Source organism: Acinetobacter calcoaceticus (assembly GCF_051947995.1).
Taxonomy (GTDB): domain Bacteria; phylum Pseudomonadota; class Gammaproteobacteria; order Pseudomonadales; family Moraxellaceae; genus Acinetobacter.
In genome coordinates this window covers 519,043-575,479 of sequence record NZ_JBLVVH010000001.1, presented here as the reverse complement: position 1 = coordinate 575,479, position 56,437 = coordinate 519,043, and the positions used below count along the sequence as shown (strand labels likewise).

The window sequence follows — 56,437 nt, the reverse complement described above, 5'->3', positions numbered from 1 at the left end:
GTTTAATTCCGAATTATAAAAATAACGGAGAGTTTATACTTTGGTTGGCTGGCTTTATTGAAAAAATGACAGAAGGAGGAATTAAGAAACTGCCCCCTTTATACAAGAATATACCTGAAGACTTTACGTTTACATTCAAGGAAAAACAAACTTTACATCAAGTAAAGGATCAAGAAATTTTTCCAAAAAATAATATTAGCCAAGCCCATAAAGAAATCATCGCCTATTTTGATAGTGTAGATTTTAAAAGAAATAGAAGAAATATGTGAAGTACGGTCTAAGAAGAAAGATAAATTTATATATATGAGATTGCATATATATGGTAATTCGTATATAAAGTGCAATAAAAGATCTAATGCGTCTACTATTATGTCAACAGCACCAAATGTGAAAATTTATCATAACCCAGCATGTGGAACTTCTAGAAATACATTGGCTCTAATTCGCAATACAGGGATTGAGCCAATCATTATTGAATATCTCATTACACCTCCTAGTCATGACGAATTAGTTAAATTGATTCAGGAAGCAAAATTAACAGTAAGACAGGCTATTCGCCACAATGTACAACCATATCAGGATTTAGAGCTTGACCGTACTGACTGGAGTGATGAGCAATTAATTGATTTTATGCTTGAATATCCAATTTTGATTAATCGACCATTTGTTGTTACCGAACTAGGCACTCGCTTAAGCCGTCCTTCAGAAGCTGTCTTAGATATTCTACCACTACCTCAAAAGGGGCCTTTTACGAAAGAGGATGGTGAAAAAGTGATTGATGAAAATGGTCAACGAGTGAATTAAAAATTTTACTTTTTGTATGTGGTTATCCGTATATCCAAATAAGTGAATAGGAATTAAGAAATGGACCAAGTTATTTTTTTTAAATGCTTATCAGATGAAACTCGACTCAATATCGTGACTTTAGTCGCTGAGAATAAAGAATTATGTGTTTGTGATTTGACTGAAAAGCTGCAACTGAGTCAGCCAAAGATTTCTAGGCATTTAGCGTTATTGCGTTCTTCTGGTCTCTTACAGGACAGAAGACAAAGCCAATGGGTTTATTACAGCATTAATCCGTATTTACCAACGTGGTGCCATGACGTTCTGAATCTTTTGGTAAGCAGTCAAACCATAACGAATAAAGATTCCCAAACGATTCAAATAAAAAGTTATTGTGAGTAACAGATAATGAACTTTCTTTTTTTGTGTACTGGAAATAGTTGCCGTAGCATCCTGTCAGAAGTTCTTTTTAATAGCCGTGCGCCTGAAGGATGGAAAGCATACAGTGCGGGTAGTAAGCCATCAGGACAGGTGCATCCATTAACGATTGAAACCTTGCAAAATCTTGGTCTTTCAACAGATGGTTTATGGAGCAAAACCATTGATGACTGTGAACAATATCAACCTGACGTGGTGATTACTGTTTGTGATTCAGCAGCGCAAGAAGCGTGTCCACTTTATTTGGGTGGAGCGATCAAGGCACATTGGGGCTTAGCGGATCCTTCACATTTAGATTTGCCGAAAGAAGAAAAGCTCAAAGCTTTCCAAGTGACAGTCGATCATATCAACCGCCGTTTAGATGCTTTACTTGCACTTGATACAGCGCATATGTCTCGCCCAGAATTGATTGCAGCAATCAATCAAATTTCGCATATTGAATGAGAATATCATGGCTCAACCAAGATTATCCTTTCTAGATCGCAACCTCACGCTATGGATTTTTATTGCCATGGCATTGGGGATTTCGATAGGTGTGTTCCTTCCGCAAGCTTCCGTTGCTTTGGATAAAATGAGTGTGGATTCCGTCAATATTCCAATTGCGATTGGTTTGATTCTGATGATGTATCCACCGTTAGCTAAAGTGGATTATGCAGCCCTACCACAAGTGTTTAAAGACAAAAAAACCTTAACTTTGTCTTTGGTACAGAACTGGGTTATAGCACCGGTACTAATGTTTGCATTAGCCATTATTTTTTTGCATAGCTATCCAGAGTATATGACAGGCCTAATCCTGATTGGGTTAGCCCGCTGTATTGCAATGGTCTTGGTGTGGAATGGTTTAGCCTGCGGTGATAACCAATATGTAGCTGCATTGGTCGCTTTTAATAGTATCTTCCAAATTTTATTTTTTAGTACGTATGCGTGGTTGTTCTTGACCTTCCTACCACCTTATTTTGGTGTTGCAGGGCAAGTGATCAATGTCGATTTCTTGACGATTACCCATGCGGTATTGGTGTACTTAGGGATTCCATTTTTCCTTGGCTTTATTACGCGATTCACTCTAGTGAAAGCTAAAGGTCATGATTGGTATCAAAATGTCTTCTTACCTAAGATAAGTCCATTAAGTATGTTGGCTTTGTTATTCACGATTGTGGCGATGTTTAGTCTAAAAGGTCATGATGTGGTGAGCTTACCGATGGATGTCTTGCGTATTGCTATTCCATTGATGATTTACTTTATCGTGATGTTCTTCATTAGCTTCTTTATGAGCAAATGGATGGGGAATGACTATCCTAAAACAACAGCAATTTCGTTTACTGCTGCTGGTAATAACTTTGAGTTGGCTTTGGCTGTAGCGATTGCAACCTTTGGTTTAGCTTCACCAGTCGCTTTTACTACGGTAATCGGACCATTGGTTGAAGTGCCGGTGTTGATTGCTTTAGTCAGTGTGTGTTTGTGGCTTAGAAAAAAGTTTTTTAAAGAAGAGGTTTAATTTTTATGGCTCTCCCAAATGTAGATATGAATCTTCTCGATCAACCTACTTTAATGAAAGTACAAGCTAAAGAGCTAAATCATTCACCACGTATTTTGCTGTTGTATGGTTCTAACCGTGAGCGTTCATACAGCCGATTGGCAGTGATGGAAGCAGGGCGTATTTTGGAACAGTTTGGTGCTGAGGTTAAAATTTTTCATCCTAAAGGCTTACCCTTACCAGAAGATGCGGACATGGAGCATCCAAAAGCCAAAGAGCTACATGAGCTTTTGGCATGGTCAGAGGGCATGGTGTGGTGTTCGCCTGAACGTCATGGCTCGATGAGCTCTATTTTTAAATCTCAAATTGATTGGATTCCATTGGCTGGCGGTGCGATTCGAGCAACCCAAGGAAAAACGTTGGCATTGATGCAGGTTAGTGGTGGTTCGCAATCTTTCAATAGCGTGAATCAAATGCGTATTTTAGGGCGTTGGATGCGGATGATCACCATTCCAAATCAATCTTCCATTCCTAAAGCTTTTTTAGAGTTTGAAGAAGATGGACGAATGAAACCATCGTCGTATTACGACCGTATCGTTGATGTGATGGAAGAGTTGTATAAATTCACGTTACTAACACGTGGACAGAGCCAATACCTCACTGATCGTTATTCTGAGCGAAAAGAGTCTGCTGAGGAGTTATCAAAACGTGTTAATCAGCGTAACCTGTAAAGAGATAACTAGATTTTAAATGGCAATTAACAACAAAATATAGATAGAAGAAAATGCAAAATAAATCTATATTTTTATTAGACAGGAGTGGGTTATGAAATATTTTTTATTAGTTATGGCTTTGTTTGGCAGCTTAAGTCTTACTGCTTGTGCTGTACATACACGTGAAGGGAGCATCGTCGTTGATCCAGAAGGTCGACTGAATGATGGCCGCTATTATGATGGTCACGGAAATGGACGTTTTTGTCCACCTGGGCAGGCGAAAAAAGGAAATTGTTAGTACTTTATCGAACTTGCTAGCATGTAATAACTCAAATCTGACCTGACAGTTACACATTTTTTAATGTGCTGTCAGATTAAATTTGAGCTAAATTTTTCTCCCCTTTAAAAATCTATAAAAGGACAATGGGAAAAAATTGGGTAAATTAAAGTTGTGTTAAAATAAAACTCAAATAAAACATAATCTTATTGATATAATTCAACTAGCGCCATTCCCAAAATAATGGGAATAGTATGCTAAAAGTTAGCTTCTTTCCTTCTGGATTACGATGGGTTCCGTTCACCAAAGGATATTATTGAGTTCTAAGGGTTGATTCTAACTATAGTGTCGCACTGGTAGGAGGCCCATCTCATAAGTACCTTTGGATTTTATCAAGAGATCCGAATCTGGATGCAGCAACGTATCAATCGTATGTGCAAACTGCACGCGATTACGGATATGATGTTTCTAAGCTGGTTCGTACTCCGCAGAAATAATAAATGAAAAACTGTCACCATTTTTATAAACTTCTAAATAAGCCCTTGATTTTTCAACGGCTTGTTTATTTGAATTTTTTATATCTCCGAATCTTTACTCATAGAGCGTGCTTTACGGTCAGTTAGACGATCATAAAAAGCAGCCGCTGAGAAAGCGGTTTTAAAAGTACACCACTGCAATGGTTCAGGAAGTGTCGAAGGCGTTTTATGATACAGGGCAGTTAAAATAGGATTCTCAACGCCTTTGATTTTCTCGGCAAGCAACTGCCCCATAAAGGATTGAGTAGCAAGCCCATGCCCAGTACAGCCAGCAACATAAATGATATTTTGATGTGTTCCTGTAGTACCTACTACAGGCAGAAAATCATATGCCACGCTAACGTAACCACTCCAGCAGTGTTTGATACCAAGACCTTGTAATGTAGGGTGACGTTCACGCAATGTCTGTGCCAGTACAGCATAGGCATTTTGATCTGGCAGATTCGGAGTCTTTGAACCATAAACATAATTTAACTTCTTCACCGTCAACACCATCGTATTGTGTGCTGTGAGACGATGGCTCTCCATCATGAGATGCGGTGTAATAATTCCTTCTCTGTTCTGCCAACCCAAAGATGCCAATTGCTTTGGAGACAATTGTTGAGTTTCAATTGCTGATACGCGTATCGGCGCAACCTTATCATGTAGTAATCCCAATTGTGGTGTGAACGCATTTGTCGCTAATACTACCATTGGGGCAGTTGCACGACCCTGTGGAGTCTTACAGGTTATTTCCGCGCCTTCACTATAAGACAGCAAGGGCGTTTTTTCATAGAGCTTAACGCCTGCCTGAATAGCCGCACGACGTAAACCGCTGACATATTTACCAGGATTGAGCGTGCCGCCACGTTGCTCACTACCAAATAGAAACGCTGGCGGAATACCGCGAGCCCGCATCTCGGCTTGATCTACAAAGCGAGTGATTGAACCCAGTTCACGTCCAACCTCCATACTGCGACGTAGCCATTTTTCCTGAGAAGGATCAATCGCAGCACGTATGATGCCAGAAGGGTTGTAATCACATTGAATTTCCAACTCGGCTAGACGCTTTTCGACGTAGCACACGGCCTCGTCATAAAAATTCACAAATTTTCGTGCATGCTCAACGCCGACGCGTTTTGCGAACATTTCAAACTCAATTCCCATACTTCCGAGCAGATAACCAGCATTACGCCCACTGGCACCGAAGCCACCAAACTCCTGTTCAAGCACAATCACTTTTGCACCACGAGCAGTCAGCTCAAGGGCAGTGGAGAGCCCGGCAAAGCCAGCCCCCACCACAATGACATCAGCACTGTCGGAACCTTCCAGTTCGGGTTGAAGATCATCTGGTTGCTCTATCCAGCCACCCAGAAGACGAAAGGGTAAAGATTTAGGGTTATAGTTCGTCATTTCTTCATTGATATGATTCATTTGCTATCCTTTTTATCTTCACCGTATTCCTGTACGGTGTTTGATTTTAAAAATAATGATGTAGTGATGTATGGATTAGTGAGCTGGAACCAATGATGCTCTTGAAAGTGTCTGAGAGCGTGCCAATGCGTCATAGGCGTAATACAACTGGATGACCGCATAAGCCCAGGTAATGAATGCCCAAGTCATAAAAATCATATGCGTATCATCGCCAGGGATCGGGAAGAAGTCATAGACGATTGCGACGGCGAGGCTGACGATTAAAGTAAATGTTGTCGCCACGGCATGCAGATTTTCCCCAGCACGTGCCAAGCAAAGAATGAAGTAGCAGAGATAGATCGCAAGAATCACCCACATGACGACGTAAAAATACGGGCGTATCCCGTCAAAGAAATCGGCCAGAAATATAACAAAAGTGCCAGCGAATGCAGCGGCGAACAGTAGCACTTCCTTCAACACTGTGGGTTTATAATTATGGGTCAGTGCCATTAAGCCCAGTACGGTAATGACGGGCATACCAAAGCTGCGTGAGAATGAATCCAGAAACATTGTAATTGAATAATGAACATGTCCACCCGTCAGCATATACAAGACAAAGTTTGTCGCAGAAAAAGCCACAATCCACCATTCTAGCCCAAGCAGATAGTTGTTCTTCTTGAGAAATTTTGCGCCGTAAATCCAGCCCGAAAGCGCCAACACAATACAGGCAACTAGCCCACAGATATTGATAATTTCCAGAATAGCGGCATGCAGCATTTCACTATCAGTTAAGATTTGTGCTGTTGTAGCGTCCATTTCGCTACCGACAGCAAGTCCCAGTATTTTCATGATATGACTTCCTTTAATTAATTGACTGTCATGTCAGTAAAATAATATGGTATGATTAATTAGTAAACATTTTTTTTATTTATGACGATGACGGAAAACAAGATAGGAAGACCGAGTAAAGCGCATGAACGGTCATATGAAATTCTTCAAGCTGCTGTTTCAGTCGTTGCGAGGGAAGGACTAGAAGGAATTACTTTTGCCAAAGTAGCTGAAGCATCAGGCATGCAACGCACGCTGGTACATCATTATTTTTCTTCACGTGCAGATCTAATCAATGCTTTTATTGAGCACTACATTGGAGAAATGGGGACTGCAATTATTCACCGGTTTAGTGGAAAACCATTGAGCGAAAGAATCGTCATGTTATTCACGCCCGAAGTTTATCGGAGTCAGGATGATTTGATTGTTTGGTTAGAACTGGTTGCGCAAAGTGCCAGAAATCCTTTGATCAAGCAGATTTTGCATGATCTTTGGACACAGCACTGGCTGCCTGATTTTGAAAATCAGTTGGCACAGGAGTATCCAAACGCAACCCAAGACGCGATTAGTTCGACTGCCTATGTACTGGCTTGTTTATTTGAAGCATATTGGGGATTCAGTGTGCAAGGCATTACCGACACACAGAAACAAAAGCAAATGGAACAAACTGTGTTAATGCTGTTGAATCGTTTAATCTGATTTTTAGCAGAATCAATTGAAAAAGGTCGCTTAGGAAATATGGCACTGAATTAAACCAGTGTTACGGACGCTTGTTTTAACTTATTCATGTATAGATGCTGTTTAGAGAGTAAATCATCATTCATCTTATTAGGAATGGGTTAGCTTAAATTGAGAGTTTTTGTGTTTGATTGAAAGGATCAAAGAGAGATTTATTCAACTAATATAAGGAGGCCCGTTCTTGTGAAAGAGGGTTACTTCTTCCACAACAATTAGTAAGATTAAAGACAAGAAAACTAATAATGCACGGTATCTATGAAGAAAAATTCAAAACTCGATCAAGATACATTATTTATTAAATTATTATTCAAATCCTCTTCCAACGTGACAGAGGATGAAATCGAGTACTATCGAAAATATCCTGATCAAATTGACCAAGTCACAGCGCCGATCAATATCCATAAAATCTTTTTATGGACGGGGGCTTTATTGGGGATTTTGGTTGTAGCAATCGCCAAGTTTCTGAAATTTTCTGGCATGTTAGTATTCTTATCCGAAGGTGTGCTTGAGTTCGTTATCGATATCATTTATGAAAGTGGCATTGCTTTGATTGGTGCGGCAGTGACCGCTTATATGCTCGGTGTGTTACTCAATAAACAACAAGAAAATGCACTGAAATGGCGAGAAGAAATTCGTAAAAGAATACAGGAAAGCGAGCAATAAAAAGAAAAAATGCTAAAGTGTTGTCACTTTAGCTTTGGATGTTTAGTTTTTCACTTTGTCTAAACCATGCTCGGTTAAATGTTGGCTCAAGATACGGCGAAGTTCCAATACCGTTTCAGGTTTTATTTGAATAGAATGCCCGCCTTTAATGATTTTCTCTGAAATCGCACCTTCTAAATGGGCACTTTTATAAGGAACAATGCCATCCGTAATCTTATCCGTATCATTACTTTTGGTGATATTACCCATGATGGAATGAAAAACTAGACCTTCTTTAGGCTGTATATCCGATGTGAGTTCCATAAATTCAGATTTATTACTCAGATCGCTAGGGCCATTTTGCAGCCTATTATTGATGGTTCTGACAAAATCTTTAAGATCATCATCATAGCTTGTCACTGTATCGGTTAACGTTTTTAAAAATGCTGAAGGCAGTCCAATAATCTTTCGTGCAGTGACGGTAAACCAGCGGTCGGCATAGCTAGTTCCACGATGAGGCGCAGCGAGGAAAATGACGCGATCAAAGTTTGGAATTGGTTCCATCTTTAAACGTTCGCCTATGACGGGATGTTTTCTCATCCGTGCTTGCACGTGGTTACTCATCATCGGTAAGGCTTCTTTTGAAATATCCGCATGACTGACTAAAAGGCGGCTAATAATTCCTCCCATGCTATGACCAATCAAAACAGCATTTTGAGATGCAGGGTCTTGGGGATTGAGAGAGGCAAATGTTTGTTTCAGTAAAGCAGAAATCTGAAAGCGGCTTTCCAGAATAGGCATATTGGTTGAGTAAAATACCTGCCAGACTTGATAATGCTCACGTAGTGACTTATCGCCCATAATTTCATTGGTCACCGCGATCCACGCCTCTGGGCTACTAGCGAGTCCATGGATCAATACAATCACTTTTTTATTCGGATTATAAGGCTCAAGCATATATAGATGGGGCATGGTCAAACGTTGATTACGGTCAATCAAGGTTAGGTAGGCAGCAGAGCCTAAGTTATTCTCCGCTAACCATAAACCATAGGGTGCAGAGAAGTTCGCAGCAAGGGAATATTCTTTATCTTCAATTTTGATCTTTTCTACAGTGTAAGGATCATAGATTTTTATTTTGAAATCAGGCCGATTGAGTATCTCGCTGAGTGTGGCTTGCTCATCGACTGGCTGGGCAATCAGCGTCGACGCAAGATAATGGGCTTCATGGATATTGGGATTAACGCCATTTGGGTAAGCATAGTTCAGTGGATCAAGAATATATGGATTTCCATTTTTGGGATCATTTTCTTTAGTGTGCAAAACCGCGACGAAATCTGCACCGAAACCATCACGACGGTTAATGGTTCTTAATCCAGAGAAGTTCATGTTGTAGCTTGAGGTAAATTTCTCAAGCTTTTTACCTTGCAGTTTAGGATAGGAATTAATATCAATCCTATAGGTACTTTCACCAATTTTAATGCTGTCTGGAATCGTCGCTGATGAATTCTTCGCACTGTACACATTTACTAACTGGTTAAGTGCCTGATTATAGAAGTCCCGAATTTGCACCTGACGATTATCAAAAATACGGTCTTGAGGCTGACGAGAGGTCTTAAACAGATAAGCATAGCTGTACCGGATACTTTTATCTAAAGCTTGCAGTTGTTGGTCTAAACATTCATTCACCTGTGGGACAGATTTAGCGCTAGTTTTAGGGTTTTTATTGATTTTGCAATCATGTGAGTCTGCAAGAGTCAGGGCTTTAGAGAGATATAACTCACTAGCGGCGGATAATAATTGTTCTGTCTGTACCTGAGGAATTTTTTCCAGATCGACAATACATGCATCTGGATTTTTCATGCACAGTTTCATGTCCATATCTGACATATAGAGCAGATTCAGGCTGGCGCCACTTAATTTATTTTGAGTGAGAATACTGTTACGTTCATTGGTAATGGTGGTATGCAGTGTCTGTTTTTTTAGGCTAACTACCTGACAACCACTTGTTAATAGAACGCTAAATACAGTCAGAATACACAGCGGCTGATATAGAGGAAATGTAATTCTTTTCATAAATTGGCCCTTCGGCATTCTGTCCAGATTGGGAAGTTTTGATGCTGGTATTATTTTGAATGTTTGTGTAATGACGATTATTAAAGTGTGGAAACAGTGTGGAGATGAGAGAATTAATTAGCTTCGATTGAGTATTTTAGCCCTATTACCGAAACCACTGACTCACGTTGACGTGAGGAAGGGTGTATATAGGATTGCATTGAAGGTAAGTTAAAATATGCAGAGCACAGTTGCATATAAACTCTTGCAGACCAGTGATTGATTTGATGGTCTAAATGAACTGATAAGGATGTGATGAAAATATTCAAAGCATCCAGAAATTTTTAAATATTAAGACGGTGATTGGTGATAAAAAACGTAAGAAAACGTTGACTTGATCGACGTTTTCTTACTTTCCAATTTCCAGATACTAAGGCTCAGATAATCCCAGTGGTTTTAAACTCCTGAACATTTAACATATCGATTGGACTCATCATCTTGCCTTCATGTTCGACAAATCCAACAAAAGTAGTGCTCATATTCCAGCCGAGTAATCCTCTTAGCTCATCTGGGAAGCTTTTAATTGTTTCGGTGGAGAGAGATAAATAATGGTTTTCTTCCTGTCTGAGAAAGCCAAGATCATAAGACATCGTGAGTCCGATACGAGGTGCATGACTGACATTGGCGCCTCCACCATGATAGGTCGAACCAATCCAGATTAAAGCATCTCCAGCTTTCATTTCAGCCGCAATCGTTTCATCTTCTTTAGGTACTCTTTGGTCATCCCACAAATGGCTGGCAGGAATGACGCGAGTCGCACCATTTTCTTCTGTAAAATCAGTCACAGCAAACATAATCTGGACTCTGGCTTCACGACCATAACCCGGATGTTGCCACATCCATACTGTATCGTCACGATGTAAGGGTTGTGCTTTTTGACCTGGCCAGATCTGAATCGCTTGAGTCACACCCACCTGAATGTCTGGATAGAGGTCAATTCTATTTTCACCACTCCATGCCTGTAGTGGTGTTTGAAGAATCGATTTTGCGGTATCTAAAAACACTGGATTCATTGCCACCAAGGGCATTTGTGGCAAGCGTGCAAATAAACGGCTCATTCGGCGGGTCTTCGTACCTGCAAAATATTCATCTTCTCCGTCTGGGATCAACTCTAATTGCTGTGATAATGTTTGATAAATATCTTGGGTTATTTCATCATTTAAAAAATTTTCAATGATGACACCACCATCTCTTTTAATAATCGAAACGATTTCATCGATTTGTGTATCTTTGCTTAATTTGACGAGTGACATAAGATTTCCTTATCCATCCTGATTGATATAATTTCAAAGCATTTAAATGAACTGCTTTGTGAGGTGATTGGTGTTCATACATAACGCTTCAGTTTTTAGTCTTCATCGCGATAGCTGATTAAATTTTTGAGGCTGTCGCAGAATGCTATGCACTTATGTATGTATTTGAATTAAAGGTTTTTCTACAATGAAAATTTATAAACTTTCATTTCTCTAGGGAGGGTGGAGCAAGTGTCTTTTTCAAGAAATTGATCTGATCAATCAGCACGGTTTCACCCCATGATTCAGTATAGAAATCAAAATGATCAATTGGATATTCCAGCAATTCAGCAGGGCCTTGAATCAGACGTGCGGTTTTTCGGGCTGGGTTCGGTGGTGCAATCTGGTCATTGGCACCAACCTGAATCAAGGTCGGGCATTTCACATTTTTTGCAAAAGCTACAGGCCGATTGTATGAAACTTCCAAAGCTGCACGAGCACAGACTTCATTCCGCCAAGTCGGACCTGCCATAGAGGTATAGCTTTCTTCGGCACCGGGTGTACTAATCATTGCAGCCGTACCGGGTTGTCCAACAATTGGAATGAGATGGGGAGGGCGTTGAGTGATGGCATGCATTAAATCTTTTATACCATGACCGATTGCAGTCGATATCTGCTTTATTCCACCGTATTGGAAGACTTGTTTTAGCGCGGCTAAACCATCAGTTGCCGGATTCATGGAGACGACAGCCGATATTTTGGGATCTTGTGCAGCAACGACTACAACATGACCACCTGAATAAGACGTACCCCACAGTGCAATACGACTTCCATCCACATGGGGTAAATTCCGTGCAGCTTCGATCGCAGCATGATAATCTTCACGTTGTTGAATATAAGATACATGCTGTCTTGGTAGTCCAGCAGACTCTCCAAATCCACGATAATCAAATGAGAAAGTATCAAAACCTGCCTGACTGAAGGGTTCGGCAAAATCGAGTAATCCCGTATCTATGGTACCACCGAAACCGTTACCCAAAATAATACAAGGCCGTCCTTGAGAAGACTTGTATTCATCCGATTTTGCCGGGATGTACCATGCGGAACAGGTAATTCCTTTACTTGTAAATTTAATATTTTCCATCATATTTTCCTTGATTAATTTCTGTCTCTTATCTGTTTTTTTTAATAAGAGATGAAAATGTGAGTCGCATGTTAAGCCTGAATTTTGATCTGTTCTGGCATTGTTTCTGTGGTAACAACGCTTGGCTTTTTCTTCGGCTTAATCTGGTTAAAACTTAGTTCTTTATCGAAAACAGGACCCTTACGAAGTCGCTCAACATCGAATTTATAATCTTGTTTTACAATCCATGGGCCTTGTGTACCTGCCATTGGAAATTGTGCGATGCTTCGTTGAATGTAGCCTGAGTTCAGGTCTACAAATGGAATGCGTTTCATGCTTTTATCACTGATGACGGGTGTGAATGTGGCGTACTTATTTTCATCCATGTAATCCAGTAATCTACAGAAGTGTTTCCAGACCAGATCAACTTTTAAGGTCCATGCCAGATTGGTGTAGCCGAATGCGAAAGCAAAATTGGGAATGTCGGATAACATCATTGATTTGAAAATCGTGGTCTCTGGATAAGCGATTTTTTTTCCGTCCACAATCAATTGTGTCTTGCTAAATGCGACCGCATTAAGGCCTGTAGCAGTCACAATAATATCGGCTTCCAGCGTTTTTCCTGATTTAAGTAAAATGCCTTCTTTACTAAAACGCTCAATATGATCGGTGACTACAGATGCTTTACCCGCAGAAATCGCTTCGAACATATCGCCATCGGGGACAACACATAAACGTTCATCCCACGGATTGTATTTCGGTGAAAAATGAGTGGCGACATCAAAGTCTTTTGGTAGATTTCGCTGGACATCCGAGATTAAAAAGCGACGCATCAGCTTTGGAAAGCGACGACTTAAATTGTAAACGCCCCGCGTCAAGGCAATATTTTTACGACGGATCAGATCGAAAGCACGTTGTGGCGAGAGAATACCATTGAGAGTATTCGCGATTGCATCTGTACTTGGCGCTGCCATGACATAGCTTGGTGATCTCTGGAGCATGGTAATATGCCCGACCTTGTCAGCCATCGCAGGAATTAAGGTCACGGCTGTCGCACCACTACCAATCACCACCACCTTTTTGCCAGAATAATCAAGGTTTTCTGGCCAGTGTTGAGGGTGAATAATGAGTCCTTGAAATTCCTCCGCTCCCTTAAACTCAGGTGTATAGCCATTATCATAGTCATAATAACCTGTACTCATCAGTAAGAAGCGAGAGCGGAAAGTGGTTAAAGCTTTCTGATCTTTACGCTTCACTTTTACTGTCCATAGGCCTTCAGAAGATGAGAATTCGGCACTAGTCATATAATGGCCAAAGCGAATATGAGATTCGATGTCATTCTCAGTGATCGTTTCTTTTAAATAATTACAGATCATTTGAGCACTGCCAAAAACCCTTTTATTGGTCCACGGTTTAAAGCCAAATGCAAAAGACTGCATATCTGAATCTGAACGAATGCCTGGGTAACGGAACAGACTCCATGTGCCTCCAATTTCGTCGCGGCCTTCGAGCAAAGTGAATGTGGTATTCGGTCTATATTTTTTTAGATGGTATGCTGCGCTAATACCTGAGATCCCTGCGCCGATAATTAAAACATCAGTAATAGCAATTTGGTCTGATGTACTCATATCTTTTTCCTCTTCACACAATTTTAATAAATTGAGCATCAGTTAGATTTCCTAAGATGATGATTTTTATAATCTTCATTTTCCCTGATGAACAAAGTCCTTGATCTAGTCCACATTCACTTCGATTTAAATCGAGTGAAGTCTAGGCATGTGAATATTATTAAGCCAATAATTACACACTGTCAATGACTGTGTGTAATTATTGCGATATTGTCTTTCGAGTTAAGAGGGAATAAAGAGGAAGGGGAAATTTGGTCGAGTTAAGGTACTGAATTTTATAATTTATATTTTATTTTTTAATGAGTTGTTTTTTCTGATTTTAAGCGGATAGAGGGAACGCACAATGGTACAAAGACTTGTCGAAAGATTTATTAATACCTACAATGACGCCATGCCAATAGGAAATGGGACCATATGACAACTTCTCGCCGTAGACCTAAACATGATCCAAAAGAATCTGAGCGAGAAATATTAGAGGCTGCTGAACAGTTTTTAAATGAACATCATTTTCGTGACCTCAATATTGATGAGGTTATGCGCCGTACAGGTTTAAAACGCCCAGCTTTTTATGTCCATTTCCGTGATAAACACGATCTTACGCTTCGTCTTGTTGAGAATATTGCCCGAGAATTATTTAATATCACGGAACGGTGGTTGGCAGGAAATAATCTCCAAGACGATCTAGAGCGTGCCTTAGTCGATTCTATAAATGTCTATATACAACATGGTCGTTTATTAAGGGCCTTTGTCGAAGCAGCAAGTGGAGATGAACGCGTTGATAGCGTCTATCGAGCAATCATTCAAGATTTTATCAAGGCGGCTGCTCAACACATAAGAGCAGAACAACAGGCAGGAAATATTAAAAAAAATTTAGATATCGACGAAACAGCAAAAGCGCTGATATGGCTCGAAGAGCGTTATCTTTCCGAAGCATTCGGACGTTCATCTCCTGTAGAACCTGAGGTTGTTATTCGTGTACTTCGAAATATCTGGACTTCAACGCTTTATGAGAATAAATAAAACATTATCTGCAGTTTAAAATTTTAACTAAAAAATTTTATTTATTAATTGGTTGTATTAAATATAAAAGTCAGGTTAGCAATTTCTCTGCATAAATTACACATAGTCATTGACACTGTGTAATTTATTTATCAGTATATTCTTTATCCATTTCATCTGGTCTTCATGATGGTAAATGGATAAGGAAATATCTCATCATTTGTGCGATTGAACAAAAAATTATAATTTTCAGGATGAATTTAATAATGGAAAAATCTGTATGCAAGGAGAGGGTGGGCTTCTCTGGATTATTCTCGAAAACTAGAGACGTAACTCGAAATAATGGTTTAAATGGCTCATCTTCTAAGATCCATCGGTTCGGATTAGCTCCCATTATTTGCGGCATAATCGGTGTGCTGATCAGTGATCATACCCAGGCTTCCGCACTTGATCAGTCTGGTCAGTCGATACTGCCATTTTTAGAAAATGGTCATTATTTTGAAGCGAATGCATTTGCTGTCGATGCTTCAGTTTCTGGTGTTGTGCATGATCGTCCAAATCTTGTGCGTGCAAATCAAAGCCGTGATACAGGTGATATTGGGCAAAATGTGCAATTTTATACAGCTGCATTGAAGTTACAATTAACCGATCAGGTTAGTTTCGGCCTGCTTTATGACCAACCATTTGCGGCAAAAACTGCATATCCACTTCGCGCCAACAATAGCTATTCAGATAATGATTTTAGTCAGGAAGGTACATCTGTAAATGTGGAAAGTCAGGATTTAAGTTTCATTTTTGGATATTCACCTTTTAATAACTTCCAGATTTATGGAGGGCCTGTTTATCAGGAGGTTAAAGGAAAAGCTTCTTTCCGAGGTATGGCCTATACAGAGGCTTTCAATGGTTATGAAGCGAATTTTAAAGAAAAAGGAGAGTTGGGCTGGCTGGCTGGGGTGAGCTATCAAATTCCAGAGATTGCATTGAAAGCGGCGTTCACGTATCGCTCCAAAATCAAATATGAATTTCAGGTCGATGAAAGTATATTTGGCGAACCTTTGCAGTATGTCGATGCCACAAAAACGACAATCGAAACCCCTCAGTCTGTCAATATCGATTTCCAGACTGGAGTTGCCGAACACACAATTGTTTATATGAATTTAAGATGGGTAAATTGGAAAGATTTTAATATTCGCCCAACTCAATATAACGCACTTACCGCAGATTATCTGAATGAGCTTACGGGAGGTACATATAAGGAAGGCGTTGATTTAGATTCGTATCAAAAGGATCAATATAACGCCACAATAGGAATAGGTCATCAATTTACAGAAAAATGGAGTTTTGCCACCGATGTTGGGTGGGATTCTGGAACGGGTAATCCTGCTTCTACACTGGGGCCAATGAAGGGTTCATGGTCTTTAGGTGTGGGTGCGCAATTCAATCCTGCTCAAAATTATTTTATCGCCGCTGGTATTAAATACTATTGGTTAGGAGATGCCAAGTCCGAAGATGGTGCCTACTATTTACCTATCGATGGGATTAAAGAACTGGCAGAACAGGCGGAGTTTAAAAATAATCATGCTATCGCTTATGGTTTAAAAATTGGTTATCGGTTCTAAATGTAAGAGAAAGAGTGGTTGAGTTCAGCCACTCCTTAAAAATACAAAAAATGCATGAGGTCAATATTGGGTAAATTTGTTTTTTATAAAATTAAAATAAAACATCATGTTATTAATCTAGTTCAACTGACGCCATCCCACCAAAATATTATTAGAAATTATTCGATCATTTAAAAAGAATAACTATTCCAAAACACAAAAGGAAGCACATGTACTTACTTCCTTTTGTGTAAGAGTTGAATTAAAGATGTTTTTGAAAAAATGGAATAATTTTATCCAAAGCTTGTGCAACAGGTTCTGGTTGGTCGTATAAGTCGTAATGACTTGCACCTTTGACTACCAATAAATTTTTATCTTTAGAAGCAGCTTTGTTAAACAATTCATAACCATCTCGATGTGAACCAAAGGCACCAGGCACTTCACCAATGACAATCTGTAAAGGTTGAGTCAATAGATGCTCTGCTAAATGAAAAGCATCAAAGACAACAGCAGGTGCTAAACTTGAAAAACGAAGTTTATTTGGAGAACCTTCAGCTTGTCCACGAGATGTTTTGTAGTAATTCACAGCTTCATTGATATCAATATCTGCTATGCCAGCTTGTTCACGTTCTTGTTGTGAGTTAGGAATATATTGAGTAATAAAGGCATCCGCACCACGAGCTTCAGCGGTACGCTGTGCGGCAATTGCTTCTAAAGTTTTAATTGCTGCATCTGGGCTATAATCGCCTTCACGCATAATTCGGCCATAGTTCCCAGCCACAACAGTTGCAACTGCTTTGAAGCGACGTTCAGTCATAGCTGCATTTACTGCATATCCACCACCACCACATACACCTAATACACCAATACGATTTTCATCGACATAAGTGAGAGTTGTTAAATAGTCAGCTGCACAACGAAAATCCTCTATACGTGTTGCAGGATCTTCTGTGAAACGTGGTTCACCGCCACTTGCACCTTGATAAGATGCATCAAATGCTAAAGTAATAAATCCAGCTTCAGTGAGTTTTTCACCATAGATTGTGCCAGCAGTTTGTTCTTTACAACTACTAATTGGATGGGCGCACACAATCGCCGCATATTTATTGTTTTCATCAAAATCTTTTGGAAAACGTATAGTTGCAGAGACATCAAATCCTTTATTTTTATCTCCTAGTGTTAGTTTTCAGGTTGCAAAAGTAAAAGAATCTTTCGACAATGCAGGTTATTTAGATCCAGGCCTATATAATCCTAATGTAAGATGTGATATTGGGAAGGCTAAATTAAACACACAGGGCTGTGTTTATCCCAATGCACCAGCGATTATGACCACAATTAAACTTTCTGATCCTGATGTAGATGAATCTGCAAAGCATATTAAAGAAGCTTTTTTAGCAGGGAAACCGGGGGAGTTTATTGCTAGTGCACCAAACTCACTATTTAGAACGTCAAATTCAACACCTTTACATCGTATTAGAGATGCAGGAAAACGCAAAGAACATCGAGCCATTTCCGTTAAAAATTGTAAGGCAAAATATGGTCCAACTGTGGGTTCGAAATGCTTCTTTACAGGTGATTCTGATGAAGTTGCAACGGATTGCGATTGTGATGAATTTCCATTTGCGGCAACAGATGAAGGTGGAGCAGAAGCTTCAGTGAAAAAGATTGACGCCTCTGATAATCGGAGAGCAGGTGCTCGTTTAGGTGCTTTTTTTAGTGCGGAAAGAGTGCTAGATCAAGATGAATTCTTTTTAAAAGTTGATTAATGACCCATTTAAAGAGGTATCTCAAATCAGAGCTACCTCTTGGACTTATACTTATGCGTAAACTTCCCGTACCTGAAGATCTTCCATATGATCTGACCACAATTTATTATCGCCTTTTTATGCAGCTTCCTCTGGGGGAACTAAAGGATACTGTAAACTTAGAAATGGCACTTAATCAAGTAAATGCAACTGATATTCATGCTTTACAGGACTATCCAGTCCATAACATATCTGCTTACACTGGTTGGGCTATTAATTCAGAATCAACTCAAGCTGCAAGTAAACAGCGACCAATATTAATCGATAACCTGTACTGCTGGGGATCGCAACTTTATCGTTCAGTAAACCCATATAAGCTGGATCTAAGTGGAAAAAATCTACTCAGAATTCCACAATATACAAAATTACCTGAATCTGTTGATGCTGTTATTGCAGAAGAAGATAAACGTCTAGATATTTCTGATTATGATAATAAAAAAATTATAGCACCTGTATCTACAATGCAAGGCGTTATCCAGAAAGGCAGCGTAATTCAACAAGGTAATCTAATCTTAGCTAAAAATGAAAAAATCACACCAGAAAAATTGATTGCACTCAGACGCGCTGGAATAAAAGAAATCACAATTTATAAAAATCCACGAATTATGATTGTGAGTATGCATTCCTTTGATGAAGAGCATTCATTCTGTGAAGAAAGCTTATACGTTAAAGACGTATTGAAAACGTGGGGTTATGATAACGTTGAGATAAAGCTACTTAAGCCAAAGCGTTATGATTCAGCATACAATAGCCGTAAGAAAGAGAAAGACCCAACTTTAGATGAGACATTAACAACTGATTGGGAAAGTTATAATCGTTTTTTTGAAGAACATATTCCAAATTTTGATGTAATGATTATCTGTTCTCACAAGAACATTGGTGGTTCAGTATTTTCAATCGGTAGACTAACGTCTTTTGATCCTAGCAGTATGACTTCAAATTTCCAAACACGCTCTATCCCTGCTGCTGAAATGGGTCTTATTAAAAGTATGCCTAGAACTCCTGAAGTGCGTGAAATCGTACCGCTCATTGATGATCAAGGTAATTCTAGAGGCTCTAAGACCGTTATCACAGAAGATAAAACGACGATCATTAATCTCCCTGGTGATATGCAAGACATTGCATTACTCATGCATTTCATAGTGAAGTATATTCTAAATAAACACGATCCAGATTTTCTCAACAAAATATTTATAAAAGGTCGCGCTAAACAAAAAATTGAAACAGATCTGGTTCAAAAGAGACTAGTATGGGGCAAATATCAACTTCATGATGATGGTCAGTATGACTTAGAGATAATTGAGAAGCAGCATGCTTATCAAATACAACCTTTTCTGGTTGCAAATTGTATTGTCATTATTCCTTTTTCAGAAAAACCAATCCAAGTTGATGAAAATGTTTATTTTATAAAAATTGACTAACGTTACTCTGATGGTCGGGGGTATGGCCGTTTTTGTCCCCCTGGGCAGGCGAAAAAAGGAAATTATTAGTACTTTATCGAACTTGTCAGTATGTAATAACTCAAATCTGATCTGACAGTAACCCTTTTGTTAATGTGCTGTCAGATTAAGTTTGAGCTAATTTTTTATCGCCTTTAAAAATCTATAAAAGGACAATGGGATAAAATTGGGTAAATTAAAGTTGCGTTAAAATAAAAATTAAATAAAACAATTGGTTATTGCCCTAGTTCAGCTGACGCCATCTCCACCAAAATTCTTGTTATAAAAAGCCACTTTTTAACGTGGCTTTTTTATTGGATGGGCTTTTGACAGGTCCAGTCTGTCTGTAATTTTTCCTATCTCTATTTTCATGCATCCATAAGCATGATGGTAGCAATTATAAGTTTTTCACCTAAAAACTTTCTATGTATTAATAGCTTTGAAGCTTTGATTTAACCCAGTAATCTAAACTGAAATATCGACCTCCACCCAGTACCATTAGCGCAATCAGCATAATTAAATACGTCACCGCAAATTCAACACCATTATTCAGAACCACGAATGAACCGCTAGATGTGAGCCAATCATAATTGCCATAAGTCATTAAAATTTCCCTGGCTTTTTCTAATTTCTCAGCTGAGGCCAATACTTGAGCATTGGCAAAAGGCGCATGTGAATCGGCAATCGCTTGCCAGCCATTTGGTAAATGGACAGTGAAAATGGCGACGAGCATGGTAATGATCAACGGAATACTTATAAAGCGAGTGAATAAACCAAGTGCCAGTAGAACGGCACCTGCGATCTCAGCTGACGTTGCCAAAGCCGCCATAAGATGGGGAAAGGGCATGGCTAACCCCCAATCTGGGTTACCAAACCATTCCACTGTATCTTGAAAATGTATTAGCTTATTTGTGCCAGCCATCCAAAAAATAGGCGTTAAATAACAACGCAAGGCAAGTGCTGCGATGCCATCTGTATGTTGAAGGATAGTACAAATGTTTTGATAGTGCTGAGGGAAAGAATGCAAAAAGTTCTTCATGATAACTTCACACCGGATGAGATTGAATAATCATTAGTCGGGTGAGGGTTCAGTTTCTTACAAAAACTTTTTTCATTTGCACTGTAATAAATTGAGAGTTGCGCCGTCTAACTTTATGTACCTCTGTACAAACCGAGTATTTACCTTAAAAAGGAATAGAAAAATGAGCAAACTTAATTCAATGACTTCAGTTGCAGCATTATTGGCATTGTCTGTTGCTGGTGTAACCCAAGTAGCTGTAGCAGCCACCACCACAGCAACAGAAGCACATGCAAGCAAAGCTGCTGACGGAAAATGTGGTGAAGCGAAATGTGGCGCCAATAAAGCTAAACAACAGCAAAAATCTGCTGAGGCCAAATGCGGTGCAGCAAAAAAAGCAGCAGATGCAAAGTGTGGCGCAGCCAAGAAAGCTGCTGATGCAAAATGCGGTGCGGATAAAAAAGTGGCTGACGGCAAGTGTGGGGCTAAATAATCCCATCAATCATGGATGATGTCGATTTAAAACCTAGATCGGCATCATTCTAATCATAGGAGTTTCACAATGGCTGAATTGGCTGGTGTAGGTCTGGGTTTGAGGCGTGAATTTATTGATGCGTTTTTAAATGCAGATACTCATCCAGATTTTATTGAAGTTGCTCCTGAAAACTGGATGGGCTTTGGTGGTCGACATGCCAAACTTTTAGCTCGATGTGTGGAGAAAGCTCCCTTAATCTGTCATGGACTATCTTTATCGATTGGAGGGCCTCATCCACTTAATCTTGAATTTATTCAGCAAATTAAGGTTTTTTTGCAACGTTATCAGGTCATGACTTACTCAGAGCATTTGAGTTATACCCATGATGGTGGCTATTTATATGATTTATTACCGATTCCAATGACTGAAGCTGCTGTAAATTATGTGGCAGAGCGTATTTTACAGATACAGGATATTTTAGGCAGAAGACTGGTTATTGAAAATGTTTCCACTTATTTGATGCCGAACGCAGAAATGCGTGAAGCTGAATTTATACGTGAAGTGTTGTTAAAAGCAGATTGTGAATTGCTGCTAGACGTTAATAATGTCTATGTGAATAGTATTAATCATGGCGGTGATGCTTATGCTTTTATTGACGCAATGCCTAAAGATCGGATTCGTTACTTGCATGTCGCAGGCCATGAACAAGTGGAAAAAAATCTATTGATTGATACGCATGGTGCTGCAATTAGTGATCCGGTTTGGCAGCTCCTGCAATATAGCTACCAAGTTTGTGGGGTTAAGCCGACCTTACTGGAACGTGATTTTAATATTCCATCTTGGGCACAACTACAAAGTGAGTTGAGCCAAATCAAAATCATGCAGCAACAGGGGAGTCGCGATGAAGGCAAAACAAATATCCTTTCACACAACGCAACGACAGTTTTGTGATTGGATTCGTAATCCAGAATTACAGCCACCACAAAACTTTGCTGTAAATCGCATGCAGGTCTATCGTGATTTGCTATTTAATAATGTATGTTCATTTATTAATTTGGTTTTTCCTGTCGCACAGGCGATGTTAACAAAACAGCAATGGCAGCAATTATTGGTAGAGTTTTTCGAGAAATCACAATGCCAGTCGCCCTTCTACAATGACATTTCCTTGCAGTTTAGAGAATATCTCAACGAACAGCAGCATTCGGTATTACAGCAATATCCATGGTTAGCCGAGTTATTACAGTATGAGTGGTTAGAATTATATCTAGACACCGTGGAAATTGAATCTCCAGTTTTGGCTCAGGATCAGGATTGGCAATTAACGACGCAAATCTGGGTGCTGGCTTATCAATATCCGGTTTATCAATGGACAACCGCAATGACACCCGCTTTGGTAGAACCCGTACCCAGTGCAATTATGGTCTGGCGAGATGAATTGGATCGAGTACGATTTGAAGTTTTATCGCCTTTATTTGCTGTATTGATAGAACAACTGAGTCAAAAAGGATGGATGCAACTCGATTTAGAGCATGGGATTAAATCCTTGCTGCCTGATTTATCTCTGCAAGAGCTTCAAATACAACTTTGTGAGTTAAATGCTTTATTAACTCGGTTAAGATTAATTCATGTTCCCCATAATAATGATGAGATACCGGGATGAGTTCTGCTTCAGCACATTACAATGAGCGATTTTTAGATCAGGTGCATAATCCTGCTTTTTTGCAAGATCTAAGACAACAAATGATTAAATTTGCTGTTCTACAGCTTTCATCATTGCCACAGGCAGAAGACGTCGTGCAGGAAGCATTGGCAAGCGCATTTCAACACTTAGATTCTTTTACAGGCCGTGCTGCTTTTAAAACTTGGGTTTTTGCAATTTTAAAAAATAAGATCATTGATCTGATCAGGCAAAAATCACGTTTGGTCAGTATGAGTGAGCTCTTTAAAGATGAGGAAAGTGAACTCAGCATTGATGCCTTATTTGATGCTTCAGGTCATTGGCATAAATATGAAGCTCCACACGCCTGGTTAGGTCCAGAAGAAATGATGGAACAACAAGATTTCTGGATTATTTTTGATGCGTGTCTTAATCATTTACCTGCCAAATATGCACAAGTATTCATGCTGCGCGAAGTGATTGAACTAAATTCCAGTGAAATATGTGAGAAGCTTGAACTGACAGTGTCACATTTTAATGTACTGATGTATCGCAGCCGAACTCGACTGCGAGAATGTCTGGAAAATAAATGGTTATTGCAGGAGGATTGCTCATGTTGACCTGTCGTCAAGCCACGCAACTGTTATCTGAAAAGCAAGATAGGGCATTGCTGTTGCGAGAGCAGAGCAATTTACAGCTGCATTTATTGACCTGCCGTTCATGCCGCCGTTATGGAAAGCAGATAAAGACTTTATCTCAACTTTCAAAAGAATTTAAAAAATTTGATCAATGATTTATTTCATTTTATAACTTTGACCCATTCTATCTCTGGTCTAAGCTTGTTATTTTCAGATAGAAAAATAATTTCAAGATAAGCCTATGTTTTTAATGGTTTTGTATTAAGATAAATAATTATAAATTAGGCTTCACATAAACTTCATATCGAATTTTTTACAATGATAAATATAAAAAGAGATGGGTCAGGAAGAATCAATGTTTAAGTTTTTTCTGGGATGGATGGATAGTTGGTCCTTAAATAACGCTTCTAGATTAAAAGAAGGGTCAGGTCCTCATATCAATAAAGATACGAAAATCCAATGGGTGAGAATTCTTCCTTTTATCTTATTACATCTTGCTTGCTTCGCAGTATTCTGGGTGGGCATTTCTTGGTTCGCTGTCATTTTTATGCTGACTTTTTATCTGGTGAGAATGTTTGCAATTACCGCATTTTTTCATCGTTATTTATCCCATAAAACCTTTCAAACTTCACGACCAGTACAATTTATATTTTTGCTTCTAGGGACAATGAGTGCACAGCGAGGACCATTATGGTGGGCTGCACATCATCGTTATCATCATCGTTTTACCGATACGGCACAGGATCCTCATTCATCTACACACGGTTTCTGGTATAGCCATATCGGCTGGTTTTTAAATGAACAGAATGTTTCAACCCGTAAGGATGCGATTAAGGACTGGCTCAAGTTTCCGGAGATTGTCTGGCTCGATCGTTTTAGTTTGCCAGTGGTGCTAATAACTGCCTTTATCATTTATTTATTGGGCGAATGGGTGGCTGTATCCCATCCCGGTTTTGGGACCTCGGGACCGCAATTATTGGTCTGGGGATTCGTTGTTTCAACTGTACTCTTGATTCATGCAACCTTGTGCATTAATTCGCTTGCGCATTTATATGGCAGTAGAGATTTTGATACACCAGATAACAGTCGTAATAACCTTTTTTTATCAATCCTCACCTTAGGGGAGGGTTGGCACAATAACCATCATTATTATGCAGGTAGTGCCAGACAAGGGTTTTTTTGGTGGCAAATTGATATGACTTATTATGGTTTAAAACTTATGTCCTGGTGTGGTCTGGTCTGGGGCATAAAGCCTGTACCTCCCAGAATATATGCGGCCCGCAAAAAAACTAAACACATTCTTAAAATCAATCCAGTAAAAATTCAGAGTAAGGAATCCTCATGAAAATTGCAATTGTTGGCTCTGGTATCGCAGGGCTATATGCGGCATGGAAACTCTCACAAGAGCATGAGGTCACTTTGTTTGAAAAAGAAAATTATTTTGGTGGACATACCGACACCCATGCGTTGTGGATTGATCATCAAAATGTCGCTGTTGATAGCGGATTTATTGTTTTTAACGGCGTTAATTATCCATTATTCAGTGCAATGCTGAACGAGTTGGGAGTAAGCACACAGCAAAGTGATATGAGTTTTTCCGTGAATAATCAAGTGACAGGACTACAATACAATCCTTCAAAAAAATGGTCATTACTGGTTCGGCCACAAAATTTTATCAATCAAAACTTTCGGGTGATGCTATCGGATTTATTCCGATTTTATCGAGAAAATAAAGAGATTGATATCGAAGAGCAGGGCGCTGATCTATCGATTGAAGCATATTTGGATCAGCATGGTTATTCAAAGGTCTTTAGAGAGGAACATTTATATCCGATGTGCGGTGCACTTTGGTCAAGCCCTGTCGATCAGGTAGGGAATATTCCCTATAAATTCGTGATAAGTTTTTTTCAACATCACCGGATGTTGCAAATAAAAGACAGACCGCAATGGCAAACGGTCAAAGGTGGCTCAGCTTCTTATATCCGAGCAATTCAAAAAGCATGTCCGTCGATCATTTGGAAAAAAGCAGGTGTTCAGAATGTAGTACGTGAAGCGCACACGGTCACGGTAATCACTGATCAGGAGAAGGAAATTTTTGACTGGGTTATTTTTGCTACCCATGCGGATGACACTTTAAGACTGTTGAATGATGCTTCAGATATAGAGCGTGAAATCTTAGGATGTTTTAACTATCAAGATAACCATATGGTTGTGCATAACGATCAGTCCATTATGCCCAAAGCACGTTCCCAGTGGGCAAGCTGGCATGTCCATGTCACACCTCAATCTTCAACTGAACCACAGTCACAGAGTGCGAAGGCCCATTATGGTTTTACCTACTGGATGAATCGCTTGCAAAATTTAAAGTGCAAAACTCAGATTTTCTCTACCCTGAATCCGAATACTTCGATTGCCAAAGACAAGATTTATATTGAGCGACATTATCGGCATCCTGTGTTTAATAAACAGGCACTTGAGGCACAATCGCGCTGGAAAGAATTAAATGGCAAAAATCGAAGTTCTTTTTGCGGTGCCTATTGGGGCTGGGGCTTTCATGAGGACGGTGCTAGAAGTGCTGAACGTGTCGTAGAAGCTTTATCTGGTATTAATGAATAAACAGGGGAACTCACATGCTTGCAGCTCCGCTCTCCATTGCAAAAGCCCAGATTAGACATCGACGGTTTCATCCGAAGGTGCATGATTTTCAATCTATGCTTAGCTATTTGTGTTTTGATCCTGATCGTATGCATGAACAGCTTGAGCATTCATGGTTATGTTCAACATCACACTGGAGTGTGCTGAACCTTTATGAAAATGATTTTTTAAAGGGTTATACCGGAAGCATTCGAGAAAAAATAAATAAAATTGTACTCCAGCACGCCCATGTAAAGTTGCCCGAACAATCTGAAATCCGTGTATTGGCTTTACCCAGAACGATGGGCTTTAGCTTCAATTCTGTCATCTTTTACTTCGTATTTAACCGACAAAAACAACCCGTATTTATATTAAGTGAAATTACCAATACGCCTTGGAATGAACGGAAGGTGTATGTTCATGATTGTCAGGAAAAGTTACAACAACATGGCTCTTATCAGGGTTATGAATTTAAATTCGAGAAAAGTTTTCATGTGTCTCCATTTATGCCGATGGATATCCATTACGCATGGCGATTCAACTTTTCAGATACGCAAAATGTCATTTATATGCAGCTGTATCATTCAGACAAATTGATTTTTGATGCAACCATGCAGTTTTCGTTAACACACATCACACTTCCTTCACAACTCAATCATTATGCTATTTATCATCTCTTCGAACCTTTCAAGATGTTAGCTTCAATTTATATCCAGGCATTTCATCTGTGGCGAAAGAAGGTTCCATTTTATCGACACCCTAAAAAAGATAAGGATTTACAATAAAATGATGAAAACACTTATTTTAGGGGAACAAGATTCCCTGCCATTGGTGCTTCGAAGCCTGCTTAAACTTCGTCATGGCCAGATTCATTTTCGGGGCGAATGGCGTGGTACGGTTGGGGAAGCCTCGGACCTTGAAGCAACTATAACTGTTCATAATAAGAAATTAATTGATCTTATTTTTAAAAACGGAGTGCTTGGTGCGGCTGAAGCTTTTATGCTGGGATATTGGAGTAGTGAGCATTTGGTTGAAACGATCCAGATATTGGCAAGAAACCGCGATGTTCTCGATAAGATCAATCAAAATGTGATTTCACAGGCGAGTCAGCTGATTTTAAAGGCGTGGTACAAAAGCCGGAAAAATTCCGTGGCGGGGAGTCGTCAAAATATTGCCGAGCATTATGATCTCAGCAATGATTTTTTTAAGCTATTTCTGGATACATCCATGATGTATTCCAGTGCAGTTTATCAACATCAAGAAATGACTTTAGAGCAGGCTTCAGATTATAAGAAGGAGCTGATTTGTGAAAAATTGCAATTAAAATCCATGGATCACTTGGTGGAAATCGGAAGTGGTTGGGGAGGCTTTGCGATTTATGCTGCCCAGCACTATGGCTGTCGGGTGACCACAATTACGATTTCTCAGGCTCAGTATGAGGAGGCGAAACAACGGATTGCCGATGCCGGTTTAAGTCATCGCGTAGATGTGCAGCTTAAAGACTATCGTTTACTACAGGGTAAATTCGACAAACTGGTATCAATTGAAATGATTGAAGCGGTGGGTGAGCAATATCTTCCAACCTATTTCAGTCAATGCCGATCACTATTAAAACCCCATGGTCTAGGCCTGATTCAGGCCATTACGATTGAAGATGCCCGTTATAAAAAAGCACTTCAGACTGTGGATTATATAAAACGTTATATTTTCCCTGGAAGTTTTATTCCCAGCATCAGTGTCCTGACACAAGCCGCCTCAGAACAGAAATTAAGATTGAAGCATCTTGAAGATATCGGATCCAGCTATGCAGAAACCATTCATCAATGGCGCGAACGTTTTTTAAATGCAAGAGCAGAGGTTCTTGCTTTAGGTTTTGATGAAACCTTTATTCGCATGTGGGACTTTTATTTGTGTTATTGCGAGGGAGGATTCAAAGAGGGAGTGATTAGTGATGTTCACCTGTTATTTGAAGCAAGCCCTTATTGAGTCTTTGGGATAGATCAGGGAGGCAGTGATGTTGTTGCAATTGTTTTTACTTGATGCCGTCGTGATGACCATTTGCTGGTTTTGGGCAAGCTATAATCGTCGGGCAGGCATCGTCGATGTGGCTTGGAGCTTCTGTATTTTCATCAACATCTTGATCACGGCTTGGTATATCGATGTCGCGCCGACGCAGGTCAGATGGTTTATTGGTGTTTTCAGCTCTGTCTGGTTCTTGCGTTTGAGTCTACACCTGTTTCGTCGCTATGCCTTGGAGCACGAAGAAGATCGCCGTTATGCCAATATGCGTGAGGCCATGGGTAAATTCCAGCACTTAGGTTTTCTTGCTTTCTTTATCTTTCAAGCGGGTCTGGCCATATTATTTACGGTTCCCATGTGGAGTTTATTAAATGTACCCAGTTCTATCTGGTTAGCTGAAACAACAGATTATCTGATCATTGCCGGTTTGATTATGGGGTTTGCATTTATTGGCGAAGTGGTTGCGGACCAGCAACTCTATCGGTTTAAACAAAACATCCAGAATCGTGGCAAAACCATGGATCAGGGATTATGGCGTTACTCACGTCATCCCAATTATTTCTTTGAGTGGTTGCATTGGTTTACATATCCAGTCATCGGTATCGCAGCAGGCTTATATAGCTTATGGATTTATCCTGTGTTGATGTGGTTTTTTCTGTATTACATTACCGGAATTCCATTCAGCGAACAGCAGGCATTAAAAAATCGGGGACAAAATTATCTCGATTATCAAAAAAGAACTTCGATGTTTATTCCGTGGAAACCCAAAGAGTAGGTACGCACATGGACTTTATTATTCAAAAATCATTAAAACTTGTAGAAAGTGGTCTGGTGCCAGACCCGGCAATTCGTGCTGCAATTCGCTCGTTAAGTAAAAAGCGTCTGATTCAGGAAGGGCGTTATGATCCTGAACAAGGGGCTCAACGCTATATGGATGTATTGTATATGCTCAAGCATAGCGCAATCGCCATTGAAACAGACAAGGCCAATGAACAGCACTATGAATTACCGACAGCATTTTTTCAGGCCGTACTGGGTAAACATCTCAAGTATAGTGCATGTTTTTTTGCAAACGACCAAACCACATTAGATGAGGCAGAAGCGCTTGCCCTACAAATTTATAGTGAGCGGGCACAACTGAAAAATGGACAACATATTCTGGAACTGGGGTGTGGTTGGGGCTCGTTTACATTATGGATGGCAGAACACTATCCTGACTCGCACATTACTGCAGTTTCTAATTCCAGCACTCAGCGACACTATATTTTGTCTGAAGCAGCAAAGCGTGGGCTCAGGAATGTTGAGATCGTGACCTGTGATGTCAATGTACTTGAATTAAAACAGCAGACATTTGATCGTGTGGTTTCAGTTGAAATGTTTGAACATGTTCGAAATTATCAACGACTTTTTGAGAAAATCCAGTCCTGGCTAAAAGCTGATGGTATGTTGTGGTGTCATATCTTCTGTCATAGATTCCTGCATTATCCATTTGAAATAAAAAGTGAATATGACTGGATGTCACGTTACTTTTTTACCGGCGGATTGATGCCTGCAAGTTCTACTTTTCTGCATTTTCAAGATCATCTGGAGTTGGCACAGCATTGGCAGTGGTCCGGCATACATTATGAAAAAACAGCCAATGCCTGGTTAGACAACATGGATCGCCATGAGCAACAGCTCAAACCACTTTTTGATGAGGTTTATGCTCAAGAAGCGGGGATCTGGTGGCAACGTTGGCGTATTTTCTTTATGGCATGTGCTGAACTGTTTGGGTTTGAGCAGGGGCAGGAGTGGGTTGTGGGGCACTTCCTGTTTAAAAAGAAAAACGTATAATTTAAAAATAACGCCAAGTAGATCAGCTTATGTTTAGACAGAATAAAAATGGTGAGGATAATCATCCGCTGAGCGAGATGTTTAACCGCCATTATTGGTTGCAAATTGGGCTGATTGCGTTATCCATCATTATTGGTATTGCCTGTAGTACATGGGTGATTAAAGGTTCTTTACTCAAAACTGCCCTTGAGCAGGAGATGGAACACTATTGGATGCGCGTTGAGCGTAATCCGAAAGCTGATTTACCGGATACTAAAAATTTGTATGGTTACCGGTGGCAAACCGCGATGCCTCCAACTGCCTTCCGAAATCAGCATTTGGAGCAGGGCGTTCATCGCGTGTTTGTCGATGGAAAAAATAGGATGACAGTTTACGGCGAACGTAACGGACAACACGTATTACTGGTGTTCGGTGAAAGTAATGTCAACAAGATCGTCTGGCTGTTTGGTTTGGCCCCGTTAATGTTCAGCTTAATTGTGCTGTACAGTATTTTATGGTGGTCAAATCGCCGGGCCAAACGGTATTTCTCACCCATTACCCGTTTGGCAAATGCCTTGGAGGATATTGACTGGGCACATCAAAATGCAGCAGCATCGCCGTTTCAGGACATCTATACCAATGGCAATCTGGAAGCCGAGTATTTAAAGCGGGCACTTGAACGCTATCATCAGGTGTTGAGCGAGTTTATTAATAGGGAAAGGGAATTTACCGGAGATGTCAGTCATGAACTGCGCACGCCTTTAACCATTCTGAAAGGCAATGTACAGCTTTGTCAGGCACGTTATGGGCAGAGTAAGGCTTTGGATCGTATTGCCAATACCATCGAAGATATGCAATTACTGGTCGATACCTTATTGGCGATCGCAAGAAATAACACCAGTACCTTAACGGCCGAATATTTGCCTTTATCTCCTCTTATTCAGGATCTGGTTAGCGATTTAGAGCCTTTTAACCGTAGTCAGGAAATTGAGATCTGTGTTCAGGTTGAGACTCCAGACTCAGCAAAAATGATCTATCCATCAATGACGAAAATGGTCCTGAGCAATATACTTCGTAATGCATTAAATTATTCGCAAGGTACGAAAATTCATATTATTCAACGTCAGAACAGTGTGGTTATCGCGGATAACGGGATTGGCATTACAATGCCTGATGACCTTAAAGTACAACAATTAAGTTCACAGCTCCAACTCACTCCCAAAGGTCACGGTATCGGTTTGCAGCTTGTCAGGAAGTTATGTGCTCAGTTGGGATGGAGAGTTGAATTATTCGACCGCCAATACTACTTAAGTACGCACCCTGATCTGCAATTAGAAAAAACGACAGGTCTGATTGTGGTGGTTTATCTGAATTAGCCAGGCTCAGTATCTAAAGCTATTTTTAAGCCTACACCCGAGACGGTATGAATCAGTTTTTGCTGAAACGGTTTATCGATCATTTTCCTAAGGTTATAGATATGACTGCGTAAGGCATCACTCTCAGGCTCTTCATCCCCCCAGAGCTCGATAATGATTTCTTGTTTGGTAATCACTTTTGGCGAGTTTCTCATCAAGATTTTAAGTAATTTAAATTGTATTCGGGGGAGGTCAATTGTTTGGCCTGCACGGGTTATAGTCTGCGTTGAACTGTCTAAAATCAGATCATGAATTTGGAATTTAGTGGTGGTTACCTCGCCACGAGAACGTTTGATCAATGCACGAATACGCATCACCAATTCATTGAAATCAAAAGGCTTAACTAAATAGTCATCGGTGCCAGCAGTAAAACCTTTTAACTTATCATTCAGCGTATCCCGTGCAGTTAACATAAGGATAGGCATATCTTTGCCTTCTGCTCTGAGCCATTCACATAAATCATAGCCCGAGCCATCAGGTAAATTAATATCCAGTAATAGCAGATGATAAGGCTGGGCTAATAAAAAATTTCTTGCCGAATTCAAGTTACGGGCATGATCAACAATAAAACCATGTTCTTCTAAAAACTCGCATACGGTGGCAGCAAGTTCATAGTGATCTTCCACCATTAGGACAAATTGACTGCTCATATTTATATTCAAGTTATTGATGAAGTAATTGTTGTTTCAATTTAGCATTAAATGGTGAATCACCAAACCAAATTTTAAAATATTGATTTGCCTGAGGATTAGTGATCGAACCTAATTTTTTTTGATTTAAACGCAGGCTCAGGGTACTGCTGGATTGCGTATAATTCAATGAATAAAGATCTCCCTTTTTGACGGGCTGGTACAGCATTGTAATTTGATTTAATACGGATTGATCTGAAAAATTGGCCACATTCTTTCTTAGAAAGTAAGTGGCCGCTTTTTTGAATGCCCATTCAGGAATATCCCGTTGATAGAAAAAATCTAAACGAATATTTTGAGTTTCCCAGTTTTGCTGACAATCATCGGCATAATAGCTTACCGAACCGACCTTTTTTGCTGTGACCAGTAGGGGAGCCGTTTGACATAGTTGCGTATTTGCATGAACCTGGCTTAAAGATGCGATAAAACAGAAGAGGCCGAGTCCAGCTTTTGTTAAGTGATTATGCATTTCCAACCTCAACGATTTCTAGGCTATATATTTCATATTCAACAGACTTAAGTTTGTATAATTATGTGCTACTACATTTTATTTATTTGATTTTTAAGGTTTCTTAAAGGGTAAAAGTAAAGCGTAAGCATTCCCGACATAAGGTAAAGATCGGAACAAGCCATTCGCGGGGTCCCAATAATCTTGTTGAAAGACAATTAAACCCTTGTCATCGATCTTAATTTGACTAATACCATAAGAAGACATGGTTTTTTTACGTCCCAACATTTTGAAGTCATATACCATATGCCAATGGATATAGGCAGAATCTTGTCGGTACGTTGCACTTATTAATGTGACAGAGACATTGCTGACATGTTCGTTCATTCCTTCGAAATGTTTGATCAATTCTTTTTTGGTAGAGAACTGCGACAGCGTATCATTAATGTACAGATGATCTGCATAGAGTTGGCTGGCATTTTCGATAAAAGCAACCGAACCCATGGTATTGAATGCTGATACAAAACGTCGACCGATAAGCTGGGCTTGCTCATCATTTAATTCAACGCCTGAAATTTCTTTATTGGCCTTATCATAGTCAGCGCTGTAACTGGGTAAGCTTTTACAGGCAGCCAAGGATAATAGGGTCAGTGTGGATACGGTTACGGCTCTTAGAAATTTCATATTCACAAACCTTTTCATTTTTTTATAGCTTAAAATCTGAAGTGTGAATATGTTGTGAAATATGCGTGGTTGTGCATTAGGTTCATTCATGCAGCAAATCATAATATTTATCTAGGTAGGAGTGAGGGCTACCCACCGAAATGTGTAAGCTTGCATATGTGCCGTTACACTATGTATAACTTACTGGCTTCTCTCATAACATTGTTTCAGTATAGAACCAGATACTCGAATTAATAGGACAATGATCATGGCATTGAAGCATCGTATATTTTTAAAATATCTTTCTGTTTTCGGTTTCATAGCAAGTTCAGTTATCACAAGTGTGACTTTTGCCAGCTCGGAGCAAGCATGGAACAAACATGATCAGGAAATCAAAGCGGCGTGTATAAAAGCCAGTCAACTTAAAAATGCCAAGGCAGTGAGCAACGTCATATTGTTTGATGATCGTGTTGGATATTCTGCACTGTTGATTCAAGGGAAATATCCTCAGGTACATATGAAAAACAAAATTGGTCAAGAACTTTGTTTATGGAATAAGACTTCAAAGAAAGCTTATTTAGGTGAAGCAAACATAAAAGTAGGTTAAACACATAAAGGAAAATTGGAGAAATGTAGGGTGTTGTATAAATAAAACAATGCTTTATTTGTAGAATTTAACTAATGGCATCTCTACCAATGTTTTTTAAAAAACAGGCACCTAATTAGGTGCCTGTTTGCTTTAACAGGTTTTTGATAATTTTAATCTTTTTTAGTTTCCCCATCTCTATCTTGTTCTTGTCATCGTGTATCTTCTAGGTTCCATTCATCAACATTATGGTTGTATACGTGTGTCGAGCATTGTAAGCAGGATGCTGATGAATACCGCAAGTTTGGATTGTAGTAAGCAGTCTGTTATGTCGTCGTTTCTCATCAAAGAAAGATTCTCCGGTTTCAGCACAAATCAGCAAATATTGACTTTGGATGTTTAGATTCTTTTTATCGACCCTAGAATTAAATAAAGATCACCTATTCAGGATTTATATCAGTTTTTAAGTTTTTAATAAAATCAGTAGATTAGATAAAAATGATATTTGTTTTATATCCTTAATTATAAGGTGTAACTTTAAGTTTTAACCACAATCTGGCATGAAATGATGAATGGTGGAGATTAGTGTCAATTGTTCATTAATTTACCGTGTTACTTTTATTTAAGTTCTCTCTGAGCGGTTTGCTTGAGTTATTAATTTTACTGGTAAATTATATGGAGTTTGAAATGCGAAGTTTTATTTTAATTGTATTAATCGCTTTATCCAGTACTGGATGCGCTACTGCATCAAAGGTTGATCCGGAACTTGATAATATTGCTCATCTCATTTAATTAAACTGAGAATCAGCTTTAAGTTGAAATTTTATTGCATTTGGTTGTTGAAGTTCATCATAAATATAAAAGACATAAAGTCATCAAAAAGAGAGTCTCTATCAACTCTCTTTTTAAGTTTGGTTATTTACCAAAGGAATAAAACCAACAAGCTATTTATTTTCTATTAAGAAAAAACTAAAACTTCTCTCTTACCCAGCCATAAGCCGCAGCAAAGGGGAGTGCAGTTCTCGCTAGATAAGGGACATGCCACAAACCGCCATGATTGGCATTTTCCATAATCAGCTCTAAAGGATGTTCGAGCTGTGTTTCAGGATTGGTCGCACTCTCTGGATTATTTAAATCATGTACCCACAGCGCTGCCATAATCGCATTTGTGGTTTCAGGACTAAAAGTTTCGACCTTAAACAGATCAGCCCCTGAAAAAGCCGCTTTCAGGATCGGATTCTTCACGACCGAATGGGTGGTGGTAGAGGGCGCAATATTGATCACCGTTTTTTGACCACGCGCGCGGCTACAAATGGCAAACCACTGTTGCAGGCGTTTCGCGAGGGCATAGTTAGGTCCTTGCTCAATCACCATACAATCGGAAATACCATATTTTTGGCCATTATCCGACTCAATCAACTGCTCAATATTCGACTTAAAAAAATGTTTTAAGGAAATATTGTGAATCGATTTGGTCAGTAACTTTTCAAGCAGTGGACGCTGTTGTATTTTTTGCTGGATCGACTGTACAACCGATTGCGGAATGGCATAAATATCGGTGGGCGTTAACATGAACATGATACTGCTATCAGTTTTTTGACGACTCACCTGTTCCATGATGCTGATCATGGCGATTGAAACACGCACATGTTTTTCACCATCCAGATATGCAATCCCAGCCAGATCCAGGCTTTGCTCAAATGTAGTTAACCAGTTCGCTATCTCTGGTGTTTGAGTCAGGAGATTTGCACCGAGCTGCTTTTCACCATTTTCCAAGGTCATTTGTGGTGCGATAAGCGTGGCATTGCCTTGTTGAATGGTGCTGGTAATTTTTTGCCAGATTTTAGGATTCGGTAAATCAATCGCGACAATATTGGCACGCCATTTTGCTAACCAGCTTAAAGGCCCGGCTTCTGAGGCTGCACCGAAGAGCACCATGGTACGTGAGGACAAGTCAAACCACTCGGGATGAGCCTGTAACAGGCGTAGGGCTTTGGCATGACTAGGTTCGATAATGTGTTGCTGTTCCCAGCAGTCAATCTGCTTGAGTAAGGCTTGGCCTTGCAGTTTTTGCCCTTTAAAGGGAATAAACCAGGGTTCAATACTAGGATCGCCTGTTCCTTTGAGCACATAGCTTTCAAAAGGCTGGTCTTTAAAATCGGTCATGGCCTGTTCTAAAGCAATTTGCTGACCAGCACGATGAAAATTAAATGAATTTTTCGCAGTATCCAGCCCGTGTTGCGCAATCCGTAGAGGATGTTGAACAGAACGAATACCTGTTTTCACCAGTTCTTCAAAATAAACCGGATATTTCTTTCTCCAGTTCTTTTCGGCTGTTAATTCAGAGGCATAGGGAGAATCAACACTTTTCAGTGCGGCGTATAAGATGTTCTTGGCGGTCGCTGTCGTACTGGGCTTGTTTTTGCCAGATTGAATCGGAAATTGTATTCCATCCATATTTGACGATGATTTATTACTCAATGCGTTGCTCCAATCTACTGAATGCTAAAATTCAAAAAAGTAGAGGGACTCTTTGTCTCATCCATATTTATGTTTCCAGCATAAGTCGAAATGATGAAATTAAAAATAGCGGAAAATAGGGCAATTCATCACGATTTTGGAACAGTATAAAATGGAGAAAAAAGACCAGATCACACATTAAAAATAGTAATTACAGGGGTTTAGATGCAGGATTTGACTTAATTCTGTTTGACCCCGATAGGTAAAATGTTACTTTGGACATGCTACAAACACTTTTAATTGCCCCTTTAGAATAAAATATACAGTGTAAATGAGCATTACGTTCATGCAGGACATGAGTGCTCGAATGCCCTTAAATCTTGCACAGCAAATGAATATCTTCAGGCTCGAGTTGCCATAGCTGCTGATCGGGTTTATCCAATACTTCTGCGCCATGTTTTAGATAAAAATCAACGGTTCGTTTGCTAGGCGTGGCCGAAATATACAGCTCGTTTCCACCCAGTTCTATTGCAGCATTTTTTGCTGCTTGCATGAGTTGCGCACCTATGCCTTGGCCTTGCTGATCGGCATCGACATAAAAGTAGTGTAGAAGTCTGGCCTCGGGATAATCTTGAATGCGTTGATTCGAGACCACGCAAATGCCGACCAATTTTCCTTGCGGATTAAAAGCTCCGATGAATGCGGCATGCTCATGGTAGAGCTGTTTTAATTTCGGCGGATCATTTTCTAGATGGTAAGCATCCCAATGCTGCACATCATAAAAGCAGTCGACCAGTTGTAATGTCTGTTGTTTGACATAATTCTGGGTGATCAGTTCTCGCCGATTGATCTGTTGCCAGATCAAGTCAATTTCTGAATATTGAAGCGCTTTTAGAATAATATTGATGTGATTTTCCTTCTCTCTGTGTTTTTTCATATTTTAACCGCTCACGTATGCTTTAAACAGTTTATTTACATTAGAGACAATCTGTTAATCAAATCAGCTATACCTCACTTATAGATCCACTTATGCTGTTTGTAGTCATTAAAATAACAAGGAAAATTCCTGATGTTTTTACGGTTGATCTTCTCCCTGACTGGAACCGGTCTGATTTTGATGTTTTCAGGCTGCACACCGTCTTCTCAATATCCGATTAGCGAGAGTTTTGGTCCACATCCGGTTTTACCAAAACCTCAATCCAGCCTGATCCCGACGGTCAATATTGCACCGGCGAAGGGCTGGCCGAAAGGTAAAATGCCCACTACGGTTGAAGGGCTGAAAGTTCAGGCTTTTGCCAGTGGACTGGATCATCCAAGATGGCTGTATGTATTGCCAAATGGCGATGTGCTGGTGGCTGAAACCGATGCGCCATCTAAACCGGAAGACAGCAAGGGCATTCGTGGCAAAATCATGAAAATGGTGATGAAACGTGCTGGTTCATCATTACCCAGTGCCAACCGAATTCGCTTATTACGGGACACCAATGGCGATGGCATTGCAGATCAGAATACGGTTTTTCTACAGAATTTGAATTCTCCCTTTGGCATGGCCTTAGTGGGGGATATGCTCTATGTGGCCAATACCGATGCGCTGATGCGTTATCCCTATCAGGAGGATGCCACCCAAATCACGGCGAAGGGCACCAAGGTGCTGGATTTACCCGCCGGTCAGTTCAATCATCACTGGACGAAAAATGTGATTGCCAATCCAGAAGGAAGTAAACTCTATATCACGGTCGGCTCGAATAGTAATGCTGGTGAGAATGGTCTGGATCAGGAACAGGGACGGGCACAGATTCTGGAATATGATATTGCTACTGCCAAAGTTAGGCCTTATGCAACCGGACTGCGTAATCCGAATGGCATGGGTTGGCAACCACAGGGCGGGCAACTCTGGACAGTGGTCAATGAACGGGATGAACTCGGCAGTGACTTGGTTCCAGATTATATGACCTCAGTCAAAGATGGGGCGTTTTATGGTTGGCCATATAGCTATTATGGCCAACATGTGGATAAACGGGTCAAGCCTCAAAATCCTGAGCTAGTGAAGCGGGCGCTTAAACCTGACTATGCCTTGGGTAACCATACCGCATCTTTGGGTTTGGCATTCTATGCAACCGAGCTTATGCCGCAGTATCGCGGCGGTGCATTCATTGGACAGCATGGTTCTTGGAACCGAAAGCCCCATAGTGGATACAAAGTGGTTTTTGTGCCTTTCCGAAATGGACAGCCTTCTGGTCCATCACAAGATGTGCTGACGGGTTTCTTAAGCGAGAAAGGTGAAGCTTATGGCCGTCCAGTAGGGGTCGCAATTGATTTTTCTGGCGCGCTTTTAGTGGCTGATGATGTGGGCAATACAATCTGGCGCGTCTCACCGATTGCACAAACCACTTATGAAAGTCCAACGCAAAAGTATCGGCAGAAAAATTAGATTGATGATTTAAATTTTATTTGGCGCTATCTAATCTGTCGTTATTCATATAAAGTTTATATAAAATACATCTTCATTGTAAAAGATTACAAATCTACTAAACTTTTGGTTCCATACTCAGTGGGACATAACAACACCAAGGATAGCGTCATGCCACAGTATTTGCGTATCGCTGATAATATTTACAGGCATTTTGAAGAGGAGAAAAAGTTTCATGCTCCGCTGCAAGATTGCCTAAACTTCATTGTTAAACAGTTACGTGAAGAACTTAAAGATACGGATTTAAAATTATTGTATAACTATATCGATTTCGTGGAAGGTTTTCAGGATAGGCCGACCAAAGACCATATTTGTATTGATGTCAGTTTGGTCCCCAACTATAAAAATAAAGATGAGTTTGTGTTGTGGTTAGCAGGGTTTATTGAACGTATCACAGAAGGTGGGGTAAAGAGACTGCCACCCATCCATGAAGAAATACCGGCAGAGTTTACATTTGAACATGACCTGAGCATTATTCTGGATCAGTTGAAAACCAGTTCTGCTGAACAGATCAAATCCTATTTTGAAAGTGATGAATTTAAGAATGGTTAGTGGTTAATGATTGATTATGAAAAGCTCATTTTAAATGGGCTTTTTTATATTGCGCAGTAATGTTGAACAGATTGCTTTGGTTTCTATGCATACAATTGGAAAACCTTTAATAAAAAATCTATGGCCCTAAACGGTAGGGCATAATTTTTTCTCTGTTTATTTTTTTATTGGCTCTAAAATTTTTTGCAGTAAAAATTTTAAAGCAATCCGTTCAGCTGGATTGAGTCCTTCCAGTGTTAAATCCGTGATTGTTTCCGCGATAGGAATGGCCTGTTGGAGCTGTTCTTTTCCTTGTTCTGTTATATGAATCAGTACCTTACGTTTGTCGAGTTGATCTGGGTCCTGAGAAATAAGCCCTTTATCCTTTAAGCGTTGAATAATACCGCGAATGGTTGCCTGATCGATACCAGTATCATCGACTAATTCTTTTTGAGAGCATTCTTTTAATTTATTTACTGAATATAGGGTGGCAAATTGTACCGATGTTAGCTGGGTTTCATCGAGACGCTGCTGAAAAATGGCGAGATGATGATAATACACACGGCGCAGCAAGTAACCTACTTGATCTTCAATGATGTATTTATGCTCAATTTTGTTCATTGTTTTGTTGACCCGAATCAGAAAGGGTATTGAAATTAAAAAAGTAATTTGATTATAAGCGTTATTGCATAAAATAACGACCATGGCGAGTGGTCGTTATTTAGATAGATAGCTAAACTAAATCGACGGGTGTACCTTGGTCAACAACAATAAGTTCATCTAATTTAACCGTACAATGTCTAAGTGGTATATCCAGATGGCAAGGGGTTTTCCTGCTACCACCGACCTCAGTATTTGGGCCTGTGGAAAAAAGGAAGTTTCCATTAAATGCCCGTGCATCCATACACATCCCATCATTTTTGTCATGTAGTCCCATGGCTGTCCATTGTGCTCTGGGTTGTAGACCCCAGCCAATATGAGAGATGCCATAAACCTCTGGGTCATTGAAATACTTCATGTAATCACGTAAATATTCAGCTTCAAAGCCACCATGAATTTTGGTAATAAAACCCTTTTCAACTTCCAGTGTCACCTTTTCTCTGACATAGTTTTTAAAAGGCAACAGAATATCACCTACATCTAAAACCAAGGTTCCTTCTGCAGTATTTTCATTCGGCCATGTAAACAAGAAGCCACTTGGCCAATGATCCCAACGACCTGGTTGGTCTGCAAAACCGTATTCAGTAACTGCTGGGTATTGTCCTAAAGGAGCATAAAAATCTGTCCCCGCTTTTGAAGTTACATGCATACTTTTGGCCTGTTTGAGATATTTCTCCGCCGTTTCTACACGCTGTTTATCCGCCAGTGTCGGTAAAATTCTGGCTAGAACTTCGGGGGGCTCAACCGCAAGTAAAATTCGTGTGCCCGTTTTTAAAATTTGTTCTTGTTCTGGTGAGTGTAACAACATCATGGTATCGATGATCAAGTCTACAGACTCCAGGGCACGCTGAGCTGCCAAGTTCCCAGTCAGTGCTGTATCACCACAATAGGCAGTCATATCATTACCCATGGCTTTCGGATGGTTGAAAGCAGGTAGCTCCAAAATAAAGACTTTGGCTTTTAAGCGACAGGCTGCCTCTAAAGCGGACTGTACGGTTTGTGGATGGGAATAATGACTTTTCAGGATAGCGATACTTTGCGTTTCGTCCACTTTGGAGAGTTGTAAAACATGCTCAAACATTTGGGTTAATTCAGTCGCGTTGACAGGCATAACGCATCCTCCTTGATTGATTAAATATTGTTTAATTAAAGAGTACACACTTTAATTTTAATAGTAAAATAATTTTTATAAAATAATTAAAATATTTTTTTATTAATAAAAACAGTGGATTGATTGGGATTTTTAATAATTTTAAAAATTTTAAAATTAAAGTGTATAGACTTTAATTTTTCACTGCGGTATATCTAATGGCCAGGAAATATTTGTTTGATGGAGTAAGCAATGAACAAGGTTAAAAAGATTGCAGTAATTGGTGCTGGTTTAGGTGGTGCATCGATGGGAATACTGTTGCAGAAAGCTGGTTTTGATGTAGATGTATATGAACAGGCTTCAGTATTTTCACGTTTAGGTGCGGGTATTCATATCGGTCCAAATATTATGAAAATTTTTCGTGAAATGGGGCTGGAAAAAGATTTAGAAGAAATGGGGTGTCATCCAGAACAATGGATTAGTCGTAATGGCAACACCGCTGAGGTCATTGCTGAAGCTCCGTTAACAGGATATGGTGCGGCCTACCTCACCATCCACCGTGGTGATATGCATGCTCGGCAGATTCAGGAATTACAACAAGATAAACTGCATTTTGGAAAGCGGTTAGTTGGCGTCGAACAGCATGCGGATGCGGTAACACTGCGCTTTGATGATGGCACAGTGACACAAGCGGATATTGTGATTGGAGCAGATGGGATCAACTCCAAGATCCGTGAAACAATTTTAGGTATAGAAGCGCCTTTATATAGTGGCTGGGTGGCACATCGGGCCATTATTTCTGGTGAAAAGCTAGCCAAACTGAAAGAACAGTTCGAGCTGGATGATTGTGTGAAGTGGTGGTATGAAGATCGGCATATTATGGCTTACTGCACGACCAAGGCACGGGATGAGTATTATTTTGTAACGGGTGTGCCACATCCAGCCTGGGATTTCCAAGGTAAAAGTTTTGTGCCTTGTGATAAAGCTGAGCTATACGAAACATTTAAGGATTTTCACCCTTCCATTACAGCAATGATTGACGCCAGTGACGATGTTACCAAATGGCCACTCAATAATCGTAATCCGTTGCCAATCTGGAGCCATGGGCGTTTGGTACTGTTGGGCGATGCCTGCCATCCAATGAAACCGCATATGGCACAAGGTGCAGGGATGGCGATCGAAGACGCAGCCATGTTAACGCGTTGTCTAGTACAGGAAGGTCTGGAAAATTATCAACAGGCTTTCAATTTATATGAACAAAATCGTAAAGAACGTGCCAGTCAGGTACAAAAAGTGTCCAATGCCAATACCTTTCTGAAAACTCAGGAAGATCCATCTTGGGTGTATGGCTATGACGTATATGCGCAACCTCTGCATGTGGAGGTTCCAGCATGAGCAGATTCTGCTATGGCGGTAATGTGACAGTAAATTCGGTTCGATTGCATTATCTGCGCTATGGGGGGGCGGGACATCCCTTGGTTTTAATTCCGGGCATTACTAGTCCTGCCATTACCTGGGGTTTTGTGGCAGAAAAACTGGCTGAATATTTTGATGTCTATGTTCTGGATGTGCGTGGACGTGGTCTATCTTCATCGGGTGATCATCTGCAATATGATACTGAAACCTGTGCTCAAGATATTCTGGGCTTGGTCGAGCAACTTGAAATAGATCAATATTATTTGGTGGGGCATTCAATGGGAGCACGTTTTGTGATTCGTTGTGCTGCCTGGCAACCACCGGGGCTGAAAAAGATTGTATTGATCGACCCGCCTGTTTCTGGTCCGAACCGTCGTGCTTATCCAAGCCAATTGGCCTGGTATGTCGACTCCATCCAGCAATCCATCATTGGTATGAGTGCTGAGGAAATGAAGCTGTTTTGCCCCACCTGGTCATTCGAACAGCGTCAATTACGCGCCGAATGGCTACATACCTGTTACCTGCCTGCAATTGTCAAAGCATTTAATGATTTTCATGATTTTGATATTCATCAATATATTTCCAGTATTTCGGTACCTGTCCTGCTCATGGTTGCAGGTAAAGGAGGTGTCATTCTGGATGAGGACATTCAGGAAATTCAGCATTTGAATCCAAATATTATGATCAGTCAGGTTGCAAATGCGGGGCATATGATCCCTTGGGATGATGAACAGGGTTTCTATCAAGGATTTAAAGACTTTTTAGGTCATTCGATTATTTAAGGAAGAGCACGCATGGAAAAGATTTATAAAATTGGACAAATTGTACCGAGCTCAAACACGACCATGGAAACTGAAATTCCAGCCATGTTAAAAGCACGCCAGTTGATACGACCTGAAAAATTTACCTTTCATTCCAGTCGCATGCGCATGAAGCATGTCAAAAAAGAAGAACTGGCTGCGATGGATGCACAATCAGACCGTTGTGCACTAGAGCTTTCCGATGCCCGAGTGGATGTGTTGGGTTATGCATGTCTGGTCGCGATCATGTCGATGGGTATTGGTTACCATCGTGACTCAGAAAAGCGCTTACATCAAGTTACTGTAGACAATGACGCTGCAGCACCGATTGTCACCAGTGCCGGTGCCTTGGTGGAAGGTTTGAAAGTGATGAAAGCCAAGAAAATTGTTGTGGTTACACCTTATATGAAACCTTTGACTGAGTTGGTTGTTAATTACATCAAGGCAGAAGGATTTGAGGTGCTGGATTATGTGGCTTTGGAGATTGCAGACAATATTGCGGTGGCTCAGCATGATCCTGCTAATTTGCCTGACATTGTCCAAAAACTCAATTATCAGGATGCTGATGTCATCGTTTTGTCAGCCTGTGTACAGATGCAATCTTTACCCGCAGTGGCAAAAGTTGAGGCACTGACTGGTAAACCTGTGATTTCTGCAGCGATTGCAACAACCTATCAAATGTTAAAAGCATTGGATCTTGAGCCTATCGCACCTGGCGCAGGCGCTTTACTGTCGGGTGCGTATAGCAAATAGGAGAAAATGATGTCACAGCAAAATTTGCAGGCTAATTATCAAGGGGTATGGGGCAATCGCATCGGTTTTGGTAAAAAACCTGTATTGTTACTGGTTGATTTTATGCAGTCCTATACCACAGCGTCGGAGCCCTTATACGCACCTGATGTCATCAAAGCTGTCGAAGAAACCCAGCAGGTTTTAAGGCTGGCGCGGGAACAGGATATTCTGGTGATCCATACTAATATTTTATATCAGTTAAATAACCAGCTTGATGGTGGCATGTGGGTGAAAAAATCTCCGGTCATGGCCGCGATGGTCAGTACCAATCCAGTCACACAATTTTGTCCTCAAGTGGCACCGCTTAAATCAGAACTGGTAATAACAAAAAATTATGCGAGCGCATTTTTTGGCACCAGTCTGGCTTCAGTATTGAATGCTCAAGATATTGATACTGTTGTGATTGTGGGATGCTCAACCAGTGGTTGTGTCAGGGCAACTGCAGTCGATGCCGTGCAATATGGTTTTAGGACGATTGTCATTCGCGATTGTGTCGGCGACCGGCATCAAGCCCCACATGAGGCCAATCTGTTTGATATCGATAGTAAGTATGGAGATGTCGTATCGAAGCAGGACGCACTGGATTATTTTAAAAAAATTACGGTCAAGAAATAAATACGCTGCAATGAATAATATTTTGATTGAGATTACAAACCTAGGAAGGATACAGTGCAAATTTTAAATACGGTCAGCAGTATAATGAAAATATAAACTATTAATTTTACTGTAAATTTGATCAACGCATTGTGTTGGTATGGAACTTGGTTTGTTATCTAAAAGGAGTTAGATATGTCTGCCAATGTTATTGTTTCAAAAACAATAGGAAAAGAACGCTTTAGCGAACAGGATGTACAGGTTTATAAAAAAGTCATTTGGAAAATTATTCCCTTTCTATGCTTTTGTTATATCGCGGCTTACCTGGATCGAATCAATGTAGGATTAGCAAAACTACATATGTTGAGTGATATTCATTTAAGTGAAGCCGCTTTTGGATTGGGAGCGGGGCTTTTTTTTGTCGGTTATATCATCTTTGAAGTACCCAGTAATCTCATTATGGAAAAAGTGGGGGCGAAAGTATGGATTGCCCGGATTATGATTACTTGGGGGATATTGTCTGGTTTGACTATGTTCGTATCCACGCCCATGCAATTCTATGTGCTTCGGTTTTTGCTTGGCGCAGCAGAAGCCGGCTTTCTACCTGGTGTTTTATATTATTTAACCACTTGGTTTCCGACGTATTACCGTGGAAAAATTATTGCCTTGTTTTTAACGGGATTGCCCTTGGCTGTTATTATTGGCAGCCCATTGTCAGGCTGGATTATGCGTTCGTTTGATTCGGTTCATGGTCTTGCTGGATGGCAATGGTTATTCTTGCTGGAAGCGATCCCCAGTGTATTACTAGGTGTTTTAACTTTCATTGTTTTACCAAATCATTATTCAAAAGCCAAATGGCTCAACAATAAAGAAAAAAATCTTATAGAAATAAATTTAAAGAAAGATTTGGATGGGAATGCTTCTGCAAAAGAAAAGCAGAGTTTTAAAGATGGTTTTTTTAACCTGAATATCTTGAAGCTAGGGGCGATTAACTTTTCTATGTTGCTCTGTACTTATTCAATGGGGTTTTGGCTACCGACCTTTATTAAAAATACCGGTATGGATGATCTGTTACATATCGGCTTCTTGGTTGCAATTCCTAGCATCATAGGTCTGATTGCCATGCTTTTGATTGGCCGTAGTTCGGATAAACATCGTGAGCGCCGTTGGCATCTGGTGATCCCCTTTATTTTTGGTTCAATTGCCTTATTTTTAACACATTACTTCAATGGCAATATTTTGATGACGGTCATGTTGTTTTCAGTTGCAGCAATTGCGACTACCGGAACCATTCCTGTGTTCTTTAGCTTGCCTGCCACATTTTTATCAGGAACTGCGGCTGCTACAGGTTTTGCATTAGCCTGTTCTATCGCAAATCTGGCAGGGCTGGTGAGTAATACCTTGGTGGGTTATGCAATTCAGATTACAGGCAAACCGGAAGGAGCGTTGATGGTTTTCGCAGGGTTCTTACTGCTGAGTTGCCTGATTGTCTTATCCTTACCTAAAACTTTAGTGAATAAATAAACTTATTATTCTAGCGGGCAAATAATGGTGCTTGGTTATTTGCTTGAGGGGAAACTCATGTCCAAAAAACGTTATTTAAGTATATTGATTTGCGGTTCAGTTGCTATGCATGTTTATGCACTAGAAGAAAATTCACCCTTTAAATGGCAAGCTGCAGATGGATTAAAGTCATTTGAAGTCGGTGGGTTTATCCGGGCCAATTATCGTGATGAGCATTGGGAGAGTGACAATAATGGTAAATTTCTTTTTGATAATGCACGTTTAAATCTTAAAGGGAAATATGATCAGTTTTATCTGGATACAAGTTATGCTTTTCAGGATGATCATAAACGTTCGATTGAACATGCTTTTATCGGCTATAAACCTAATGCAGATAATGAGATTCAAGCGGGTATTATTTATAAGCCTTTTGCAATTTACCCATTTCCAGAACATGCCTGGACTTTTCAGATTCCATTTTTTCTTGGTTTTGCCGACAGTGTTGCACCAGGGATAAGCTGGAAACATGGTGCTGATCCTTATGAACTAACATTTGCCTATATGCCTGTGATGAGTAGCGGGCATATCCGTTATGCCCCAGAAGCGGGTTCAGCAGATGACTTGGATTATGTTTTACCTGCCCAACAACAATATTTGAATGAAAAACGTAATCAAGTGAATATCAGATTGGCAAAAAAAATCAATACAGCATTTGGAAAGCAGGAGTTTGGTTTCAGTAGCGCCTATTCACAACTGCATAATAAAAAAACGGATCGAGATGGTCATTATTATGCGCTTGGATTGCATGCATTGAATCATTATAACAATTGGGATTTTCAGACCTCGCTCATACATTATCAATATGATGCAAAGAATCCTCAGGGAATAGATGACGATAAAATCCTGATGCAGTCAAATGGTCTCACACCTGCCTATTTTATTGCTTCTGAAGGGACCATCGGTATATTTAACATGGGATATACACAGCCAGTTAGCAGTAAATATTTTCCAAATTTAAAGTCTGTAAAATTCTACAATGACTATAGTGTTTTAAAGAAAGGCAGGTCTGATTGGGCTGATTCGCAGATGGATACGTTTGGAGTACAGTTTAACGCAATGCCATTTTTGATTTGGGTCGATGGTAGTGTAGGGAAAAATGTGAATGTTCTCGGAGGAGCTAAAAATGCGACAGGCTATACCTCTACAAATTCGGACTACAGCAATGAATGGAAGTTTAGATGGAATATTAATATTGGCTATAATTTTTAAAAAGATAAAAATCAGATAGACAGTTATGTATGGTTTGTGTGACGTATTATGTATTTATAAGATAAAGCGTGATATAAATAGCGCATTAACGATAAGCTTCTTTAATGAATGTCTATATCGTAATCCCATGTTCTTCCCCAAGAGCTTGGGATTTTTTTTATGTAAAAATAACCTAGTGATGAATCAGAAAGCACAGTGTGGATCAGGAGGGGGAGATAAAGGAAAAAGATGAGCAACTGTTGTCGAGTTGAATGAAAGCATCTGGAGAACTGGTCTAAACACGTATCCTCCAAATGGGTTCACTGGTATGAGATATTATTTTTTTTGCTTAAAACGGTATTTGCATTTCAGACAGCGATAGTCCTGAAAAATATTCTTATCGACCATGACACCTGCCTTTTTCCCGAACATATTGCCAATCACGCCCCCAGTGATCCCTGCACTGATCGCACCGACAAAAGTACCGACCGTACCGCCAACAATTACACCTAAGGGACCAGCAACCGTACCAATTGCTGCACCGATGGATGCACCACCTGCAGCACCACCGACCGTACCTGCTGTCGTTCCTGCGGCTGTCAGTAACACACCACCTGTAGTTTTCAGTAATTTGTCATGATTACGTGTTTCCACTTCGCTGGAACCACATTTCGGGCATAGTATAGGTTTGTCCATAAAACTATCCTGTTTTCTCTATTGATAACGACATTCAGTGTATTGAGCAATTGCCGATAGCACTGGGTCAGGCTCAATTCTAGCTGATCGCTGCAATAAGTATTTATAGTTCATGTAAATACTTTTACCCTTATCCTAACTCCCGAGATTTGACGCTTTTAAGCTCACTGCAGAACTGCGGAAGAATAAGGTGAGAGAGGAGTCCTTATTCTTCAGTAAAAATCATAGGCTATGCAACCTAAGCCAGATTAGCTCAGGCCTGCAGCGTTGGCTGCGATCGTTAGCTCTAATTCCTGACCCAGCTCGAGCGCAAGCTGTTCGGCTTTGGCATAAGCATTTGCGATAGACTGACGATGACGATCATCCGCAAATTCTTGATATTCGGAGGCGATTTCATAAATTTTGTCGACCCCCAAATATTTGCTGACGGTATGCAGATGGGGCACCAGATGGCTCATCTGTGCTCTGATTCCACCTTGTTCAAAACCAAACTCACCACTTGAGGTGATAATCAGTAAGGTTTTACCAGACAAGATGGGCTGCAAAGGAAAGTCACCCCGTGCAAGATCAAAATCAAAGGTCTTGTTCACTCGGGCAATTTGGTCAAACCAGGCTTTGAGTTGAGCTGGCATGCCATAGTTATACATCGGTGATGAAATAATGATGAGATCAGCAGCGACAATTTCAGCAATCAACTGATCAGAAAGCTGGAGTATGTCATGTTGTTGCACCGTTCTATTTTGTTCTGGGGTAAATGCAGCTCCCATCCACTCCTGAGTAATAAAAGGCGGTGGATTGATACCGACATCACGATAGATATATTCATCTATGGCATATCTTGTTTTCCAGGTCTGGATAAAGTGATGGGCAATATTCTTTGAAATAGAATTATGGTCCGGGTTGGGATTGCTGGCCGCACGGATACTGGCATCGATATGTAAAATGGTACTCATGTGATCGGACTCTACTGCGTTCAAGATGACACCATTCTGGAATGATACAGAGCACTAGACAAACGAATAAATCACAGCTATAGATGAGTTTAGTTCATCTATGTTTTTCAATGGGAGTGATTCATGCAAGTTTCTTTACAGGCATTAAAAGCATTTGAGTCAGCCGCGCGTTTAGGTAGCTTTAAACTGGCCGCTGAGGAACTTTCACTGACACCGACAGCTATTTCACATCATGTTGCCAAGCTTGAGTATCGGTTAAGCGTTGATTTATTCCATCGCGAAGTCAGAAAAATTGTACTCACCGAAGTTGGTGCAAAATTCGCGGAACGGATTTCAGCAGGATTTAGAAGTATTGAGGAGGCAGTAGAGCAGATCACTCTGGCAAGTCAGGTGGTGAACGTGACCACGACTTCATCTTTAGCGGCTCTGCTTTTAATACCAGCCCTGCATGAATTTTCTTTGATTCACCCCGAGGTTTCTGTAGAGGTTTCAACAGGGGAGAGCTTGGACAATCAACTTTATTATTTGCCCGTACGTTTGGGCAATATTGCGTCTGTGCCTGCCTCAGAGATTATTCGCTACGAAACATTTAATCTGTTCGGCCGAGCACAGCTTGATCTGCTTACTGCTGGCGATGAACCGATGCTGATTTTTACCACGACGTGGAAAAACAAGGCATTGGCTGCGCCACCTTTGGAGGAATGGTGTGCGCTAAATGGCATAGCGTCGTCAAATATTATCGTGAAAACTTTTGATCAGGAGCTGTTTGGTATTCATGAAGCACTGGCTGGCAATGGATTTGTGTTTGCCTCTACCACCTTAATGAACCGATTGCTGAAACTGAACCAGCTCCAGCAATACCAGACCAAACCCATCCAGTCCGAACTATGTTATTACATCCCAAATAAAGAAAAAGTGAGCAATCGTAAGACACGCGATCTGATGGATTGGCTGGAACAAAAATTAAATGAATGATTTCGGTTCAACCTCCATATTTGATGATTGCTCATCAATGATTGTGTTTAAACCCGTCACAGTCTGAATTCAGGGCAAGAAGGTTTCTTGTAAATAGCTCCACAACATTTTGCCATCAATTTCTTCAATCAATGCACAAGAACGGCGGATTAGAATGCCTGAATCTTTGGTATGTTTTTCGGTGTAGGTCAGTACGATTGCATCAGGTTTTTGCATCAGGATCTGTTCATCATAGATTTCAATCTGGATATCTGGCATCTTGCCCTGATTGTTGGCAAATAGGCCTTTCACTTGTTCGAAAGAAATACGTTTACCGGCGGCACCGACCATTTCAAAATGATCCGCAAAATAGTCGATCAGTTGGGGAAGGTCTTGTTCTGATTGTTTGCCGCTAAAAATTTTTTCGATCAAGACGTGCATGCTATGGATGCTTTCGATTGCCTGTTCTTTACTAAGTGCCATGTTCATTTCCATTGAAAATTGATTATCTCATGTTATTTTAAAACAAAAATAAATGTAAAATTCAATATCATTTTAAAATAAATTTAGATTCCCTCTCTTGGGGCTGACTCTACATTTAACCTTTTTCTTTAAAGAACAGCTATTTTTTTCAGTCGCTTAGCAGTATTTGAACTGGTTTTAAATCCTGATTTTACCTTCAAATGAACAATATTGCGTGCTGAATGGGTAAAAAAGGTATAACTTTATACCTAAAATATTATGGAAAATTCCATGTAAAAATAATAATTATAGGAGGGAGAAATCAACCTTATTGAAGCTGAGCCAGAAAAGGAGATGAATTCTGGTGATTACATCCTTCAATAAGCAGACACATGAGAACAATGACATGGACAAGGAAGCAAAATGGATACGCACTCAACCGAGCCAGCACGTGCTCACTCAAATCTATACGCCTGGTATGTGGTACTACTGTGCATGCTGGCCTATATCTTTTCATTTATCGACCGGCAAATATTGGCGCTGATGATCGAGCCAATCAAGGCCGATCTGGGGCTTTCCGATACCCAGTTCAGTCTACTCCATGGTTTGGCCTTTTCATTGTTTTATGCCTTCATGGGCTTGCCGCTGGCCTATCTGGCGGACCGGTTTTCACGTCCAAAAATTATTGCCATCGGAGTGGTGTTCTGGAGTATTGCGACCGCATTTTGTGGCCTGAGCAAGAATTTTATCCAACTGTTTTTAAGTCGTATGGGCGTGGGTGTCGGCGAGGCTGCTTTGTCACCCGCAGCTTATTCGATGTTTAGCGATATGTTTAGCAAGGACAAGCTGGGCCGTGCGGTAGCGGTGTATTCGATCGGTTCCTTTGTCGGTGGTGGTATTGCTTTTCTGGTCGGTGGCTATGTGATTGGCTTGCTGAAAAATATGGACAGCATCATGGTTCCGGTGTTTGGTGCACTCAAGGCTTGGCAAGCGGCATTTATTATTGTGGGACTTCCCGGGGTATTTATCGGTTTACTGGTATTGTTGACGGTGAGAGAGCCGCAGCGTAAAGGCCAGCGATTAAATGCGCAGGGGCAGGTTGAAAAGACCAGCATGAAAGATGCATTTAAGTTTATCAAAAAGCATGGGCGTACCTTCAAATGTCATTATTTAGGTTTTACTTTCTATGCAATGGCGTTGTATTGCCTGATCAGTTGGTCACCCGCATTTTATATGCGTAAGTTTGGATTAACCCCGACTGAAGCAGGTTATATGCTGGGGAGTGTGCTATTGGTGGCCAATATTCTAGGCGTATTTTGTGCGGGCTGGCTAAATGACTGGTTTATTCAGAAGGGTCGTAAGGATGCCCCGATGATTACGGGTGTGATTGGGATTGTTGGTTTAGTGATCCCGATCATGGTGTTTACGCAAGTGAATGAGTTATGGCTATCGGTGGTGTTTCTGGTGCCTGCAATGTTCTTTGCTTCATTCCCGATGCCGATTTCTACTACAGCCATGCAAATGCTGGCGCCAAACCAGTTACGTGCACAAATCTCGGCAGTATTCTTGTTGATCAGTAATCTGGTTGCGGTCGGCATTGGTACCACATTGGTGGCATTGATAACCGATAAAGTGTTTGAAAATCCATTGATGGTTGGCACGTCCTTGTCGATTGTCGGGACGATTTCTTGTGTATTGGCCTTTATTTTATTGAAAAAAGGCTGTCAGGCATTTAGCGACAGTATGCAGCAGGAACATGCTTCTTGATCTGACCCAAGTGCAAGCACAAAGCTCATTCTTTTGTAATGGGCTTTGTGCTTTGCTGGCGAAACCCATAACAAGGGAGTGAAGTGATGCACGCGACATTTAAACTGGATCATTTGCATTATCTGGATGAGTTTTTATTATTTCAGTCCAGTGATTACCAGACCATTAAAGATCAAATTAGTCATTATCTCTGTCCGCATCGTTTTGATGTTGAGACCCAACAGCCGCTAAACACGCGCCTGAATGGTTTTAGTTTTGGTAATGGGGCACTGTATGATCTGAAATATAGTGCACCGGTCGTCATCTGTATTGATGACAGTTCGAGTTTTTACCTGTTCAGGATCACACTGGAAGGGCAATGTCAGGTCGGGGGCACAAATCAGCAACTGCTACAATCCGCAGGCATTATGTCGGTGACTCATCCGCATACCCGACAGCAGATTGTGACCAATCAGCATTGCCGCAATATTATTTTAAAATTATCCAAACAGGAGATCGAAACCCAGCTGTTTAAAATGCTGGGCCATACTTGTCAGGCGCCCGTCTGCTTCGATAGTGGTCTGTCCTGTACCGCAGAAGGGATAAGTGCCATTGTTGAAACGCTGAATTATCTCTGTCATGCCTATCATAATATCCAGAACTGGAGCTTTATCTCAGCCAGTTTTACCCAATACCTGATCGAGCTGATTTTGCTTAAAATTCCCAATAATTATAGTGAGCAGCTGAATGCACAGCGTCAGCAGCTTGTGCCAGGCTATATCAAAAAAGCGCAGCAGTATATTCAGGACAATCTGCATCAAGCGATTTCGCTAGCGACGCTGAGTCAATATTGTGAGGTGTCGATCCGAAGCCTACAAAAGGGTTTTAGCCAATATCTACAGCAGACACCCGTCGAATATATTCGTGAGCAACGTCTGGAACGGGTACATTCCGCTTTACAGCAAGCCGTGGAGCATCAAACTGTGACCGATATTTTACTGGATCATGGCATTCAGAGTTTTGGGCATTTTTCTACCTTGTATAAAAAGCGCTTCGGCTGTCTGCCTTCACATACCTTAAAAATGACTCCTGTACAACTCAGTGAAATGCGTTCGTAAATGGAATAATCACTGCGCATTCGGATAAGCCGGTTTAGGCTGACCGTTCTATGCTGAATGACAAATCAATCAGCAGGAACGCACATGAAAATTACAGTACTCGGTGGTGGACACGGATGTTATGCCGCAGCAGCAGAGATGGCAGAAAAAGGTCATGAGGTGGTGTTATGGCGCCGTGACCGTGAGGCTTTGCAACAGCTGGCAGCAACCGGTGAACTCAAGATTAAAGATTATCAGGGCGATCGTAGTGTCACGGTTGGTTTTGAGCGGAGTCAGATTAGTCTGACCGATGATTTACAACACGCCATCCAGCATGCCGAACTGATTATTATTCCTTTACCCGCAACCACACATCTGGATTTGGCTCAGCAGACCGCGCCGTTCTTTCAAGCGGGTCAGGTGGTGTATTTACCGCCTGCAACCTTCGGTACTTTTATTTTTGCCAAAGCCATGCGTGAGGCAGGTAACACGGCTCAAGTGGCCTTTGCCGAAACCGGCACCTTACCGTATCTGGTACGTAAGCACGGCGTCAACCAGATTGTGGTGAGTGGCTATGCGACCCGTTTACCAACGGGGGTATTCCCAAGCAGCTTGTCCGAGCATGCATTCCAAATTTTGAAACAGGCCTATCCAAGTGTTGAGCCGATCGAAGACAGTCTCAGCGGTGCCTTGATGAATGCCGGGCCGATTATTCATCCACCGTTGATTTTGATGAATGCGGGGCCACTGGAACATTTCGAGGCTTGGGATATCCATAACGAAGGGACACAACCGTCGATTCGCCGTGTCACCAATCAGCTCGATGCCGAACGGATGCAAGTGCGGGAAGCACTTGGCTATGCTGCACCGCATTTTCCGCTGGCTGATCACTACAATAAAGCGGGTGAAGGTGATGAATGGATGTATGGCCGTGGCGCGCATGGAAAATTGACGGATAGCGGGGACTGGCGTGAGGACATCAACTTACAGACACATCGTTACATGCTGGAAGATACGCGTTTAGGTTTGTCTTTTCTGGTTTCAGTGGGACGTTGGGCGGGTGTCGCAACACCTGTGGCAGAAGGGCTACTGAATATTGCGTCTGCGGTCACAGGCAAGGATTTATATCAGGACGGACGGACGTTTGAGAATCTGGGACTCGCCGATAAAAGCAAGGCTGAGTTGCAAGCGACTTTGCAGCAAGGAGTATGATATGACATCGATTCAACAGGTTGCTGTACTTGGCGCTGGGCGCATGGGCAAAGCCATTGCAATTGCCTTTGCCTATGCGGGATTAAATGTGGCTTTAATCGATGCCCGACAACGTACCGAGGCTGAGTTTGAGCAATATCAGGCTCAAATCCGAACTGACTTAAAACAAGAATTGCAGTTGCTGGAACGTATCCAGTTTATTCAATCTGAACAAAGCCTCTTTATTCTGGATCAGATTCAGATTTTAAGTCGCTCAGCTTCAGTATCCGTCTTAGCATACTGTGATCTGGTGATGGAAGCTGTACCCGAGCTCAGGCAAGCTAAAGAAGATATTTTTACTTGGCTGGATCAATATATTACACCGACTTGTATTGTTGCATCGACCACGTCAACCTTTCTGGTCACTGATATTGCGCAAATGATTTCTCATCCAGAACGGGTGGTGAATGCGCATTGGCTTAATCCTGCCTATCTGGTTCCGCTGGTTGAATTAAGCCATTCCGAGCAAACTTCTGACAGGGTCGTTACACAACTGAAAAGCTTTCTACAGCTGATCGGCAAAGTACCTGTGGTGTGTCATGCCAGAGCTGGCTATATCGTGCCACGGATTCAGGCCTTAGCCATGAACGAAGCGGCGCGAATGGTGGAAGAAGGCATGGCTTCGGCAGAAGATATCGATATCGCGATTCGGACCGGTTTTGGTTTGCGTTTTTCTGTATTGGGCTTGCTGGAGTTTATTGACTGGGGAGGTGGCGACATTCTGTATTACGCTTCCCAATATTTGGAAAAAGAGCTTGGTGAGCGTTATCGCACGCCTGAAATTATTGCCGAGAATATGCGACAGCAACGCAATGGTCTACGTGAACAGCAAGGCTTTTATGATTATCAGCAGGTCGATATTGCGGCCTATAAGCAACAGGTTTTACATACTTTTGTAGACCGGATTGCCGCAAATCAGCTGAAACCACCGTTTAATATTTTAAATCCGTAGTCGGCCTAGTTGGAACTTTTGCCCATCTCTGTAGCGACATGGGCTTTTGTTGTTGCCTTAACTTGAAGGCATCAGATCAAATAGCTTTTTTAATTGACCGTTGAGCTGGTGCAATTCAGCATCGTCAAAGGCATTCAGAATCCCGGAGAGAGTGACCTGACTGATCTGGTTAATTTGTTCAACCATTTCTTTTCCTTTATCGGTCAGTTTCACCATCGAAATCCGTTCATCTGATTCAGATGAAAACACCTGCACAATACCATCTTCTACCAGTCGGTAAACGGCTTTGGTTGCCGTGGTCAGCTTGAGGGTAGAGAGGTTGGCAATCTCGGTAATACTGGCTTGTTCAAGTGCATTGGTGCTTAAAATGATTTTACGACGGGTATTATCGATTCCTAATTTTTTAATTGATTTTTCAATAAGTTGTGTGTATTTACCATTCACCTGCGAGATCCAGAAAAAAGGATAGCTTTGTAAGCTGCTCGGTTCATTGTTGGGTAGAAATTGTTCTAAATGCGTAAGCATAGCCAAGTCATTACTTTTATAAAAATGGACATTCAGCATTATACAAAAATTAGAAACATTTTCTTGATTCTTCGTATCGAAAAATACTTGACAATTACATTACTTTTTCCGATATTTGTATTAAGTATAAAAATACATGGAAAAGTGAATGAATATTATTGTACAAGAGGTACAAAAAGGTACAGGCGCTTTGAAAGTGATGGTCAAGGATTCCATCGATATTCAAGGCATGCAGACCATGGCAGGCAGTCGAGCTTTAATGCAAAGCCAAGCCGCACCTGCCAATGCTGAAGTAGTGGATCGTATTCTGGCTGCTGATTGTCAAATTACCGCGAAAACCAATTTGCATGAACTGGCGTTTGGCATCACAGGGATTAACCATACTTTTGGTACGGCGATTAATCCGAAATATCCTGAACTGATTCC

At 40.7% G+C, this 56,437-nt stretch carries 58 protein-coding genes and 2 pseudogenes (2 of these 60 running past the window's edge); 41 read left to right on the top strand and 19 right to left on the bottom strand.

Annotated features, from left to right (window positions below; all coding sequences use genetic code 11):
• The 8 genes and pseudogenes from ACNQO6_RS02785 to ACNQO6_RS02750 form a co-directional block, all read left to right on the top strand.
• A protein-coding gene (locus ACNQO6_RS02785; protein WP_440208027.1) for a hypothetical protein crosses the window boundary here: on the top strand, nt 1-269 show its 3' portion. The gene continues 211 nt to the left of window position 1, outside the view; only the last 269 of its 480 coding nucleotides appear in the window; its start codon lies off the left edge, out of view; it ends in the stop codon at nt 267-269.
• 100 nt (nt 270-369) lie between these two features.
• On the top strand, nt 370-804 hold the full coding sequence (arsC, locus tag ACNQO6_RS02780) for an arsenate reductase (glutaredoxin) (protein WP_309346905.1): 435 nt from the start codon (nt 370-372) through the stop codon (nt 802-804).
• 60 nt (nt 805-864) lie between these two features.
• Entirely contained in the window at nt 865-1,185 is a 321-nt protein-coding gene (locus tag ACNQO6_RS02775; protein ID WP_279695126.1) for a metalloregulator ArsR/SmtB family transcription factor, read from the top strand.
• A 6-nt stretch (nt 1,186-1,191) separates the two neighbouring features.
• Complete coding sequence (locus tag ACNQO6_RS02770) at nt 1,192-1,665, top strand: arsenate reductase ArsC (RefSeq protein WP_279695125.1); 474 nt, start codon at nt 1,192-1,194, stop codon at nt 1,663-1,665.
• Between the two features lie 7 nt (nt 1,666-1,672).
• A complete protein-coding gene (gene arsB / locus ACNQO6_RS02765) occupies nt 1,673-2,716 on the top strand; it encodes an ACR3 family arsenite efflux transporter (protein ID WP_309346911.1) in 1,044 nt (347 codons plus the stop codon).
• A gap of 5 nt (nt 2,717-2,721) precedes the next feature.
• Nucleotides 2,722-3,426 (top strand): arsenical resistance protein ArsH, encoded by a 705-nt coding sequence (gene arsH / locus ACNQO6_RS02760; protein ID WP_309346917.1) that lies wholly within the window; start codon nt 2,722-2,724, stop codon nt 3,424-3,426.
• Between the two features lie 94 nt (nt 3,427-3,520).
• Nucleotides 3,521-3,706 carry a hypothetical protein gene (locus tag ACNQO6_RS02755; RefSeq protein WP_005287578.1) on the top strand — a complete coding sequence of 62 codons (186 nt, stop codon included), beginning with the start codon at nt 3,521-3,523 and terminating at the stop codon, nt 3,704-3,706.
• A gap of 209 nt (nt 3,707-3,915) precedes the next feature.
• Nucleotides 3,916-4,182 (top strand): annotated as a pseudogene (locus ACNQO6_RS02750) (lipocalin family protein); the annotation flags it as partial.
• Between the two features lie 78 nt (nt 4,183-4,260).
• Here ACNQO6_RS02750 and ACNQO6_RS02745 read toward each other — a convergent pair.
• Nucleotides 4,261-5,634, bottom strand: a complete 1,374-nt coding sequence (locus tag ACNQO6_RS02745) for an NAD(P)/FAD-dependent oxidoreductase (protein WP_309346927.1) — start codon at nt 5,632-5,634, stop codon at nt 4,261-4,263.
• Nucleotides 5,635-5,709: 75 nt separating this feature from the next.
• Nucleotides 5,710-6,462: a hypothetical protein gene (locus ACNQO6_RS02740; protein ID WP_309346929.1), complete on the bottom strand. Its 753-nt coding sequence runs from the start codon at nt 6,460-6,462 to the stop codon at nt 5,710-5,712.
• 81 nt (nt 6,463-6,543) lie between these two features.
• Here ACNQO6_RS02740 and ACNQO6_RS02735 point away from each other — a divergent pair, with 81 nt between their 5' ends.
• A complete protein-coding gene (locus tag ACNQO6_RS02735; RefSeq protein WP_309346931.1) occupies nt 6,544-7,140 on the top strand; it encodes a TetR/AcrR family transcriptional regulator in 597 nt (198 codons plus the stop codon).
• A 294-nt stretch (nt 7,141-7,434) separates the two neighbouring features.
• The gene (locus ACNQO6_RS02730) at nt 7,435-7,842 is read left to right on the top strand and encodes a hypothetical protein (protein WP_309346937.1); all 408 of its coding nucleotides are present in this window, start codon (nt 7,435-7,437) and stop codon (nt 7,840-7,842) included.
• Nucleotides 7,843-7,884: 42 nt separating this feature from the next.
• On the opposite strand, the gene ACNQO6_RS02725 is transcribed toward ACNQO6_RS02730, so the two are convergent.
• The 4 genes from ACNQO6_RS02725 to ACNQO6_RS02710 all read right to left on the bottom strand — a co-directional run bounded on the left by ACNQO6_RS02725 (nt 7,885) and on the right by ACNQO6_RS02710 (nt 13,916).
• Nucleotides 7,885-9,894 (bottom strand): esterase/lipase family protein, encoded by a 2,010-nt coding sequence (locus ACNQO6_RS02725; RefSeq protein ID WP_440208026.1) that lies wholly within the window; start codon nt 9,892-9,894, stop codon nt 7,885-7,887.
• Between the two features lie 416 nt (nt 9,895-10,310).
• Complete coding sequence (locus tag ACNQO6_RS02720) at nt 10,311-11,186, bottom strand: phytanoyl-CoA dioxygenase family protein (protein WP_440208025.1); 876 nt, start codon at nt 11,184-11,186, stop codon at nt 10,311-10,313.
• A gap of 205 nt (nt 11,187-11,391) precedes the next feature.
• Nucleotides 11,392-12,312: an alpha/beta hydrolase gene (locus ACNQO6_RS02715; RefSeq protein WP_440208024.1), complete on the bottom strand. Its 921-nt coding sequence runs from the start codon at nt 12,310-12,312 to the stop codon at nt 11,392-11,394.
• A gap of 68 nt (nt 12,313-12,380) precedes the next feature.
• Nucleotides 12,381-13,916: a flavin-containing monooxygenase gene (locus ACNQO6_RS02710; RefSeq protein WP_440208023.1), complete on the bottom strand. Its 1,536-nt coding sequence runs from the start codon at nt 13,914-13,916 to the stop codon at nt 12,381-12,383.
• 414 nt (nt 13,917-14,330) lie between these two features.
• On the opposite strand from ACNQO6_RS02710, the gene ACNQO6_RS02705 reads away from it, so the two are divergent.
• Together ACNQO6_RS02705 and ACNQO6_RS02700 are read left to right on the top strand one after the other, a co-directional pair.
• Entirely contained in the window at nt 14,331-14,936 is a 606-nt protein-coding gene (locus ACNQO6_RS02705; RefSeq protein ID WP_004773542.1) for a TetR/AcrR family transcriptional regulator, read from the top strand.
• 245 nt (nt 14,937-15,181) lie between these two features.
• Nucleotides 15,182-16,534, top strand: coding sequence for an OmpP1/FadL family transporter (locus ACNQO6_RS02700; protein WP_309348263.1), 1,353 nt, complete (start codon nt 15,182-15,184; stop codon nt 16,532-16,534).
• A 241-nt stretch (nt 16,535-16,775) separates the two neighbouring features.
• On the opposite strand, the gene ACNQO6_RS02695 is transcribed toward ACNQO6_RS02700, so the two are convergent.
• Nucleotides 16,776-17,651 (bottom strand): alpha/beta hydrolase, encoded by an 876-nt coding sequence (locus ACNQO6_RS02695; RefSeq protein WP_309348267.1) that lies wholly within the window; start codon nt 17,649-17,651, stop codon nt 16,776-16,778.
• A 10-nt stretch (nt 17,652-17,661) separates the two neighbouring features.
• Here ACNQO6_RS02695 and ACNQO6_RS02690 point away from each other — a divergent pair.
• Nucleotides 17,662-18,279: pseudogene (locus ACNQO6_RS02690) on the top strand (NucA/NucB deoxyribonuclease domain-containing protein); the annotation flags it as partial.
• Nucleotides 18,280-18,332: 53 nt separating this feature from the next.
• Nucleotides 18,333-19,739, top strand: coding sequence for a molybdenum cofactor biosysnthesis protein MoeA (locus ACNQO6_RS02685; protein WP_309348265.1), 1,407 nt, complete (start codon nt 18,333-18,335; stop codon nt 19,737-19,739).
• A 448-nt stretch (nt 19,740-20,187) separates the two neighbouring features.
• On the opposite strand, the gene ACNQO6_RS02680 is transcribed toward ACNQO6_RS02685, so the two are convergent.
• A complete protein-coding gene (locus tag ACNQO6_RS02680; protein ID WP_343580547.1) occupies nt 20,188-20,796 on the bottom strand; it encodes an HvfX family Cu-binding RiPP maturation protein in 609 nt (202 codons plus the stop codon).
• Between the two features lie 163 nt (nt 20,797-20,959).
• On the opposite strand from ACNQO6_RS02680, the gene ACNQO6_RS02675 reads away from it, so the two are divergent.
• From ACNQO6_RS02675 to ACNQO6_RS02620, 12 genes are all read left to right on the top strand, one after another.
• The gene (locus ACNQO6_RS02675) at nt 20,960-21,268 is read left to right on the top strand and encodes an HvfA family oxazolone/thioamide-modified RiPP metallophore (RefSeq protein ID WP_343580546.1); all 309 of its coding nucleotides are present in this window, start codon (nt 20,960-20,962) and stop codon (nt 21,266-21,268) included.
• 69 nt (nt 21,269-21,337) lie between these two features.
• A complete protein-coding gene (locus tag ACNQO6_RS02670) occupies nt 21,338-22,201 on the top strand; it encodes an HvfB family MNIO-type RiPP peptide maturase (protein WP_343580544.1) in 864 nt (287 codons plus the stop codon).
• Entirely contained in the window at nt 22,152-22,910 is a 759-nt protein-coding gene (locus ACNQO6_RS02665) for an HvfC family RiPP maturation protein (RefSeq protein ID WP_440208022.1), read from the top strand. Before ACNQO6_RS02670 ends, ACNQO6_RS02665 begins: the two co-directional genes overlap by 50 nt.
• Entirely contained in the window at nt 22,907-23,527 is a 621-nt protein-coding gene (locus tag ACNQO6_RS02660) for an RNA polymerase factor sigma-70 (RefSeq protein WP_440208021.1), read from the top strand. Before ACNQO6_RS02665 ends, ACNQO6_RS02660 begins: the two co-directional genes overlap by 4 nt.
• Nucleotides 23,521-23,700: a zf-HC2 domain-containing protein gene (locus ACNQO6_RS02655; RefSeq protein ID WP_005229125.1), complete on the top strand. Its 180-nt coding sequence runs from the start codon at nt 23,521-23,523 to the stop codon at nt 23,698-23,700. Before ACNQO6_RS02660 ends, ACNQO6_RS02655 begins: the two co-directional genes overlap by 7 nt.
• Before the next feature lie 200 nt (nt 23,701-23,900).
• Nucleotides 23,901-24,890 carry an acyl-CoA desaturase gene (locus ACNQO6_RS02650; RefSeq protein ID WP_440208020.1) on the top strand — a complete coding sequence of 330 codons (990 nt, stop codon included), beginning with the start codon at nt 23,901-23,903 and terminating at the stop codon, nt 24,888-24,890.
• Nucleotides 24,887-26,161, top strand: a complete 1,275-nt coding sequence (locus tag ACNQO6_RS02645; RefSeq protein WP_440208019.1) for an NAD(P)/FAD-dependent oxidoreductase — start codon at nt 24,887-24,889, stop codon at nt 26,159-26,161. Before ACNQO6_RS02650 ends, ACNQO6_RS02645 begins: the two co-directional genes overlap by 4 nt.
• A gap of 14 nt (nt 26,162-26,175) precedes the next feature.
• On the top strand, nt 26,176-26,964 hold the full coding sequence (locus ACNQO6_RS02640) for a DUF1365 domain-containing protein (RefSeq protein WP_396513617.1): 789 nt from the start codon (nt 26,176-26,178) through the stop codon (nt 26,962-26,964).
• Nucleotide 26,965: 1 nt separating this feature from the next.
• A complete protein-coding gene (locus ACNQO6_RS02635) occupies nt 26,966-28,165 on the top strand; it encodes a class I SAM-dependent methyltransferase (RefSeq protein ID WP_440208018.1) in 1,200 nt (399 codons plus the stop codon).
• A 28-nt stretch (nt 28,166-28,193) separates the two neighbouring features.
• Nucleotides 28,194-28,973 carry a DUF1295 domain-containing protein gene (locus tag ACNQO6_RS02630; protein WP_440208017.1) on the top strand — a complete coding sequence of 260 codons (780 nt, stop codon included), beginning with the start codon at nt 28,194-28,196 and terminating at the stop codon, nt 28,971-28,973.
• An 8-nt stretch (nt 28,974-28,981) separates the two neighbouring features.
• Nucleotides 28,982-30,031, top strand: coding sequence for an SAM-dependent methyltransferase (locus ACNQO6_RS02625; protein ID WP_262755272.1), 1,050 nt, complete (start codon nt 28,982-28,984; stop codon nt 30,029-30,031).
• Between the two features lie 29 nt (nt 30,032-30,060).
• Complete coding sequence (locus ACNQO6_RS02620; protein ID WP_343581084.1) at nt 30,061-31,386, top strand: sensor histidine kinase; 1,326 nt, start codon at nt 30,061-30,063, stop codon at nt 31,384-31,386.
• Here ACNQO6_RS02620 and ACNQO6_RS02615 read toward each other — a convergent pair.
• The 3 genes from ACNQO6_RS02615 to ACNQO6_RS02605 all read right to left on the bottom strand — a co-directional run bounded on the left by ACNQO6_RS02615 (nt 31,383) and on the right by ACNQO6_RS02605 (nt 33,246).
• Complete coding sequence (locus ACNQO6_RS02615; RefSeq protein ID WP_440208016.1) at nt 31,383-32,075, bottom strand: response regulator transcription factor; 693 nt, start codon at nt 32,073-32,075, stop codon at nt 31,383-31,385. The genes ACNQO6_RS02620 and ACNQO6_RS02615 overlap by 4 nt on opposite strands.
• Before the next feature lie 13 nt (nt 32,076-32,088).
• Nucleotides 32,089-32,583 carry a chalcone isomerase family protein gene (locus ACNQO6_RS02610; RefSeq protein WP_005229148.1) on the bottom strand — a complete coding sequence of 165 codons (495 nt, stop codon included), beginning with the start codon at nt 32,581-32,583 and terminating at the stop codon, nt 32,089-32,091.
• Nucleotides 32,584-32,676: 93 nt separating this feature from the next.
• Nucleotides 32,677-33,246, bottom strand: a complete 570-nt coding sequence (locus ACNQO6_RS02605) for a nuclear transport factor 2 family protein (RefSeq protein WP_440208015.1) — start codon at nt 33,244-33,246, stop codon at nt 32,677-32,679.
• A 247-nt stretch (nt 33,247-33,493) separates the two neighbouring features.
• Between ACNQO6_RS02605 and ACNQO6_RS02600 the strand changes: the two genes are divergently transcribed.
• Complete coding sequence (locus ACNQO6_RS02600) at nt 33,494-33,832, top strand: hypothetical protein (RefSeq protein ID WP_440208014.1); 339 nt, start codon at nt 33,494-33,496, stop codon at nt 33,830-33,832.
• A 948-nt stretch (nt 33,833-34,780) separates the two neighbouring features.
• Here the strand turns inward: ACNQO6_RS02600 and ACNQO6_RS02595 are convergent.
• Nucleotides 34,781-36,292, bottom strand: a complete 1,512-nt coding sequence (locus ACNQO6_RS02595; RefSeq protein WP_440208013.1) for a hypothetical protein — start codon at nt 36,290-36,292, stop codon at nt 34,781-34,783.
• Between the two features lie 352 nt (nt 36,293-36,644).
• Nucleotides 36,645-37,172, bottom strand: coding sequence for a GNAT family N-acetyltransferase (locus ACNQO6_RS02590; protein WP_440208072.1), 528 nt, complete (start codon nt 37,170-37,172; stop codon nt 36,645-36,647).
• 168 nt (nt 37,173-37,340) lie between these two features.
• On the opposite strand from ACNQO6_RS02590, the gene ACNQO6_RS02585 reads away from it, so the two are divergent.
• The gene (locus ACNQO6_RS02585) at nt 37,341-38,702 is read left to right on the top strand and encodes a PQQ-dependent sugar dehydrogenase (RefSeq protein ID WP_440208012.1); all 1,362 of its coding nucleotides are present in this window, start codon (nt 37,341-37,343) and stop codon (nt 38,700-38,702) included.
• Between the two features lie 150 nt (nt 38,703-38,852).
• Nucleotides 38,853-39,293 carry a hypothetical protein gene (locus ACNQO6_RS02580; protein ID WP_440208011.1) on the top strand — a complete coding sequence of 147 codons (441 nt, stop codon included), beginning with the start codon at nt 38,853-38,855 and terminating at the stop codon, nt 39,291-39,293.
• Between the two features lie 156 nt (nt 39,294-39,449).
• Here ACNQO6_RS02580 and ACNQO6_RS02575 read toward each other — a convergent pair whose 3' ends face one another.
• Together ACNQO6_RS02575 and ACNQO6_RS02570 are read right to left on the bottom strand one after the other, a co-directional pair.
• The gene (locus ACNQO6_RS02575) at nt 39,450-39,977 is read right to left on the bottom strand and encodes a MarR family winged helix-turn-helix transcriptional regulator (protein WP_440208010.1); all 528 of its coding nucleotides are present in this window, start codon (nt 39,975-39,977) and stop codon (nt 39,450-39,452) included.
• A 28-nt stretch (nt 39,978-40,005) separates the two neighbouring features.
• Nucleotides 40,006-41,043: a 2,5-dihydroxypyridine 5,6-dioxygenase gene (locus tag ACNQO6_RS02570; protein WP_440208009.1), complete on the bottom strand. Its 1,038-nt coding sequence runs from the start codon at nt 41,041-41,043 to the stop codon at nt 40,006-40,008.
• A gap of 231 nt (nt 41,044-41,274) precedes the next feature.
• Between ACNQO6_RS02570 and ACNQO6_RS02565 the strand changes: the two genes are divergently transcribed.
• The 6 genes from ACNQO6_RS02565 (at nt 41,275) to ACNQO6_RS02540 (ending at nt 47,396) form a co-directional block, all read left to right on the top strand.
• Entirely contained in the window at nt 41,275-42,417 is a 1,143-nt protein-coding gene (locus ACNQO6_RS02565) for an FAD-dependent oxidoreductase (RefSeq protein ID WP_440208008.1), read from the top strand.
• Nucleotides 42,414-43,220 carry an alpha/beta fold hydrolase gene (locus tag ACNQO6_RS02560; protein WP_440208007.1) on the top strand — a complete coding sequence of 269 codons (807 nt, stop codon included), beginning with the start codon at nt 42,414-42,416 and terminating at the stop codon, nt 43,218-43,220. Before ACNQO6_RS02565 ends, ACNQO6_RS02560 begins: the two co-directional genes overlap by 4 nt.
• A 12-nt stretch (nt 43,221-43,232) precedes the next feature.
• A complete protein-coding gene (locus ACNQO6_RS02555) occupies nt 43,233-43,991 on the top strand; it encodes a maleate cis-trans isomerase family protein (protein ID WP_440208006.1) in 759 nt (252 codons plus the stop codon).
• Between the two features lie 9 nt (nt 43,992-44,000).
• Nucleotides 44,001-44,645 (top strand): N-carbamoylsarcosine amidohydrolase, encoded by a 645-nt coding sequence (locus ACNQO6_RS02550; RefSeq protein WP_440208005.1) that lies wholly within the window; start codon nt 44,001-44,003, stop codon nt 44,643-44,645.
• 174 nt (nt 44,646-44,819) lie between these two features.
• A complete protein-coding gene (locus ACNQO6_RS02545) occupies nt 44,820-46,148 on the top strand; it encodes an MFS transporter (RefSeq protein WP_440208004.1) in 1,329 nt (442 codons plus the stop codon).
• Between the two features lie 57 nt (nt 46,149-46,205).
• Nucleotides 46,206-47,396: a hypothetical protein gene (locus ACNQO6_RS02540; protein ID WP_440208003.1), complete on the top strand. Its 1,191-nt coding sequence runs from the start codon at nt 46,206-46,208 to the stop codon at nt 47,394-47,396.
• Between the two features lie 315 nt (nt 47,397-47,711).
• On the opposite strand, the gene ACNQO6_RS02535 is transcribed toward ACNQO6_RS02540, so the two are convergent.
• Together ACNQO6_RS02535 and ACNQO6_RS02530 are read right to left on the bottom strand one after the other, a co-directional pair.
• Nucleotides 47,712-48,071: a hypothetical protein gene (locus ACNQO6_RS02535; protein WP_440208002.1), complete on the bottom strand. Its 360-nt coding sequence runs from the start codon at nt 48,069-48,071 to the stop codon at nt 47,712-47,714.
• A 248-nt stretch (nt 48,072-48,319) separates the two neighbouring features.
• On the bottom strand, nt 48,320-49,024 hold the full coding sequence (locus ACNQO6_RS02530; RefSeq protein WP_440208001.1) for an FMN-dependent NADH-azoreductase: 705 nt from the start codon (nt 49,022-49,024) through the stop codon (nt 48,320-48,322).
• A gap of 123 nt (nt 49,025-49,147) precedes the next feature.
• Between ACNQO6_RS02530 and ACNQO6_RS02525 the strand changes: the two genes are divergently transcribed.
• Nucleotides 49,148-49,999: a LysR family transcriptional regulator gene (locus ACNQO6_RS02525; protein WP_440208000.1), complete on the top strand. Its 852-nt coding sequence runs from the start codon at nt 49,148-49,150 to the stop codon at nt 49,997-49,999.
• Between the two features lie 69 nt (nt 50,000-50,068).
• On the opposite strand, the gene ACNQO6_RS02520 is transcribed toward ACNQO6_RS02525, so the two are convergent.
• A complete protein-coding gene (locus ACNQO6_RS02520; protein WP_262765233.1) occupies nt 50,069-50,461 on the bottom strand; it encodes a DUF4440 domain-containing protein in 393 nt (130 codons plus the stop codon).
• Between the two features lie 402 nt (nt 50,462-50,863).
• On the opposite strand from ACNQO6_RS02520, the gene ACNQO6_RS02515 reads away from it, so the two are divergent.
• The 4 genes from ACNQO6_RS02515 to ACNQO6_RS02500 all read left to right on the top strand — a co-directional run bounded on the left by ACNQO6_RS02515 (nt 50,864) and on the right by ACNQO6_RS02500 (nt 55,486).
• On the top strand, nt 50,864-52,207 hold the full coding sequence (locus tag ACNQO6_RS02515) for a spinster family MFS transporter (RefSeq protein WP_199949258.1): 1,344 nt from the start codon (nt 50,864-50,866) through the stop codon (nt 52,205-52,207).
• Between the two features lie 86 nt (nt 52,208-52,293).
• On the top strand, nt 52,294-53,304 hold the full coding sequence (locus ACNQO6_RS02510; RefSeq protein WP_440207999.1) for a helix-turn-helix domain-containing protein: 1,011 nt from the start codon (nt 52,294-52,296) through the stop codon (nt 53,302-53,304).
• Between the two features lie 84 nt (nt 53,305-53,388).
• The gene (locus ACNQO6_RS02505) at nt 53,389-54,495 is read left to right on the top strand and encodes an NAD/NADP octopine/nopaline dehydrogenase family protein (RefSeq protein ID WP_440207998.1); all 1,107 of its coding nucleotides are present in this window, start codon (nt 53,389-53,391) and stop codon (nt 54,493-54,495) included.
• Between the two features lies 1 nt (nt 54,496).
• On the top strand, nt 54,497-55,486 hold the full coding sequence (locus ACNQO6_RS02500) for a 3-hydroxybutyryl-CoA dehydrogenase (protein WP_440207997.1): 990 nt from the start codon (nt 54,497-54,499) through the stop codon (nt 55,484-55,486).
• A gap of 57 nt (nt 55,487-55,543) precedes the next feature.
• Here ACNQO6_RS02500 and ACNQO6_RS02495 read toward each other — a convergent pair whose 3' ends face one another.
• The gene (locus ACNQO6_RS02495) at nt 55,544-56,011 is read right to left on the bottom strand and encodes a MarR family winged helix-turn-helix transcriptional regulator (RefSeq protein WP_032873109.1); all 468 of its coding nucleotides are present in this window, start codon (nt 56,009-56,011) and stop codon (nt 55,544-55,546) included.
• Between the two features lie 148 nt (nt 56,012-56,159).
• On the opposite strand from ACNQO6_RS02495, the gene ACNQO6_RS02490 reads away from it, so the two are divergent.
• Nucleotides 56,160-56,437, top strand: partial view of an amidase gene (locus ACNQO6_RS02490; protein ID WP_440207996.1) — the 5' end (the start) only. The gene runs 835 nt beyond the window's last position; 278 of the gene's 1,113 nt are visible here — the first part of the coding sequence; its start codon is at nt 56,160-56,162; its stop codon lies off the right edge, out of view.

Excerpts from the sequence above, each read along its gene's own strand:
- ACNQO6_RS02655 (WP_005229125.1), top strand. The coding sequence starts at position 23,521 with ATGTTGACCTGTCGTCAAGCCACGCAACTGTTATCTGAAAAGCAAGAT.
- ACNQO6_RS02740 (WP_309346929.1), bottom strand. The coding sequence starts at position 6,462 with ATGAAAATACTGGGACTTGCTGTCGGTAGCGAAATGGACGCTACAACA.
- ACNQO6_RS02670 (WP_343580544.1), top strand. The coding sequence starts at position 21,338 with ATGGCTGAATTGGCTGGTGTAGGTCTGGGTTTGAGGCGTGAATTTATT.
- ACNQO6_RS02600 (WP_440208014.1), top strand. The coding sequence starts at position 33,494 with ATGGCATTGAAGCATCGTATATTTTTAAAATATCTTTCTGTTTTCGGT.
- ACNQO6_RS02615 (WP_440208016.1), bottom strand. The coding sequence starts at position 32,075 with ATGAGCAGTCAATTTGTCCTAATGGTGGAAGATCACTATGAACTTGCT.
- ACNQO6_RS02675 (WP_343580546.1), top strand. The coding sequence starts at position 20,960 with ATGAGCAAACTTAATTCAATGACTTCAGTTGCAGCATTATTGGCATTG.
- ACNQO6_RS02645 (WP_440208019.1), top strand. The coding sequence starts at position 24,887 with ATGAAAATTGCAATTGTTGGCTCTGGTATCGCAGGGCTATATGCGGCA.
- ACNQO6_RS02570 (WP_440208009.1), bottom strand. The coding sequence starts at position 41,043 with ATGCCTGTCAACGCGACTGAATTAACCCAAATGTTTGAGCATGTTTTA.
- ACNQO6_RS02770 (WP_279695125.1), top strand. The coding sequence starts at position 1,192 with ATGAACTTTCTTTTTTTGTGTACTGGAAATAGTTGCCGTAGCATCCTG.
- ACNQO6_RS02525 (WP_440208000.1), top strand. The coding sequence starts at position 49,148 with ATGCAAGTTTCTTTACAGGCATTAAAAGCATTTGAGTCAGCCGCGCGT.
- ACNQO6_RS02610 (WP_005229148.1), bottom strand. The coding sequence starts at position 32,583 with ATGCATAATCACTTAACAAAAGCTGGACTCGGCCTCTTCTGTTTTATC.
- arsB (WP_309346911.1), top strand. The coding sequence starts at position 1,673 with ATGGCTCAACCAAGATTATCCTTTCTAGATCGCAACCTCACGCTATGG.
- ACNQO6_RS02685 (WP_309348265.1), top strand. The coding sequence starts at position 18,333 with ATGCGTAAACTTCCCGTACCTGAAGATCTTCCATATGATCTGACCACA.
- ACNQO6_RS02705 (WP_004773542.1), top strand. The coding sequence starts at position 14,331 with ATGACAACTTCTCGCCGTAGACCTAAACATGATCCAAAAGAATCTGAG.
- ACNQO6_RS02550 (WP_440208005.1), top strand. The coding sequence starts at position 44,001 with ATGTCACAGCAAAATTTGCAGGCTAATTATCAAGGGGTATGGGGCAAT.
- ACNQO6_RS02510 (WP_440207999.1), top strand. The coding sequence starts at position 52,294 with ATGCACGCGACATTTAAACTGGATCATTTGCATTATCTGGATGAGTTT.
- ACNQO6_RS02505 (WP_440207998.1), top strand. The coding sequence starts at position 53,389 with ATGAAAATTACAGTACTCGGTGGTGGACACGGATGTTATGCCGCAGCA.
- ACNQO6_RS02535 (WP_440208002.1), bottom strand. The coding sequence starts at position 48,071 with ATGGACAAACCTATACTATGCCCGAAATGTGGTTCCAGCGAAGTGGAA.
- ACNQO6_RS02725 (WP_440208026.1), bottom strand. The coding sequence starts at position 9,894 with ATGAAAAGAATTACATTTCCTCTATATCAGCCGCTGTGTATTCTGACT.
- ACNQO6_RS02680 (WP_343580547.1), bottom strand. The coding sequence starts at position 20,796 with ATGAAGAACTTTTTGCATTCTTTCCCTCAGCACTATCAAAACATTTGT.
- ACNQO6_RS02635 (WP_440208018.1), top strand. The coding sequence starts at position 26,966 with ATGATGAAAACACTTATTTTAGGGGAACAAGATTCCCTGCCATTGGTG.
- ACNQO6_RS02710 (WP_440208023.1), bottom strand. The coding sequence starts at position 13,916 with ATGAGTACATCAGACCAAATTGCTATTACTGATGTTTTAATTATCGGC.
- ACNQO6_RS02585 (WP_440208012.1), top strand. The coding sequence starts at position 37,341 with ATGTTTTTACGGTTGATCTTCTCCCTGACTGGAACCGGTCTGATTTTG.
- ACNQO6_RS02545 (WP_440208004.1), top strand. The coding sequence starts at position 44,820 with ATGTCTGCCAATGTTATTGTTTCAAAAACAATAGGAAAAGAACGCTTT.
- ACNQO6_RS02530 (WP_440208001.1), bottom strand. The coding sequence starts at position 49,024 with ATGAGTACCATTTTACATATCGATGCCAGTATCCGTGCGGCCAGCAAT.
- ACNQO6_RS02620 (WP_343581084.1), top strand. The coding sequence starts at position 30,061 with ATGTTTAGACAGAATAAAAATGGTGAGGATAATCATCCGCTGAGCGAG.
- ACNQO6_RS02580 (WP_440208011.1), top strand. The coding sequence starts at position 38,853 with ATGCCACAGTATTTGCGTATCGCTGATAATATTTACAGGCATTTTGAA.
- ACNQO6_RS02755 (WP_005287578.1), top strand. The coding sequence starts at position 3,521 with ATGAAATATTTTTTATTAGTTATGGCTTTGTTTGGCAGCTTAAGTCTT.
- ACNQO6_RS02515 (WP_199949258.1), top strand. The coding sequence starts at position 50,864 with ATGGATACGCACTCAACCGAGCCAGCACGTGCTCACTCAAATCTATAC.
- ACNQO6_RS02630 (WP_440208017.1), top strand. The coding sequence starts at position 28,194 with ATGTTGTTGCAATTGTTTTTACTTGATGCCGTCGTGATGACCATTTGC.
- ACNQO6_RS02735 (WP_309346931.1), top strand. The coding sequence starts at position 6,544 with ATGACGATGACGGAAAACAAGATAGGAAGACCGAGTAAAGCGCATGAA.
- ACNQO6_RS02775 (WP_279695126.1), top strand. The coding sequence starts at position 865 with ATGGACCAAGTTATTTTTTTTAAATGCTTATCAGATGAAACTCGACTC.
- ACNQO6_RS02730 (WP_309346937.1), top strand. The coding sequence starts at position 7,435 with ATGAAGAAAAATTCAAAACTCGATCAAGATACATTATTTATTAAATTA.
- ACNQO6_RS02745 (WP_309346927.1), bottom strand. The coding sequence starts at position 5,634 with ATGAATCATATCAATGAAGAAATGACGAACTATAACCCTAAATCTTTA.
- ACNQO6_RS02660 (WP_440208021.1), top strand. The coding sequence starts at position 22,907 with ATGAGTTCTGCTTCAGCACATTACAATGAGCGATTTTTAGATCAGGTG.
- ACNQO6_RS02495 (WP_032873109.1), bottom strand. The coding sequence starts at position 56,011 with ATGCTTACGCATTTAGAACAATTTCTACCCAACAATGAACCGAGCAGC.
- ACNQO6_RS02700 (WP_309348263.1), top strand. The coding sequence starts at position 15,182 with ATGGAAAAATCTGTATGCAAGGAGAGGGTGGGCTTCTCTGGATTATTC.
- ACNQO6_RS02640 (WP_396513617.1), top strand. The coding sequence starts at position 26,176 with ATGCTTGCAGCTCCGCTCTCCATTGCAAAAGCCCAGATTAGACATCGA.
- ACNQO6_RS02715 (WP_440208024.1), bottom strand. The coding sequence starts at position 12,312 with ATGATGGAAAATATTAAATTTACAAGTAAAGGAATTACCTGTTCCGCA.
- arsH (WP_309346917.1), top strand. The coding sequence starts at position 2,722 with ATGGCTCTCCCAAATGTAGATATGAATCTTCTCGATCAACCTACTTTA.
- arsC (WP_309346905.1), top strand. The coding sequence starts at position 370 with ATGTCAACAGCACCAAATGTGAAAATTTATCATAACCCAGCATGTGGA.
- ACNQO6_RS02565 (WP_440208008.1), top strand. The coding sequence starts at position 41,275 with ATGAACAAGGTTAAAAAGATTGCAGTAATTGGTGCTGGTTTAGGTGGT.
- ACNQO6_RS02650 (WP_440208020.1), top strand. The coding sequence starts at position 23,901 with ATGTTTAAGTTTTTTCTGGGATGGATGGATAGTTGGTCCTTAAATAAC.
- ACNQO6_RS02520 (WP_262765233.1), bottom strand. The coding sequence starts at position 50,461 with ATGGCACTTAGTAAAGAACAGGCAATCGAAAGCATCCATAGCATGCAC.
- ACNQO6_RS02560 (WP_440208007.1), top strand. The coding sequence starts at position 42,414 with ATGAGCAGATTCTGCTATGGCGGTAATGTGACAGTAAATTCGGTTCGA.
- ACNQO6_RS02500 (WP_440207997.1), top strand. The coding sequence starts at position 54,497 with ATGACATCGATTCAACAGGTTGCTGTACTTGGCGCTGGGCGCATGGGC.
- ACNQO6_RS02625 (WP_262755272.1), top strand. The coding sequence starts at position 28,982 with ATGGACTTTATTATTCAAAAATCATTAAAACTTGTAGAAAGTGGTCTG.
- ACNQO6_RS02575 (WP_440208010.1), bottom strand. The coding sequence starts at position 39,977 with ATGGTCGTTATTTTATGCAATAACGCTTATAATCAAATTACTTTTTTA.
- ACNQO6_RS02720 (WP_440208025.1), bottom strand. The coding sequence starts at position 11,186 with ATGTCACTCGTCAAATTAAGCAAAGATACACAAATCGATGAAATCGTT.
- ACNQO6_RS02665 (WP_440208022.1), top strand. The coding sequence starts at position 22,152 with ATGAAGGCAAAACAAATATCCTTTCACACAACGCAACGACAGTTTTGT.
- ACNQO6_RS02605 (WP_440208015.1), bottom strand. The coding sequence starts at position 33,246 with ATGAAATTTCTAAGAGCCGTAACCGTATCCACACTGACCCTATTATCC.
- ACNQO6_RS02555 (WP_440208006.1), top strand. The coding sequence starts at position 43,233 with ATGGAAAAGATTTATAAAATTGGACAAATTGTACCGAGCTCAAACACG.
- ACNQO6_RS02540 (WP_440208003.1), top strand. The coding sequence starts at position 46,206 with ATGTCCAAAAAACGTTATTTAAGTATATTGATTTGCGGTTCAGTTGCT.